The organism is Streptomyces sp. NPDC014882, from assembly GCF_043081325.1.
Lineage (GTDB): Bacteria > Actinomycetota > Actinomycetes > Streptomycetales > Streptomycetaceae > Streptomyces.
Genome location: NZ_JBIBWL010000010.1, coordinates 81360 through 138866, shown reverse-complemented (window position 1 = coordinate 138866; position 57507 = coordinate 81360). Strand labels below are relative to the sequence as shown.

Annotated in this window: 51 protein-coding genes and 1 tRNA gene (1 of these 52 cut by a window edge); 33 read left to right on the top strand and 19 right to left on the bottom strand. The window is 72.9% G+C overall.

Annotated features, from left to right (window positions below; translation table 11 throughout):
• A protein-coding gene (locus ACF09K_RS22970; protein ID WP_392246218.1) for a DUF2252 domain-containing protein crosses the window boundary here: on the bottom strand, nucleotides 1-1148 show its 5' portion. 202 nt of this gene lie to the left of the window's left edge; only the first 1148 of its 1350 coding nucleotides appear in the window; its start codon is at nucleotides 1146-1148; its stop codon lies off the left edge, out of view.
• 259 nt (nucleotides 1149-1407) lie between these two features.
• Between ACF09K_RS22970 and dnaE the strand changes: the two genes are divergently transcribed.
• On the top strand, nucleotides 1408-4947 hold the full coding sequence (dnaE, locus tag ACF09K_RS22965) for a DNA polymerase III subunit alpha (RefSeq protein WP_392246217.1): 3540 nt from the start codon (nucleotides 1408-1410) through the stop codon (nucleotides 4945-4947).
• A gap of 90 nt (nucleotides 4948-5037) precedes the next feature.
• On the opposite strand, the gene ACF09K_RS22960 is transcribed toward dnaE, so the two are convergent.
• Entirely contained in the window at nucleotides 5038-5202 is a 165-nt protein-coding gene (locus ACF09K_RS22960; RefSeq protein ID WP_392246215.1) for a hypothetical protein, read from the bottom strand.
• Nucleotides 5203-5426: 224 nt separating this feature from the next.
• Here ACF09K_RS22960 and ACF09K_RS22955 point away from each other — a divergent pair, with 224 nt between their 5' ends.
• The 4 genes from ACF09K_RS22955 (at nucleotide 5427) to ACF09K_RS22940 (ending at nucleotide 9371) form a co-directional block, all read left to right on the top strand.
• Nucleotides 5427-6638 (top strand): NYN domain-containing protein, encoded by a 1212-nt coding sequence (locus ACF09K_RS22955; protein ID WP_392246214.1) that lies wholly within the window; start codon nucleotides 5427-5429, stop codon nucleotides 6636-6638.
• 109 nt (nucleotides 6639-6747) lie between these two features.
• Nucleotides 6748-7722 (top strand): ABC transporter ATP-binding protein, encoded by a 975-nt coding sequence (locus ACF09K_RS22950; protein ID WP_392246213.1) that lies wholly within the window; start codon nucleotides 6748-6750, stop codon nucleotides 7720-7722.
• Between the two features lie 64 nt (nucleotides 7723-7786).
• The gene (locus tag ACF09K_RS22945; protein ID WP_392246212.1) at nucleotides 7787-8611 is read left to right on the top strand and encodes an ABC transporter permease; all 825 of its coding nucleotides are present in this window, start codon (nucleotides 7787-7789) and stop codon (nucleotides 8609-8611) included.
• 34 nt (nucleotides 8612-8645) lie between these two features.
• A complete protein-coding gene (locus tag ACF09K_RS22940; RefSeq protein ID WP_392246211.1) occupies nucleotides 8646-9371 on the top strand; it encodes an AAA family ATPase in 726 nt (241 codons plus the stop codon).
• Between the two features lie 426 nt (nucleotides 9372-9797).
• Here ACF09K_RS22940 and ybaK read toward each other — a convergent pair whose 3' ends face one another.
• The 4 genes from ybaK to ACF09K_RS22920 form a co-directional block, all read right to left on the bottom strand.
• Nucleotides 9798-10298, bottom strand: a complete 501-nt coding sequence (gene ybaK, locus ACF09K_RS22935) for a Cys-tRNA(Pro) deacylase (protein ID WP_392246210.1) — start codon at nucleotides 10296-10298, stop codon at nucleotides 9798-9800.
• 17 nt (nucleotides 10299-10315) lie between these two features.
• Nucleotides 10316-11056: an LON peptidase substrate-binding domain-containing protein gene (locus tag ACF09K_RS22930; RefSeq protein ID WP_392246208.1), complete on the bottom strand. Its 741-nt coding sequence runs from the start codon at nucleotides 11054-11056 to the stop codon at nucleotides 10316-10318.
• Between the two features lie 11 nt (nucleotides 11057-11067).
• Nucleotides 11068-12111 carry a hypothetical protein gene (locus ACF09K_RS22925; RefSeq protein WP_392246207.1) on the bottom strand — a complete coding sequence of 348 codons (1044 nt, stop codon included), beginning with the start codon at nucleotides 12109-12111 and terminating at the stop codon, nucleotides 11068-11070.
• Between the two features lie 211 nt (nucleotides 12112-12322).
• Nucleotides 12323-13900, bottom strand: coding sequence for an oxidoreductase (locus ACF09K_RS22920; RefSeq protein WP_392246205.1), 1578 nt, complete (start codon nucleotides 13898-13900; stop codon nucleotides 12323-12325).
• Nucleotides 13901-14069: 169 nt separating this feature from the next.
• Between ACF09K_RS22920 and hisD the strand changes: the two genes are divergently transcribed.
• From hisD to hisF, 8 genes are read left to right on the top strand one after another with little or no spacing between them, the layout of a single operon-like run.
• The gene (hisD, locus tag ACF09K_RS22915) at nucleotides 14070-15410 is read left to right on the top strand and encodes a histidinol dehydrogenase (protein WP_392246204.1); all 1341 of its coding nucleotides are present in this window, start codon (nucleotides 14070-14072) and stop codon (nucleotides 15408-15410) included.
• Entirely contained in the window at nucleotides 15407-16531 is a 1125-nt protein-coding gene (locus ACF09K_RS22910; protein ID WP_392246202.1) for a histidinol-phosphate transaminase, read from the top strand. The genes hisD and ACF09K_RS22910 overlap by 4 nt, the downstream gene beginning before the upstream one ends.
• Entirely contained in the window at nucleotides 16528-17121 is a 594-nt protein-coding gene (gene hisB, locus ACF09K_RS22905) for an imidazoleglycerol-phosphate dehydratase HisB (protein WP_363087259.1), read from the top strand. The genes ACF09K_RS22910 and hisB overlap by 4 nt, the downstream gene beginning before the upstream one ends.
• Nucleotides 17118-17282: a hypothetical protein gene (locus ACF09K_RS22900; protein WP_392246200.1), complete on the top strand. Its 165-nt coding sequence runs from the start codon at nucleotides 17118-17120 to the stop codon at nucleotides 17280-17282. The genes hisB and ACF09K_RS22900 overlap by 4 nt, the downstream gene beginning before the upstream one ends.
• Nucleotides 17273-17923, top strand: coding sequence for an imidazole glycerol phosphate synthase subunit HisH (gene hisH / locus ACF09K_RS22895; protein WP_392246198.1), 651 nt, complete (start codon nucleotides 17273-17275; stop codon nucleotides 17921-17923). The genes ACF09K_RS22900 and hisH overlap by 10 nt, the downstream gene beginning before the upstream one ends.
• Nucleotides 17920-18642 (top strand): bifunctional 1-(5-phosphoribosyl)-5-((5-phosphoribosylamino)methylideneamino)imidazole-4-carboxamide isomerase/phosphoribosylanthranilate isomerase PriA, encoded by a 723-nt coding sequence (priA, locus tag ACF09K_RS22890; protein ID WP_392246195.1) that lies wholly within the window; start codon nucleotides 17920-17922, stop codon nucleotides 18640-18642. Before hisH ends, priA begins: the two co-directional genes overlap by 4 nt.
• A 16-nt stretch (nucleotides 18643-18658) precedes the next feature.
• A complete protein-coding gene (locus ACF09K_RS22885) occupies nucleotides 18659-19117 on the top strand; it encodes a RidA family protein (RefSeq protein WP_392246194.1) in 459 nt (152 codons plus the stop codon).
• Nucleotides 19118-19142: 25 nt separating this feature from the next.
• Nucleotides 19143-19898: an imidazole glycerol phosphate synthase subunit HisF gene (hisF, locus tag ACF09K_RS22880; RefSeq protein WP_392246192.1), complete on the top strand. Its 756-nt coding sequence runs from the start codon at nucleotides 19143-19145 to the stop codon at nucleotides 19896-19898.
• An 83-nt stretch (nucleotides 19899-19981) separates the two neighbouring features.
• Here the strand turns inward: hisF and ACF09K_RS22875 are convergent, their stop codons facing one another.
• A complete protein-coding gene (locus ACF09K_RS22875) occupies nucleotides 19982-20404 on the bottom strand; it encodes a VOC family protein (protein ID WP_392246191.1) in 423 nt (140 codons plus the stop codon).
• A 36-nt stretch (nucleotides 20405-20440) separates the two neighbouring features.
• Complete coding sequence (locus ACF09K_RS22870; protein ID WP_392246189.1) at nucleotides 20441-21076, bottom strand: TIGR03085 family metal-binding protein; 636 nt, start codon at nucleotides 21074-21076, stop codon at nucleotides 20441-20443.
• Nucleotides 21077-21158: 82 nt separating this feature from the next.
• On the opposite strand from ACF09K_RS22870, the gene hisI reads away from it, so the two are divergent.
• From hisI to lgt, 11 genes are all read left to right on the top strand, one after another.
• Nucleotides 21159-21611, top strand: a complete 453-nt coding sequence (gene hisI, locus ACF09K_RS22865; protein WP_392246188.1) for a phosphoribosyl-AMP cyclohydrolase — start codon at nucleotides 21159-21161, stop codon at nucleotides 21609-21611.
• Nucleotides 21612-21622: 11 nt separating this feature from the next.
• The gene (locus ACF09K_RS22860) at nucleotides 21623-23101 is read left to right on the top strand and encodes an anthranilate synthase component I (protein WP_392246187.1); all 1479 of its coding nucleotides are present in this window, start codon (nucleotides 21623-21625) and stop codon (nucleotides 23099-23101) included.
• Nucleotides 23102-23173: 72 nt separating this feature from the next.
• Nucleotides 23174-23821: a TIGR02234 family membrane protein gene (locus ACF09K_RS22855; RefSeq protein WP_392246185.1), complete on the top strand. Its 648-nt coding sequence runs from the start codon at nucleotides 23174-23176 to the stop codon at nucleotides 23819-23821.
• Nucleotides 23822-23981: 160 nt separating this feature from the next.
• Nucleotides 23982-24233, top strand: coding sequence for an HGxxPAAW family protein (locus tag ACF09K_RS22850; protein ID WP_392246183.1), 252 nt, complete (start codon nucleotides 23982-23984; stop codon nucleotides 24231-24233).
• Between the two features lie 204 nt (nucleotides 24234-24437).
• Nucleotides 24438-24884: a DUF2752 domain-containing protein gene (locus tag ACF09K_RS22845; RefSeq protein WP_392246181.1), complete on the top strand. Its 447-nt coding sequence runs from the start codon at nucleotides 24438-24440 to the stop codon at nucleotides 24882-24884.
• Between the two features lie 182 nt (nucleotides 24885-25066).
• Complete coding sequence (gene trpC, locus ACF09K_RS22840) at nucleotides 25067-25876, top strand: indole-3-glycerol phosphate synthase TrpC (protein WP_392246180.1); 810 nt, start codon at nucleotides 25067-25069, stop codon at nucleotides 25874-25876.
• A gap of 20 nt (nucleotides 25877-25896) precedes the next feature.
• Nucleotides 25897-26136 (top strand): tryptophan biosynthesis modulator TrpM, encoded by a 240-nt coding sequence (trpM, locus tag ACF09K_RS22835; RefSeq protein ID WP_392246178.1) that lies wholly within the window; start codon nucleotides 25897-25899, stop codon nucleotides 26134-26136.
• A 64-nt stretch (nucleotides 26137-26200) separates the two neighbouring features.
• On the top strand, nucleotides 26201-27484 hold the full coding sequence (gene trpB / locus ACF09K_RS22830) for a tryptophan synthase subunit beta (RefSeq protein WP_392246177.1): 1284 nt from the start codon (nucleotides 26201-26203) through the stop codon (nucleotides 27482-27484).
• Nucleotides 27481-28299, top strand: coding sequence for a tryptophan synthase subunit alpha (trpA, locus tag ACF09K_RS22825; protein ID WP_392246175.1), 819 nt, complete (start codon nucleotides 27481-27483; stop codon nucleotides 28297-28299). The genes trpB and trpA overlap by 4 nt, the downstream gene beginning before the upstream one ends.
• Nucleotides 28300-28385: 86 nt before the next feature.
• Entirely contained in the window at nucleotides 28386-29162 is a 777-nt protein-coding gene (locus ACF09K_RS22820; RefSeq protein ID WP_392246173.1) for a thioredoxin domain-containing protein, read from the top strand.
• Between the two features lie 82 nt (nucleotides 29163-29244).
• Nucleotides 29245-30333 (top strand): prolipoprotein diacylglyceryl transferase, encoded by a 1089-nt coding sequence (lgt, locus tag ACF09K_RS22815; RefSeq protein WP_392246171.1) that lies wholly within the window; start codon nucleotides 29245-29247, stop codon nucleotides 30331-30333.
• A gap of 78 nt (nucleotides 30334-30411) precedes the next feature.
• Here lgt and ACF09K_RS22810 read toward each other — a convergent pair whose 3' ends face one another.
• The 7 genes from ACF09K_RS22810 to ACF09K_RS22780 form a co-directional block, all read right to left on the bottom strand.
• Complete coding sequence (locus ACF09K_RS22810; RefSeq protein WP_392246169.1) at nucleotides 30412-31233, bottom strand: HpcH/HpaI aldolase/citrate lyase family protein; 822 nt, start codon at nucleotides 31231-31233, stop codon at nucleotides 30412-30414.
• Nucleotides 31230-32456 carry a CaiB/BaiF CoA transferase family protein gene (locus tag ACF09K_RS22805; protein ID WP_392246167.1) on the bottom strand — a complete coding sequence of 409 codons (1227 nt, stop codon included), beginning with the start codon at nucleotides 32454-32456 and terminating at the stop codon, nucleotides 31230-31232. Before ACF09K_RS22805 ends, ACF09K_RS22810 begins: the two co-directional genes overlap by 4 nt.
• Nucleotides 32453-32854 carry a hypothetical protein gene (locus ACF09K_RS22800; protein ID WP_392246166.1) on the bottom strand — a complete coding sequence of 134 codons (402 nt, stop codon included), beginning with the start codon at nucleotides 32852-32854 and terminating at the stop codon, nucleotides 32453-32455. Before ACF09K_RS22800 ends, ACF09K_RS22805 begins: the two co-directional genes overlap by 4 nt.
• Nucleotides 32851-34221, bottom strand: a complete 1371-nt coding sequence (locus tag ACF09K_RS22795; protein WP_392246165.1) for an ADP-ribosylglycohydrolase family protein — start codon at nucleotides 34219-34221, stop codon at nucleotides 32851-32853. Before ACF09K_RS22795 ends, ACF09K_RS22800 begins: the two co-directional genes overlap by 4 nt.
• On the bottom strand, nucleotides 34221-35468 hold the full coding sequence (locus tag ACF09K_RS22790) for an ADP-ribosylglycohydrolase family protein (RefSeq protein ID WP_392246163.1): 1248 nt from the start codon (nucleotides 35466-35468) through the stop codon (nucleotides 34221-34223). The genes ACF09K_RS22795 and ACF09K_RS22790 overlap by 1 nt, the downstream gene beginning before the upstream one ends.
• An 8-nt stretch (nucleotides 35469-35476) precedes the next feature.
• Nucleotides 35477-36658, bottom strand: coding sequence for an ADP-ribosylglycohydrolase family protein (locus ACF09K_RS22785; RefSeq protein WP_392246435.1), 1182 nt, complete (start codon nucleotides 36656-36658; stop codon nucleotides 35477-35479).
• Between the two features lie 413 nt (nucleotides 36659-37071).
• Entirely contained in the window at nucleotides 37072-38076 is a 1005-nt protein-coding gene (locus tag ACF09K_RS22780) for an ADP-ribosylglycohydrolase family protein (protein WP_392246161.1), read from the bottom strand.
• A 291-nt stretch (nucleotides 38077-38367) separates the two neighbouring features.
• On the opposite strand from ACF09K_RS22780, the gene ACF09K_RS22775 reads away from it, so the two are divergent.
• The 4 genes from ACF09K_RS22775 (at nucleotide 38368) to ACF09K_RS22760 (ending at nucleotide 46476) form a co-directional block, all read left to right on the top strand.
• Entirely contained in the window at nucleotides 38368-39099 is a 732-nt protein-coding gene (locus tag ACF09K_RS22775; protein ID WP_392246160.1) for a VIT1/CCC1 transporter family protein, read from the top strand.
• A 382-nt stretch (nucleotides 39100-39481) separates the two neighbouring features.
• Nucleotides 39482-44077: a glutamate synthase large subunit gene (gene gltB, locus ACF09K_RS22770; RefSeq protein WP_392246158.1), complete on the top strand. Its 4596-nt coding sequence runs from the start codon at nucleotides 39482-39484 to the stop codon at nucleotides 44075-44077.
• Nucleotides 44070-45533, top strand: coding sequence for a glutamate synthase subunit beta (locus tag ACF09K_RS22765; RefSeq protein ID WP_392246156.1), 1464 nt, complete (start codon nucleotides 44070-44072; stop codon nucleotides 45531-45533). The genes gltB and ACF09K_RS22765 overlap by 8 nt, the downstream gene beginning before the upstream one ends.
• A 214-nt stretch (nucleotides 45534-45747) precedes the next feature.
• Nucleotides 45748-46476 (top strand): vWA domain-containing protein, encoded by a 729-nt coding sequence (locus tag ACF09K_RS22760; RefSeq protein WP_392246154.1) that lies wholly within the window; start codon nucleotides 45748-45750, stop codon nucleotides 46474-46476.
• 13 nt (nucleotides 46477-46489) lie between these two features.
• Here ACF09K_RS22760 and ACF09K_RS22755 read toward each other — a convergent pair whose 3' ends face one another.
• The gene (locus ACF09K_RS22755; protein ID WP_392246152.1) at nucleotides 46490-47386 is read right to left on the bottom strand and encodes a hypothetical protein; all 897 of its coding nucleotides are present in this window, start codon (nucleotides 47384-47386) and stop codon (nucleotides 46490-46492) included.
• Between the two features lie 134 nt (nucleotides 47387-47520).
• Between ACF09K_RS22755 and ACF09K_RS22750 the strand changes: the two genes are divergently transcribed.
• The 3 genes from ACF09K_RS22750 to pepN all read left to right on the top strand — a co-directional run bounded on the left by ACF09K_RS22750 (nucleotide 47521) and on the right by pepN (nucleotide 51359).
• Complete coding sequence (locus ACF09K_RS22750; protein WP_392246150.1) at nucleotides 47521-47856, top strand: chorismate mutase; 336 nt, start codon at nucleotides 47521-47523, stop codon at nucleotides 47854-47856.
• A gap of 150 nt (nucleotides 47857-48006) precedes the next feature.
• On the top strand, nucleotides 48007-48549 hold the full coding sequence (locus tag ACF09K_RS22745) for a two-component system response regulator (RefSeq protein WP_392246148.1): 543 nt from the start codon (nucleotides 48007-48009) through the stop codon (nucleotides 48547-48549).
• 317 nt (nucleotides 48550-48866) lie between these two features.
• A complete protein-coding gene (gene pepN, locus ACF09K_RS22740; RefSeq protein ID WP_392246146.1) occupies nucleotides 48867-51359 on the top strand; it encodes an aminopeptidase N in 2493 nt (830 codons plus the stop codon).
• Between the two features lie 468 nt (nucleotides 51360-51827).
• Here pepN and ACF09K_RS22735 read toward each other — a convergent pair whose 3' ends face one another.
• The gene (locus ACF09K_RS22735; RefSeq protein WP_392246145.1) at nucleotides 51828-53633 is read right to left on the bottom strand and encodes a bifunctional metallophosphatase/5'-nucleotidase; all 1806 of its coding nucleotides are present in this window, start codon (nucleotides 53631-53633) and stop codon (nucleotides 51828-51830) included.
• 532 nt (nucleotides 53634-54165) lie between these two features.
• On the opposite strand from ACF09K_RS22735, the gene pyk reads away from it, so the two are divergent.
• Entirely contained in the window at nucleotides 54166-55602 is a 1437-nt protein-coding gene (gene pyk / locus ACF09K_RS22730) for a pyruvate kinase (RefSeq protein ID WP_392246143.1), read from the top strand.
• 17 nt (nucleotides 55603-55619) lie between these two features.
• Here pyk and ACF09K_RS22725 read toward each other — a convergent pair whose 3' ends face one another.
• Nucleotides 55620-56399, bottom strand: a complete 780-nt coding sequence (locus tag ACF09K_RS22725; RefSeq protein ID WP_392246142.1) for a helix-turn-helix domain-containing protein — start codon at nucleotides 56397-56399, stop codon at nucleotides 55620-55622.
• A 104-nt stretch (nucleotides 56400-56503) separates the two neighbouring features.
• Nucleotides 56504-56576: transfer RNA gene (locus tag ACF09K_RS22720), tRNA-Leu, on the bottom strand.
• Nucleotides 56577-56676: 100 nt separating this feature from the next.
• Between ACF09K_RS22720 and ACF09K_RS22715 the strand changes: the two genes are divergently transcribed.
• On the top strand, nucleotides 56677-57333 hold the full coding sequence (locus ACF09K_RS22715) for an ANTAR domain-containing response regulator (RefSeq protein ID WP_392246140.1): 657 nt from the start codon (nucleotides 56677-56679) through the stop codon (nucleotides 57331-57333).
• Nucleotides 57334-57507 lie beyond the last annotated feature (174 nt).

The window sequence follows — 57507 nt, the reverse complement described above, 5'->3', positions numbered from 1 at the left end:
ATGGCGGCCGTGGCCCGGCCCAGGTCGGCGACGACGCCCGCGATCTCCTCCGGGTCGTCGATGTCGCCCCAGTCCAGGTCCACCGCGTACGGCGAGACCTCGGCGACCAGCTGGCCCGCGCCGTCCAGCTCGGTCCAGCCCAGCCACGGGTCGGCGTGCTGCTGGAGGGCCCGCTGGGAGATCACCGTGCGGTGGCCCTCGTGCAGGAAGTAGTCGCGGATCGCCCGGTCGGTGATGTGCCGGGAGACGGCCGGGGTCTGGCCCTGCTTGATGTAGATCACCACGTCGTTCTCCAGGGCGTCGCTGTGGCCCTCCAGGAGGATGTTGTACGAGGGCAGGCCCGCCGAGCCGATGCCGATGCCCCGGCGGCCGACGACGTCCTTCACGCGGTAGGAGTCCGGGCGGGCCAGGGAGGTCTCCGGCAGCGTTTCCAGATAGCCGTCGAAGGCGGCGAGGACCTTGTAGCGGGTGGCGGCGTCCAGCTCGATGGAGCCGCCGCCCGGCGCGAAGCGGCGCTCGAAGTCGCGGATCTCGGTCATGGAGTCCAGCAGCCCGAAGCGGGTCAGGGAACGGGCGTCGCGCAGCGCGTCCAGCAGGGGGCCCTCGGCCGTGTCCAGCGTGAAGGGCGGCACCTCGTCCCGCTTGGCACCCGTCGCCAGCGCGCGGATCCGCTCGCGGTAGGCCGCCGCGTACACCCGCACCAGCTCGGAGATCTGGTCGTCGCTGAGCGCCTTCGCGTACCCGATCAGGGCGATCGAGGCCGAGAAGCGCTTGAGGTCCCAGGTGAAGGGGCCGACGTACGCCTCGTCGAAGTCGTTGACGTTGAAGATCAGACGGCCCTGGGAGTCCATGTAGGTGCCGAAGTTCTCCGCGTGCAGGTCGCCGTGGATCCACACGCGCGAGGTGCGCTCGTCCAGGTAGGGCCCGGTGAAGGCGCCGGTCGCGCCGCGCTCGCCGCCCGCCGCGTCCTCGTCGTGGTAGAAGAGGCTCGCCGTGCCCCGGTAGAACGCGAACGCCGAGGCCGCCATCTTGCGGAACTTCACGCGGAACGCGGCCGGGTCCGCCGCCAGGAGTTCGCCGAAGGCGGTGTCGAGGACGGCGAGGATCTCCTCGCCGCGAGGCTCTTCGTCGAGCTGCGGGACCGACATCGCGGGGTGCCTCCTGGTGCTTCCTGCGTACGACAGCGTTTCTGTCGTCCTCAACGGGCGGACGCGTGCGAAAGTGCCCACGGCCCCCCCCCGGTGAAGGTACGCGGGGGAGCCCTCCGGGTGTCAGTGCCGAGGCATAGACTTCGAGGCTGACCCCCCGACCGTCCGCCAGTCCGTCGTCGCCCGTTCACCCCTCGCCCGGCCGCCGCCCGCAACAGGGCGCGCCGCGGCGCAGCACCCGTCCCATGGAGGCCATGCCGTGTCGAAGCCGCCGTTCACGCACCTGCACGTCCACACCCAGTACTCGCTGCTGGACGGTGCCGCGCGGCTGAAGGACATGTTCGACGCGTGCAACGAGATGGGCATGACCCACATCGCCATGTCCGACCACGGCAACCTCCACGGGGCGTACGACTTCTTCCACTCCGCGAAGAAGGCCGGGGTCACCCCGATCATCGGCATCGAGGCGTACGTCGCCCCCGAGTCGCGGCGCAACAAGCGCAAGATCCAGTGGGGCCAGCCGCACCAGAAGCGCGACGACGTCTCCGGTTCCGGCGGTTACACGCACAAGACCATCTGGGCGGCGAACGCGACCGGCCTGCACAACCTCTTCAAGCTCTCCTCGGACGCGTACGCCGAGGGCTGGCTCCAGAAGTGGCCGCGGATGGACAAGGAGACCATCTCCCAGTGGTCCGAGGGGCTCATCGCCTCCACGGGCTGCCCCTCCGGCGAGCTCCAGACCCGGCTGCGCCTCGGCCAGTTCGACGAGGCCCTGAAGTCGGCGGCCGAGTACCAGGACATCTTCGGCAAGGACCGCTACTTCCTGGAGCTGATGGACCACGGCATCGAGATCGAGCGCCGGGTCCGCGACGGCCTGCTGGAGATCGGCAAGAAGCTCGGCATCCCGCCGCTGGTCACCAACGACTCGCACTACACGTACGCGCACGAGGCGACCGCCCACGACGCCCTGCTGTGCATCCAGACCGGCAAGAACCTCTCCGACCCGGACCGCTTCCGCTTCGACGGCACCGGCTACTACCTGAAGTCCACGGACGAGATGTACGCCATCGACTCCTCGGACGCCTGGCAGGAGGGCTGCGCCAACACCCTCCTGGTGGCCGAGCAGATCGACACGAGCGGCATGTTCGAGGCGAAGAACCTCATGCCGAAGTTCGACATCCCCGAGGGCTACACGGAGGTCAGCTGGTTCAAGGAGGAGGTCCGCCGCGGCATGGAGCGCCGCTTCCCGGGCGGCGTCCCCGAGGACCGGCAGAAGCAGGTCGAGTACGAGATGGACGTCATCATCCAGATGGGGTTCCCGGGCTACTTCCTCGTCGTCGCCGACTTCATCATGTGGGCCAAGAACAACGGCATCGCGGTCGGCCCCGGCCGAGGCTCCGCGGCCGGCTCGATCGTCGCGTACGCCATGGGCATCACCGACCTCGACCCGATCCCGCACGGACTGATCTTCGAGCGGTTCCTCAACCCCGAGCGCGTCTCCATGCCGGACGTCGACATCGACTTCGACGAGCGCCGGCGCGTCGAGGTGATCCGGTACGTGACCGAGAAGTACGGCGCCGACAAGGTCGCCATGATCGGCACCTACGGCAAGATCAAGGCGAAGAACGCCATCAAGGACTCCGCGCGCGTGCTGGGCTACCCGTACGCGATGGGCGACCGCCTCACCAAGGCGATGCCCGCCGACGTCCTGGGCAAGGGCATCGACCTCAACGGCATCACCGACCCCTCGCACCCCCGCTACAGCGAGGCGGGCGAGATCCGCGCGATGTACGAGAACGAGCCGGACGTGAAGAAGGTCATCGACACCGCCAAGGGCGTCGAGGGCCTGGTCCGGCAGATGGGCGTGCACGCCGCCGGCGTGATCATGTCCAGCGAGCCGATCGTCGACCACGCCCCGATCTGGGTGCGGCACACCGACGGCGTGACCATCACCCAGTGGGACTACCCCCAGTGCGAGTCGCTGGGCCTGCTGAAGATGGACTTCCTCGGCCTGCGCAACCTCACGATCATGGACGACGCCATCAAGATGGTGAAGGCCAACAAGGGCATCGACCTGGAGATGCTCGCCCTCCCGCTGGACGACCCCAAGACCTTCGAACTGCTCTGCCGCGGCGACACCCTCGGCGTCTTCCAGTTCGACGGCGGTCCGATGCGCTCGCTGCTCCGCCAGATGCAGCCCGACAACTTCGAGGACATCTCCGCCGTCTCGGCCCTGTACCGGCCCGGCCCGATGGGCATGAACTCGCACATCAACTACGCGGAGCGCAAGAACGGCCGCCAGGAGATCACACCGATCCACAAGGAGCTGGCCGAGCCCCTCGAAGAGGTCCTGGCCGTCACCTACGGCCTGATCGTCTACCAGGAGCAGGTGCAGAAGGCCGCCCAGATCATCGCCGGGTACTCGCTCGGCGAGGCCGACATCCTCCGCCGCGTGATGGGCAAGAAGAAGCCCGACGAGCTGGCGAAGAACTTCACCATCTTCCAGGCCGGCGCGAAGAAGAACGGCTACAGCGACGAGGCGATCCAGGCCCTGTGGGACGTGCTGGTCCCCTTCGCCGGCTACGCGTTCAACAAGGCCCACTCGGCCGCGTACGGGCTGGTCTCGTACTGGACGGCGTACCTGAAGGCGAACTACCCCGCCGAGTACATGGCCGCGCTGCTCACCTCGGTCAAGGACGACAAGGACAAGTCGGCCGTGTACCTCAACGAGTGCCGGCGCATGGGCATCAAGGTGCTCCCGCCGAACGTCAACGAGTCCGAGTCGAACTTCGCCGCCCAGGGCGACGACGTGATCCTCTTCGGCCTCTCCGCGGTGCGCAACGTCGGCACCAACGTCGTCGAGTCGATCATCAAGTCCCGCAAGGCCAAGGGGAAGTACTCCTCCTTCCCCGACTACCTCGACAAGGTCGAGGCCGTGGTCTGCAACAAGCGCACCACGGAGTCGCTGATCAAGGCCGGCGCCTTCGACTCCATGGGCCACACCCGCAAGGGCCTCACCGCGCAGTACGAGCCGATGATCGACAACGTGGTCGCGGTCAAGCGCAAGGAGGCCGAGGGCCAGTTCGACCTCTTCGGCGGCATGGGCGAGGAACAGAACGACGAGCCCGGCTTCGGCCTCGACGTCGAGTTCACCACCGACGAGTGGGACAAGACGTACCTGCTCGCGCAGGAGCGCGAGATGCTCGGCCTGTACGTCTCCGACCACCCCCTCTTCGGTCTGGAGCACGTGCTGTCCGACAAGGCGGACGCCGGCATCGCCCAGCTCACCGGGGGCGAGCACGCCGACGGCGCGGTCGTGACCATCGGCGGCATCATCTCGGGCCTCCAGCGGAAGATGACCAAGCAGGGCAACGCCTGGGCCATCGCCACCGTCGAGGACCTCGCCGGCTCCATCGAGTGCATGTTCTTCCCCGCGACCTACCAGCTGGTCTCGACCCAACTCGTCGAGGACGCCGTGGTGTTCGTCAAGGGCCGCCTCGACAAGCGGGAGGACGTGCCCCGCCTGGTCGCGATGGAGCTCCAGGTGCCGGACCTGTCCAACGCGGGCACCAACGCGCCCGTGATCCTCACCATCCCGGCCGTGAAGGTCACCCCGCCGATGGTCAACCGCCTCGGCGAGATCCTCACCCACCACCGGGGCGACAGCGAGGTCCGCATCAGGCTCCAGGGCCCGACGAAGACGACCGTGCTCCGCCTGGACCGGCACCGGGTCAAGCCCGACCCGGCCCTGTTCGGCGACCTGAAGGTGCTGCTCGGCCCGTCCTGCCTGGCCGGCTGAGCCGCGGAACACGCGCAAGGGGCGCACCCGGACCTCCGGGTGCGCCCCTGCTGCATGCGCGCGGGCGTCAAGGGCCCGTGAACACGGATGCTAGTTGTGGCCGAAGCGCTTGCCGCGTCCCTTGCCGCGGGCCATCTCGCCGGGCGCCATCTGCGTCGGGTTCGACTCGTCCTGCGGCTCCAGGGTGGCCTGCGCCGTCCGCGGAGTACGGTCGGACTGCGGCTGCTTACGGTCACGGTTCTTGTTCTTGGCCATGGGGATCTGCCTCCTGTTGGGGGTCTAGGGGCCAGGGCCGGAATCAGATTCACATAGCCCGACTTGTGTCGCATTTCGGATAATTACCGTCAGTGACATGGGCCGTCGGCGGACTCCGCCCCGAAACGCCACGCCGAAGATCGAGTTCCGGCCGTTAACCCCCGTGCGGTCGGGCAGACTCGAAGCAGGCCGGAAGCAAACCTCCCGGGAAGAGGGTGAGTCGTGTGGACCGCTGCATCGTCCTGGTGGACGCCGGGTATCTGCTGGGGGCCGCCGCGAGTCTCCTCGCCGGAGAACCCTCGCGTTCCCGGATCACCGTCGATCACGCCGCCCTCGTCCAGGGCCTGCGCGAACAGGCCGAGTCCGAGACCGAACGGCCCCTGCTGCGCATCTACTGGTTCGACGGCGCCCCCGACCGCGTCCCCCAGCCCGAACACCGCAGACTGCGCGTGATGCCGCGGGTCACCGTCCGGCTGGGCGCCCTGACCCGCAGCGACGGCCGCTGGGCGCAGAAGGGCGTCGACGCCGCGATGCACGCCGAGCTGACCGAGCTGGCCCGCAACCGGGCCTGCTCCGACGTCGTCCTCGTCACCGGCGACGGCGACCTGCTGCCCGGCATGATGGCCGCCAAGGAACACGGCGTCGCCGTCCACCTGTGGGCCGTCCAGGCCGCCGACGGCGACTACAACCAGTCCGAGGACCTGGTCGCCGAGGCCGACGAGCGCCGCGTCCTGGACCGCACCTGGATCACCAGGGCCGTACGCGCCAAGGACCTCGGCGGGGTCTGCGCGCCGCCGCCCGCGCCGCGGCCCGAGATCGCGGCCATCCTCTCCGCGCCGCTCCCCGAGTCCACCCTGGCGCCCACCTCCGAGCGGCCCGCGGAGCAGAGCGAGCACCCCTCCGTCACCGCCGACAGCGGCACCCGGGACAGGATCCCCGCCCCCAAGGGCGTCCCCACCCCCAAGGACCTCGCGGCCCTGCGCGCGCCCGGCGACCGGGCCGCCCCGCCCCCGGCCACCGCGACCCTGCGCTGGTCCTCCGACAAGGGCTGGGTCGACCGGCCCTCCGCCGCCGAACCCCCCGAGGTCGCCTCGATGCCGACCCTCGCGCAGGTCACCACGGCCGAGCAGCGGTGGGCCGACCGCGAGGAGGACATCACCACCGTCGGCGGCGACCCCTTCGAGGTGGGGCAGGTCTTCGCCCGCCGCTGGACGGGGCGCCTCGGCGACCAGGGCCACCTCCAGAAGCTGTCCGGCATGTACCCGCGCATCCCGCACCGCATCGACGGCGAGCTGCTGCGCTACGCGGCCCGCTTCGGCCTCCTCGCGCACAAGGACGACCAGATCGACGAGCACGACCGCTACGCCATCCGGGCGGGGTTCTGGCGCGAGATCGACGTCCGGACGACGGCCGAGCACGCGCCCGCGGCGGACTGAACCGGACACTCTGGGCGCCCCCCGGCGGCGAGCGGGGGCCGCCGACCCCGTAGGCTCGTTCCTTGTGAGTACGCGCGCGGCATCGACCATTCGGCACCGGGACGAGGTCGTGTGTGCCGTACGCGGACTGACCAAGACCTACCCGGCGGTCCGGGGCCGGCGCGGCACTCCCGCCACCCCCGAGGTCCGCGCCACCGACGACGTGCGGCTCGACGTGCGGCGGGGTGAGATCTTCGGCCTGCTCGGGCCCAACGGGGCCGGCAAGACCAGCGTCGTGCGCCAGGTCACCGGGCTGATGCGGCCCGACGGCGGCAGCGTGGAGATCCTCGGCCACGACATCGTGCGTCACCCCGAACGGGCCGCGCGCATCCTCGCCTACCTCGGCCAGGAGTCCACCGCCCTCGACGAACTCACCGTCTCCCTCGCCGCCGAGACCACCGGACGGCTGCGCGGACTCCCCGTGCGCGAGGCCCGGCGCGAACGGGACGCCGTGCTCGAGGAGCTGGGGCTCACCCCGATCGCCGGCCGGCCGCTGCGCAGGCTCTCCGGCGGCCAGCGGCGGCTGGCCTGCTTCGCGACCGCGCTGGTGGGGGAGCGGCCGCTGCTGGTCCTGGACGAGCCCACCACCGGGATGGACCCCGTCGCCCGGCGCGCCGTGTGGTCCGCCGTGGACCGGCGGCGCGCCGAGCGCGGCACCACCGTGCTGCTCGTCACCCACAACGTCATCGAGGCCGAGACCGTCCTCGACCGGGTCGCCGTCCTCGACCGCGGCCGGGTCATCGCCTGCGACACGCCCGCCGGACTCAAGGAGCAGGTCGCCGACGAGGTACGGGTCGAGCTGGTGTGGCGCGAGCGGGCGCCGCTGGACGTCCCCGAGGTCGCCGCGCTGCGCGAGCGGGCCGTGGAGTCCGGACGCCGCTGGACGCTGCGGCTCGGCCCCGAGGAGGCCCGCACGGTCGTCGCCACCGTCACCGGCGGGGCCGCCTTCGCCGCCCTGGACGACTTCACCCTCGCCACCCCGAGCCTGGAGGACGTCTACCTGGCGCTGGGCGGAGCCGCCCGGCAGGGGCTGGTGAGGGCGTGAGCAGGACCGTCCCCGCGTCCGTATCGAACAGGGCGACCACCGGACCCAAGAGGAGCACCGCGACGTGAGTGTCGTACCCGCAGAGGTTCTGCCGGGCAGCGCCCTGGCCGTGGACGGACAGCCGGCCCGGGAGGCGGCCGAGCTGGCGCCGCGCGCGCGGCTGTGGCCGTCGCTCGTGGCCGTGTACCGGGCGCAGCTGTCCCGCGCGCGGGTGGCCCGCATCCCGCTGCTCTTCGTGGCGACCTTCCAGTCGGTCGGCATCCTGATCATGATGCGCGGGGTCGTGGACGGCGGACGCGAGGCGGAGGCCGTGGTGGCCGGCTCGGCGGTGCTGGTCGTCGCCTTCGTCGCGCTGAACCTGCTGGCGCAGTACTTCGGCCAGCTGCGGGCCACCGGCGGCCTCGACCACTACGCCACGCTGCCGGTGCCGCCCGCGGCCGTCGTGCTGGGCGCCGCGGGCGCCTACGCCTCCTTCACCGTGCCGGGGACGCTGGTGACCGCGGTCTTCGGCGCCGCGCTCTTCGGACTGCCGCTGACCCACCTGTGGGTGCTGGCGCTCGTCGTCCCGCTGTCCGGCGCCGCGCTGGCCGGGCTCGGCGCGGCCTTCGGCCTGCTCGCCCCGCGCCCCGAGCTGGCCACCGTGCTCGGCCAGCTGGGCATGTCGGCGGCGCTGCTGCTCGGCGTGCTGCCGCCCGACCGGATGCCCGAGGCGGTGCGCCTCGCCCGCGACCTGCTGCCGTCGACGTACGGCGTGGAGGCGCTCGCGCGGACCTTCCGGCCGCATCCCGACTGGGCCTTCGTGCTCGGGGACCTCGCGGTGTGCGCCGCCGTCGGCGTGGTGTCGCTGGCGGTCGCCACCTGGGCGTACCGCCGGGCCGCCGTCCGGTGACGCGCGGCACGGGCGGGCCTGGCACGATGTCAGGGTGACCGCACCGCTGACTCCCCCTCCGCCGCCGCACGAACCGTCCCCGGGCGGCGCCCGGCCGTCGCCCGGCGCGCACCCCGGTGCGGCCGCACCCCACGACGCCGGACACGGGAATGCCGGACACGGAGCCGCCGGACACGGAGCCGCCGGACACGGACAGGACGGGCCCGGGATGAGGACGGAGCTGCGGGAAGCCGCCGTGATCACGGTCGTGGTCGCGCTCGTCGGAGCGGCGCTGGGCCCGCTGTGGCTGTGGCTGGCGCCGCACGTCCCGCTCGTCGGTGAGGCCGTCGACGGCAACTGGGTCGTCTACCTCAAGGACACCGAGGGCGAGCAGGCCGTGGGCGTGGACGGAACGTTCGTGCTGCTCGCCCTGGCCTGCGGCGCCGTGAGCGCCGCCGCGGTGTTCGCCTGGCGCCGGCGCGGCGGCGTGCCGCTGGTCGTGGCGCTGGCCCTCGGCGGACTGCTCGGCTCCCTGCTGGCGTGGCGGCTGGGCGTGTGGCTCGGCCCCGGGCAGGACGTGATCGCGCACGCGAGGGCGGCGGGCGCGGGCGTCACGTTCTCGGCCCCGCTGAAGCTGAGCGCCAAGGGCGCGCTGCTGGCCTGGCCCCTGGCCGCCCTCCTGGTGCACCTCGGCCTCACGGCCCTGTTCGGCCCCCGTGACCCCGAGCCGTACGGACCGGGGCCTTTCCCGAAGGACCCCTACGGGGCACCGCTCGGATAGCACGGACACCGGACCCGCGCCGCGCGTGCCGCCCCGCGCCGGGATGCGGTGCCCGTTGCCGGTACCCGTGCCGGGACGGGGCCGGACCGGCGCGGCCGGGCCGCGCAGGGCGGTGTCCGGCGGGCCGGTGCGGCGGGCTGTGGCGGGAGTGCGGTGTCCGTACGGGACGGATGCCGTCCGGCTGGCCGGTGCGGCGGGCTGTGGCGGGAGTGCGGTGTCCGTACGGGACGGATGCCGTCCGGCGGACCCGTGCGGCGGGCCGTGGCGGGCTGCGGTGTCCGTACGGGACGCGTGGTGCCCGTGCCGGCGCCGAAGGCCGGAGCCGCGGCCGGGCGCCCGGTGGTCCGGGCCAGGGCGGGCCGGACCGCGTCGAACCGGGCGCGGCACCTGCCGCGCCCGTGCCGTTCCCGTCGCGGCGCCTGCCGCTCAGGCGCGGCCGATGGGGGCCAGGACCGCTTCCGTGAGCCCGGCCAGGTCGGCGGGGGCCAGTTCGACCTCCAGGCCGCGGCGGCCCGCCGAGACGCAGATGGTGGCGTGCGCCCGCGCCGAGTCGTCGAGCACCGTGGGGAGCCGCTTGCGCTGGCCCAGCGGGGAGATGCCGCCGCGCACGTAGCCCGTGGTGCGTTCGGCGAGGGCCGGGTCGGCCATGGCGGCGCGTTTGCCGCCGACCGCCGCCGCGAGGGCCTTGAGGTCGAGCGACCCGGCGACCGGGACCACGGCGACCGTCAGGGCGCCGTCCACGTCGGCGACCAGGGTCTTAAAGACCCGGTCGGGGGAGACGCCCATGGCCTCGGCGGCCTCCTCGCCGTAGGACGGGTGGGCCGGGTCGTGCTCGTAGGCGTGGACCGTGAACTCCACGCCCGCCGCCGTCAGGGCGACGGTCGCGGGCGTGCCGCCGGACTGCTGCTTCTTCGACTTCTTCGCCATCAGGGCCTTCCCGCGGGTCAGTTCGGACTCGTCGGCCCGCGGGTCAGATCCGCCGCGGGCAGCGAGGGCAGGCTACGGATGATGGCCGTCTCCGCGCGCAGGAGTCTCAGCTCGTCGCGCAGCCGGGAGGCGGTGTCCGGGGCCTGGAGCAGCCGCTGCTTGGCGGGCGTGTCGAGCATCATCGCGGCCGCCACCAGGTACGACACCACGGACGGGTCGTCCGGCAGGTCCGCCCCGGTGGACAGTGAACGCTCCCGCGCGCCCGCCAGCCGCTTCTGGTACTGGCGGAAGGCCCGCAGCACGCCCTCCGCGAGCGCGCCCGCCCCGTCGCCCGGTTCCTCCGCCAGTTCCTCCAGCTCCGCCACCAGAAAGGGGCCCGAGGCGTCCACCGAGACCAGGCGCACCCGGGTCGTCCCGGTGGCCAGCACCTCGAAGGTGCCGTCGGCCCGCTCCCGGACCGTCGCCGCGTCGGCGACGCACCCGACGGAGTGGAACGCCTTGACCGGGTCGTCGCCGAACCCGGCGGCGGGGCCCCGTCGGAGCGGCGCCGTCGCGTCCGGCATGCCCGGGGCGGTCGGTGCCACCTCGTGGCCGTCGCGGACGGCGACGACGGCGAACCGGCGCGCCTCCTCCTCGGGAGTCTTCAGCAGATCGCGCATCAGGGCGCGGTAGCGCTCCTCGAACACGTTGAGCGGCAGCACCAGTCCGGGGAAGAGGACGGTGTTCAGCGGGAAGAGCGGCAGCCGGACGGTGGTCACGGCGCAGAAGCCTAGTGGTCCGCGGGGCGCGCGCGTTCCCCGTGCCCGTTCCGCGGACGGCCCGGGGGCTCTCCGAAGGGTTCCGCGCACACGCTCTCGCGCACCGCCAGGAAGTGTCCCAGCGGGTCGTCGGACAGCCGGCCCCACGGGAAGGACGTGGCGCAGGGGCCGACCAGACGCAGCTGGGCGAGGGCGTCCGCCCGGCGGCCGAGCCGGACCAGGACGTACGTGAGGAGGTTGCGGATCTCGGCCGTCCACGGGTCCGAGCCCGGGAAACGGGCGGAGAGCACGATCGCGCGGTCGGCGGCCGCGTCGAGGCGTTCCCGGGGCACCTCGGGCCCGCAGCCGTCGGTCAGGTAGGAGAAGGCGGCCCGTACCGGCAGCGCCTGGACGAGCGAGTCGGCCGGGGCGTCCTGCGCGGCACGGTCGGCGAAGTCGAAGCACTCGCGGTGGGAGCCGTGCCAGGACTCGGCCAGATAGCGTTCGGCGGCCACGTGACAGCCGTAGTGGTGCGGGGCGCGGCGGACGGCGGCCGCCCACAGCTCCTCGAAGTACGTGGGCCCGGCGTTCGAGCCGCGCGCGTGGTCCAGGGCGATCCGCCACGGCACCGGGTCGCGGTGGTCGCCCTGCGCGGCGGCCGTGATCAGCGGGCTCACCTCGCGCAGCAGCTCGGCGCGGGCGGGCGACCCCCAGGCACGCGCCACCGCGAGCTGGGCGGCCACCAGCAGCACGTCGGGGTCGTGCGGGGCGGCGGCCCCCCGCCAGTCCTCGAACCACTCCGGGCGGGACCGGGCGAAGGACGCGAGGCGGGTGACGTAGCGGTCGCGGTACTCCCACTCGCCCCGCTCCCTGGTAACGGCCAGCAGCGCGGCGGCCGTCCCGTACGCGCCCCGCCCGGCCGCGACCAGCGCGGGGCCCAGGCGGTCGTCGGGCACGTCGAGGAGGACCTCGTCGTCGGCCGGGAGTCCGGCCGCGGGGTGGGGGGCGGCGGCGGTCCGCGCGCGCCGGGGCGCGGCCGTCCGGGGGGCGCGGATGAACGGGGGCAGCAGAGCCATGGTTTTGCCATTGAAAAGCCGCCGTCGGCCGCGCGCCAGAGGGTGGCGCGAACCTCCGGAAAGTTGTACGGCGCCGGGTCAAGGCAAGGTAAAAGGTGAACGCCCCGTTCCGGTGGGCCGGCTTCCCGGGCGGCCGGCACCGCGTCCCGGCCACGTCCCGGCCACGCCCGGTTCCCGGCGTCCGCGTCCCGGCCGCGCCCACCGTCAGCCGTCAGCCGCGGCGCAGTGCCCGTGTCACGCCCGCCGCCACCGTCGTGGCCAGCACCCAGCCCAGCAGGATCATCGCCGCCTGCACCCACTGCCAGCCGCCCTGCATGCGCCACTGCCCGGCCTGGCCCAGGTCGATCACGGGCAGGAGCAGGTCGAGGGCGAACAGCGGCGGATTCCACGGCGGGTGCCCGTCGCGGCTGACCGGCGGGGGGTCCGCGCGCGCGAACGCCAGGGAGCTCGCCGCCCACAGCACCGCCATCCACACGGCCGCCCGGCCCGGCCGGTAGCCGTAGGCCACCGTCAAGTCCTGCGCGTACCCCCAGAGCTTCGCGGCCGGCGGCAGCGTCTCGCGGCGCCTGCGCTGCTTGGCGAGCAGCACCTCGCGCGCGTCCTCGTCCTCCCCGCCGGCCCGCAGCACCGCCGCCAGCCGCTCGTACGGCTCCGGGTTGTACTCGGCGGACGCCGCGGCCACCCAGCCCAGTCGCTCGTCCAGGGGGAACGGCCCCTGCGGCACCAGGTTCTCGTACGCGAAACCGCCCATGTGCAGGTTCCCGGGGCCCGGCCAGGCGGCCGCGCGGTCCACCAGGTTGACCACCCGCGCCCCCGACAGCACCACCTTGCCGCGCTGCGGCCGCTCCCCGAGGAAGCGCAGCTCGGGCGTCTGCACCCGGCGCAGCGACAGCTCCTGGTCGTCGGTGAAGGTGAACCGGGCCTGCTCCAGGTCGACCGCGTCCCCGAACCGCCCGTCGTCCAGGCGCACCCCGCCCCGGCACTCGAAGCGCTGGACGCGCGTCCCGCGCGCGGGGGTGGTGCCGCTCAGCGCCTGGCCGCCGAGGCCGGCCGGGGTCAGGTAGAGGGAACGTTCGACGGTGAGCTGGGGGGCGTTCAGCGCGTAGCGGGTGTACGGGTTGGTCAGCCGCGCCCCGCGCAGGCTCAGCGAGACCCCGATCTTGGCGCTGCGCAGCCGCAGCTCGCCGTGCGACTCCAGCATCTCGGCCTGGAGGTCCTGGCCGACGCTCAGGCCGTCGGCGGCGATCGAGCGGCCGGTGCGGTCGCGGTAGACGATCGCCATGTTGAGCATCAGGTCGGTGCCGATCTGCGCGTCGGTCAGCCGCACGCCGTTGTGGAAGCGGCAGCGGGGCAGGTGCAGGTCCCCCTCCGTCTGGAGCCGGGCGGCCTCCAGCCGCGGCACCGAGCAGTCCACCATGCGCAGCGTCGACACCCGCGCCTCGGGCAGCAGCACGTCCCGCTCGAAGCGGCAGCGCCTCATCTCGACGTACGGCTCCACGGTGCCGCCCGCCAGGTCGAGGGAGCCGCTGATCTGCACGCCGACCAGCTTGAGCGAGGACACCCGGCCGGTGAGGGCGGGCGGCCCGTCCAGCAGCAGCCAGGCCACGATCCGCGCCCGCACCGTGCGGGACTCGCCCCAGGGGTGCCCGCCGTGCGGGTCGTCGACGACGCCGTCGCCGCTGCTGAGGTCGTACACGCTGCCGTTGCGGAAGGCCTGCCACATGCCGGCCTCGGCGGCGGTCAGGTCGTCCGGCAGGTCTCCGGTCCGCAGACCGGCCCCTTCCGTCACGCTGCTTCGGTCCCTTCGCTCTCGCACACGGTTCGTACAGCCGTTCATGCCCGATGGGTGACGCGCCGAACGCTAACCGTGAGGGGAATCTTCCGTTTCCGGCCACGTTCTGTATCAGCCATTGATACGCGCGGACGGTCTCCGATTCCGGTCTGAGAGAATTGGCCACGTGCTGCAAAATTTCTCGCTGGCCCGAATCGATCTGCGCGGCGCCGCCCTCCCCGAGGGACCCGCCCTGCGCGACCTGCTGCCCCGAGCCGACTTCGACGTCTCGGCCGCCCTGGAGAAGGTGCGTCCGATCTGCGAGGCCGTGCACCATCGTGGCGACGCGGCACTGATCGACTTCGCCGAGAAGTTCGACGGCGTCCGGCTCGACCGGGTGCGGGTCCCCGCCGAGGCCCTCACCCGCGCCCTCGAGGACCTCGACCCCGCCGTGCGCGCGGCCCTGGAGGAGTCCATCCGCCGCACCCGTGCCGTCCACCGCGAGCAGCGCCGCACGAACCACACGACGCAGGTCGTGCCCGGCGGCTCGGTGACCGAGAAGTGGGTTCCGGTCGACCGCGTCGGGCTGTACGCGCCCGGCGGCCGGTCGGTCTACCCGTCCTCCGTGGTCATGAACGTGGTCCCGGCCCAGGAGGCCGGCGTCGAGTCGATCGCGCTCGCCTCCCCGGCCCAGGCCGAGTTCGGCGGACTGCCGCACCCGACGATCCTCGCCGCGTGCGCGCTGCTCGGCGTCGACGAGGTCTACGCCGCGGGCGGCGCCACCGCCGTCGCGATGTTCGCCCACGGCACCGAGTCCTGTCCGCCCGCCGACATGGTCACCGGCCCCGGCAACATCTGGGTCGCCGCCGCCAAGCGCTACTTCACCGGCCGCATCGGCATCGACGCCGAGGCCGGCCCGACCGAGATCGCCGTCCTGGCCGACTCCACCGCCGACCCCGCCCATGTCGCCGCCGACCTGATCAGCCAGGCCGAGCACGACCCGCTGGCCGCGGCCGTCCTGGTCACCGACTCCGCCGAGCTGGCGGACGCGGTCGAGCGGGAGCTGGAGCCGCAGGTCGCGGCCACCAAGCACGTCGACGACCGGATCGTCCCGGCCCTGAAGGGGCGGCAGTCCGCGATCGTCCTCGTCGACGGCATCGACGAGGGCCTGCGGGTGGTCGACGCCTACGGCGCCGAGCACCTGGAGATCCAGACGGCCGACGCCGCCGCGGTCGCCGACCGGGTGCGCAACGCGGGCGCGATCTTCGTCGGGCCCTGGGCGCCCGTGTCGCTCGGCGACTACGCCGCCGGGTCCAACCACGTCCTGCCCACCGGCGGCTGCGCCTGCCACTCCTCGGGCCTGTCCGTCCAGTCCTTCCTGCGCGGCATCCACATCGTCGACTACACGAAGGACGCGCTGGCCGACGTCGCGCACCACGTGGTGACGCTGGCGGAGGCGGAGGACCTGCCCGCGCACGGCGCGGCGATCAAGGCGCGGTTCGACTGGAAGGTACCCGAGGGCAAGTGACCGGCAACCCATCTGCGTCCCCCTGGGACGAACTCCCCGTACGGGACGAGCTGCGCGGCAAGTCCCCCTACGGCGCGCCCCAGCTGGACGTGCCGGTACGGCTGAACACCAACGAGAACCCCTACCCGCTGCCCGAGGCGCTCGTCGAGCGGATCGCCGAGCGCGTCCGCGCGGCCGCCCGCGACCTCAACCGCTACCCCGACCGGGACGCCGTCGAGCTGCGCACCCGGCTCGCCGCCTACCTGACGGACACCTCCGGCTACGAGGTCGGTCCGGCGAACGTCTGGGCCGCCAACGGCTCCAACGAGGTCATCCAGCAACTGCTCCAGACCTTCGGCGGACCGGGCCGCACCGCGATCGGCTTCGAGCCGTCGTACTCGATGCACGGCCTCATCGCGCGCGGCACCGGCACCGGCTGGATCTCCGGGCCGCGCAACGAGGACTTCACCATCGACCTGGCGGCCGCCGAGAAGGCCATCGCGGAGAACCGCCCGGACGTCGTCTTCGTCACCACCCCCAACAACCCCACCGGCACCGCCGTCCCGGCCCCGACCGTCCTCGCGCTGTACGAGGCCGCGCAGGCCGCCAAGCCGTCCATGGTGATCGTGGACGAGGCCTACGTCGAGTTCAGCCACGGCGACTCGCTGCTGCCGCTGCTCGAAGGTCGGCCGAATCTCGTCGTCTCGCGGACCATGTCGAAGGCCTTCGGCGCGGCCGGACTGCGCCTCGGCTACCTCGCCGCCCACCCGGCCGTCGTGGACGCCGTCCAGCTCGTCCGGCTGCCGTACCACCTGTCGGCCGTCACCCAGGCGACCGCCCTGGCCGCCCTGGAGCACACCGGCACGCTGCTGAAGTACGTCGAGCAGCTCAAGGCGGAACGGGACCGGCTGGTGGCCGGACTGACGGCGCTCGGCTACGCGGTGACCGCCTCCGACGCCAACTTCGTGCAGTTCGGCCGGTTCGAGGACGCGCACGCGATGTGGCGGAGGATCCTCGACCGGGGCGTCCTGGTCCGAGACAACGGCGTACCGGGATGGCTGCGGGTCACCGCCGGGACCCCCGAAGAGAACGACGCGTTCCTCGACGCGGTCCGTGAGATCAAGAAGGAGCAGGGATCATGAGCCGTGTCGGACGCGTGGAGCGCACGACCAAGGAGACGTCCGTCCTGGTCGAGATCGACCTCGACGGCACCGGCAAGGTCGATGTGGCGACCGGTGTCGGCTTCTACGACCACATGCTCGACCAGCTCGGCCGGCACGGTCTGTTCGACCTGACCGTGAAGACCGACGGCGACCTGCACATCGACTCCCACCACACCATCGAGGACACCGCCCTCGCGCTCGGCGCCGCCTTCCGGCAGGCGCTCGGCGACAAGGTGGGCATCTACCGCTTCGGCAACTGCACGGTCCCGCTGGACGAGTCCCTCGCCCAGGTGACCGTCGACCTGTCCGGCCGCCCCTACCTCGTGCACACCGAGCCCGAGAACATGGCGCCGATGATCGGCGAGTACGACACCACGATGACCCGGCACATCCTGGAGTCCTTCGTCGCCCAGGCCCAGATCGCCCTGCACGTGCACGTGCCCTACGGACGCAACGCGCACCACATCGTGGAGTGCCAGTTCAAGGCACTGGCCCGGGCCCTGCGCTACGCCTCGGAACGCGACCCGCGCGCGGCCGGCATCCTCCCCTCCACGAAGGGCGCGCTGTGACCGGCCTGTCGACCGTCCTGATCGTCGTCGGCCTCTTCCTGGCCGGCGGCATCTACTCCTTCGTCAAGCAGGACATGCCGAGGAGCCTGATCGTGCTGCTCTCCATCGGCGCCGCGATGTGCCTCGTCGCGGGAGTGATGAGGCTGGAGGTGTGGAGTTGAGCACCACGTCCAAGAAGGTCGTCGTCTTCGACTACGGCTTCGGCAACGTCCGCTCCGCCGAGCGCGCCCTCGCGCGCACCGGAGCCGACGTCGAGATCACCCGCGACTTCGACACGGCGATGAACGCCGACGGGCTGCTGGTGCCGGGCGTCGGCGCCTTCGCCGCCTGCATGAAGGGCCTGCGCGAGGCCCGCGGCGACTGGATCATCGGCCGCCGGCTGTCCGGCGGCCGCCCGGTGATGGGCATCTGCGTCGGCATGCAGATCCTGTTCGCCCGCGGCATCGAGCACGGCGTGGAGACCGAGGGCCTCGACGAGTGGCCCGGCGCGGTCGAGCCGCTCCGGGCGGAGATCGTGCCCCACATGGGCTGGAACACCGTGGACGCCCCGGCCGACTCCGAGCTGTTCGCCGGCCTGGACGCGGACGCGCGCTTCTACTTCGTGCACTCCTACGCCGTCCAGGACTGGTCCTTCGACGAGTACAACCCCACCATGCGGGCGCCCAGGGTGACCTGGTCGACGCACGGCGAGCCGTTCGTGGCCGCCGTGGAGAACGGCCCGCTGTGGGCCACCCAGTTCCACCCCGAGAAGTCCGGCGACGCCGGAGCCCAGCTCCTCACCAACTGGATCGGAACCCTGTGAGCAAGCTCGAACTCCTCCCCGCCGTCGACGTCCGCGACGGCCAGGCCGTCCGGCTCGTGCACGGCGAGTCGGGGACGGAAACTTCTTACGGTTCGCCCCTGGAGGCCGCCCTCGCCTGGCAGCGCTCGGGCGCCGAGTGGCTGCACCTGGTCGACCTCGACGCCGCGTTCGGCACCGGCGACAACCGCGCGCTGATCGCCGAGGTCGCGGGCGCCATGGACATCAAGGTGGAGCTGTCCGGCGGCATCCGCGACGACGACACCCTCGCCGCCGCCCTCGCCACCGGCTGCACCCGCGTCAACCTGGGCACGGCCGCCCTGGAGACCCCCGAGTGGGTCGCCAAGGTCATCGCCGAGCACGGCGACAAGATCGCCGTCGGCCTCGACGTCCGCGGCACCACCCTGCGCGGCCGCGGCTGGACCCGCGACGGCGGCGACCTCTACGAGACGCTGGAGCGCCTGAACAAGGAGGGCTGCGCGCGGTACGTCGTCACCGACATCGCCAAGGACGGCACCCTCCAGGGCCCCAACCTGGAGCTGCTGCGCACCGTGTGCGCCGCGACGGACCGCCCGGTCGTCGCCTCCGGCGGAGTGTCCTCCCTCGACGACCTGCGCGCCATCGCGGGACTGGTCCCCCTCGGTGTGGAGGGCGCCATCGTCGGGAAGGCGCTCTACGCGAAGGCGTTCACCCTGGAAGAGGCCCTGGAGGCCACGTCGTGAAGAGGGGCACGGTGTCATGACGTCCGAAACCGTACGGCGCGTGCAGAGCGGAAACCCCTGGGAGGAGACTCTCGGCTTCGCGCGCGCCGTGGCGGCGGGCGACATGGTGCTGGTGGCGGGCACGACGTCCTTCAAGGGCAGCGTGCTGTACGGGGAGGGCGACCCCTACGAGCAGGCCAAGGTGGCCTTCACCAGTGCCCTGGAGGCGATCGCCGAGTTCGGGCTGGGACCCGGGTCGGTGGTCAGGACCCGGATGCACCTGGCGCATCCCCGGGACGTCGACGAGGTGGGCCGGGCCCACAAGGAACTCTTCGACGCCGTGCGCCCGGCCGCGACCCTGCTGGTCGTGGAGGGGTTCATCGACCCGCGCGTCCTGGTCTCCGTCGAGCTGGAAGCCTTCAGAGGCAACACGCGCGACACCGGCAACGCAGGCAACGCAGGCAACGCAGGCAACACAGGCAACACAGGCAACTAGAAGCAAGCAGAGGAGCCGTGGATTCATGACCCTGGCGGTCCGAGTCATCCCCTGTCTGGACGTGGACAACGGCCGGGTCGTCAAGGGCGTCAACTTCCAGAACCTGCGCGACGCGGGCGACCCCGTCGAGATGGCCAAGGTGTACGACGCCGAGGGCGCCGACGAGCTGACGTTCCTGGACATCACCGCCTCGTCGGGCAACCGCGAGACCACCTACGACGTGGTCCGGCGCACGGCCGAGCAGGTGTTCATCCCGCTCACCGTCGGCGGCGGGGTGCGCACCCCCGAGGACGTCGACAAGCTGCTGCGGGCCGGCGCCGACAAGGTCGGCGTCAACACCGCCGCGATCGCCCGCCCGGAGCTGATCAGGGAGATCGCCGAGCGCTTCGGCAGCCAGGTCCTGGTGCTCTCCGTGGACGCCCGCCGCACCGCGTCGGGCTCGTTCGAGGTCACCACCCACGGCGGCCGCCGCGGCACCGGCATCGACGCCGTCGAGTGGGCCCACCGCGCCGCCGAACTGGGCGCCGGCGAGATCCTGCTCAACTCGATGGACGCGGACGGCACCAAGGACGGCTACGACCTGGAGATGATCGCCGCCGTCCGCAAGCACGTCTCGGTGCCGGTCATCGCCTCCGGCGGCGCCGGCAAGCTCTCCGACTTCCCCCCGGCCGTCGAGGCGGGCGCGGACGCGGTCCTGGCCGCGTCGGTCTTCCACTTCGGCGACCTGCGCATCGGCGAGGTCAAGCAGGCGCTGCGAGCGGCGGGCCACCCGGTCCGCTGAGGCGCCCCGCACCGACGGAGGCCCCGGTCACCCGGTGACCGGGGCCCCGCCGCTCTCCTCCGGCCTGATCCGCCGGACAGGCCCTACTCCGCGGACGGGCCCTGCTCCCCGGGCAGGCCCTGCGCCAGCTGCACGTAGTTGCCGACCGTGTCGTCCAGGACCGCGGTGATCATCGAGCCCCGTTCCCGGGGTTCCTGGGGGAAGTGCACGCCGAGGCCGCTCAGCCGCTCGAACTCCGCCCGCATGTCGTCCACGGAGAACACGATGCAGGGCAGCTCGGCCTCCCGCAGCGCCGCGCGGTACAGCGCCGCGATCGGGTTGTGGCCGGGTTCCAGCAACAGCTGGAGGTCCCGCTGGGCGCCCTCGGCCGCGCCCACGGTGACGAACAGCGCGCCGTCGCCCAGATCCAGGTGGACGCGGGTCTCGAAGCCGAGGACGCCGGTGTAGAAGGCGTGGGCCCGGGCGACGTCGTCGACGTACACGCTGGTCACGGCGACCTTGATCACGGCGGCGTCCTCTCGGGTGCGGCGGCGCACCGGTGCTCAGATGCCGAGCTGCTTGCCGCCGCGCAGCGCGGTGACGGCCTCCTCGTCGCCGACCAGGGCCACCCTGGCGGCGCTCTGCCGGCCGTACAGGAACAGCAGCAGCTCCGAGGGCTCGCCGGTCGCCGTGACGACCGGGGTGCCGCGGTTGGCGACCGCCGTACGCCCGTCCGGACGGCGCAGCACCAGGCCGGTCGGGGTGTTCCGGCCCATCAGCCGGGCGGTGCGCTCCAGGCGCGACCACAGGGCGTCCTGGAAGACCGGGTCCAGCTCACGGGGCGTCCAGTCGGGCTGGGCACGGCGGACGTCCTCGCCGTGGACGTAGAACTCCACGGTGTTCGACGCCTCGTCGAGCTGCTTGACCCGGAAGGGGGAGAACCGCGGCGGGCCGGTGCGGATCAGCTGGACCAGCTCCTCGTACGGCTTGGCCGCGAACTCCTGCATCGTCCTGTCCAGCCGCGACGCGAGCTGCTTGACGAGAATGCCGCCGGCCGCGTCGGGCCGGCGCTCGCGCACCACCACGTGCGCGGCCAGGTCGCGGGTCCGCCACCCCTCGCAGAGGGTCGGCGCCTCCGGCCCCGCCGTCTCCAAGAGCTCGGCGAGAAGGAGTCGTTCACGCTGGGCGAAAGTCGACATGCCGTCAGCCTACGACCGTCCGGCGGGTCCGCCCAGTGGACAACGGCCCGGTGGCCTCCCCGCCGCGCGGCACAATGGCCCCATGAGCAGCACGCCCGCCCGCCGCCCGGCCACCGCCCCCCACCCGGGTGCCCCGCGCCCCGGTGCCCCCTCCGCCGGCCTCGCCCCGGACATCGCCGCGCGCCTCAGGCGCAGCCCCGACGGCCTCGTGCCGGCCATCGCCCAGCAGTACGACACCGGGGAGGTGCTCATGCTCGGCTGGATGGACGACGAGGCGCTGCACCGCACCCTGACGACCGGCCGGTGCACGTACTGGTCGCGCAGCCGCCGCGAGTACTGGGTCAAGGGCGACACCTCCGGCCACGTCCAGTGGGTCAAGGCGGTCGCCCTGGACTGCGACGCCGACACCCTGCTGGTCAAGGTCGACCAGGTCGGCGCCGCCTGCCACACCGGCGCCCGCACCTGCTTCGACGCCGACGTGCTCCTCGAGGACGCCGGGAGCGCCGGTTCCGGCACCTCCGCCGCGGATCAGTAAGGTCAGCCGTCATGGATCTCGAGACGTTCCGCAAGCTGGCCGCCGACCGCCGCGTCGTCCCGGTCACCCGCAAGCTCCTCGCGGACGGCGACACCCCGGTCGCGCTCTACCGCAAGCTGGCCGCCGAGCGCCCCGGCACCTTCCTGCTGGAGTCCGCGGAGAACGGCCGTTCCTGGTCCCGGTACTCGTTCGTCGGCGTGCGCTCGGCGGCCACGCTCACCGCGCGCGACGGACAGACCCACTGGCTCGGCACCCCGCCCGTCGGCGTCCCCGTCGACGGCGACCCGCTGGCCGCCCTGCGCGCCACCATCGAGGCACTGCACACGCCCCACCAGGAGGGCCTGCCGCCCTTCACCGGCGGCATGGTCGGCTACCTGGGCTACGACATCGTCCGCCGGCTGGAGAAGATCGGCCCCGGCGAGCGCGACGACCTCGAACTGCCCGAGCTGACCATGCTCCTCACGAGCGACCTCGCCGTGATGGACCACTGGGAGGGCTCCGTCCTGCTGATCGCCAACGCGATCAACCACAACGACCTCGACACGGGCGTGGACGAGGCCCACGCGGACGCCGTCGCCCGCCTCGACGCCATGGAGGCGGACCTCTCGCGCGCCGTCCCCCAGCCGCCCGCCGTCCTGCCGCCCTCCGAACTGCCGGAGTACACGGCCCGGTGGGGCGGCCCCGACTTCCAGCGGGCCGTCGAGGACGTCAAGGAGCGCATCCGCGCGGGCGAGGCCTTCCAGGTCGTCCCCTCCCAGCGCTTCGAGACGCCGTGCACGGCGAGCGCCCTGGACGTCTACCGGGTCCTGCGGGCCACCAACCCCTCCCCGTACATGTACCTGTTCCGCTTCGACGGCTTCGACGTCGTGGGCTCCTCCCCGGAGGCGCTGGTCAAGGTCGAGGACGGGCGGGCCATGGTGCACCCCATCGCGGGCACCCGGCACCGCGGGGCGACCCCGCAGGAGGACCAGGCGCTCGCCGACGAGCTGCTGGCCGACCCCAAGGAGCGCGCCGAGCACCTCATGCTCGTCGACCTGGGCCGCAACGACCTGGGACGGGTCTGCGAACCCGGCTCCGTCGAGGTCGTCGACTTCATGTCGATCGAGCGCTACTCCCACGTCATGCACATCGTCTCGACGGTCACGGGCCGGGTCGCGGAGGGCCGCACCGCCTTCGACGTCCTCACCGCCTGCTTCCCCGCGGGCACCCTCTCCGGCGCCCCCAAGCCCCGCGCCATGCAGATCATCGACGAACTGGAACCGTCCCGCCGCGGCCTGTACGGCGGCTGCGTCGGCTACCTCGACTTCGCCGGCGACTCCGACACCGCCATCGCCATCCGCACCGCCCTGCTGCGCGACGGCACCGCCCACGTCCAGGCCGGCGCCGGCATCGTCGCCGACTCCGACCCGGTGGCCGAGGACCAGGAGTGCCGCAACAAGGCGGCGGCCGTGCTCCGCGCGGTGCACACCGCCAACCGCCTGGGCGGGTAGGGGCGCCCCGCGCGCCGTGGGACGAGTCTCACGTGAACCCCGGGTGACGGTTCGCCCGGGGTTCAGGCGATAGTGGAGCACGTGACTGCTGTTCCTCACCCCCGTTCCGAAGCCGCCCCCGCCCGGTCCGGCCGCCGGAGCCTCGCGTTCGCCCTGACGTGCGGCGCGCTGGGCGCGGCCCTGGTCCTGCTCGCGACCCGGCAGCGCTGGGCGCACGGCACGGCGACGGTGGCCGGCGGCGCCTTCCCCCTGACCGCCAAGGGCAGTGACGTCACGGGCGTGCCCGCGGCGCTCGCCGTCGTGGGCCTCGCCGCGCTCGTCGCCGTCTTCGCCGTCCGCCGGACGGGCCGCCTCGCCGTCTCCGCCCTGCTCGCGCTCTCCGGCGCCGGCATCGTCGTCGCCGCGCTGCTCGGCGCCTCGGACGGCTCCGCGCTCGACGACGAGGCCGCCAGGGCCTCCGGGGACACCTCCGCGGCCGTCGCCTCCCTCACCCACACCGCCTGGCCGTACGCCGCCGCGGCGGGCGGCGCCCTGATCCTCCTGGCGGGCCTGCTCGCCCTGCGCCACGGCAGCCGCTGGCCGGCCATGTCGGGCCGCTACGAGCGCGACGGCACCCCCCGGGCCCGGCGCGGCGCCCCGGTCGTCGACCCCGACCGCCCCGAGGACATCTGGAAGGCCCTGGACCGCGGCGAGGACCCCACGGGCGCGGACCCGGCCTGATCCGCCCCGCGTCCGGTTCCCCGATGTGGCGAACCAGACTCGGTCCAAAGCCGCCCCGGCACTTCTGCACGCGTACGCGTACGGGACAATGGAGGGCGAGCCCCCGGCTCGGACCTGTACGACCCGTACGTCCCATAGAGACAGCAACGAGGAGCAAGTCATGGCGGGCAGCAGCCACGGACACACCCCGGCCGCCTGGACCGGTGTCACCATCGCCTTCATCGGTTTCTGCGTCGCGGGCGCGTTCATGGTGATGGCCGAGCCGATCGGCTTCTGGGCCGGCATGGTGCTCGTGGCCCTCGGCGGTGTCGTCGGCGCCGCCATGAGCGCCATGGGTCTCGGCATGCCGAAGGACGCCCACCCGGTGCACCAGGTCACCCCGGCGCGCGAGCCGGCCGGCGCCGAGGGCTGAGCCCCGCGAACGACCTCGTGCGAGGGGCGGCCGGCGAGCAGCCGGCCGCCCCTTCGTGCGCGTGGACGCGCCGTCCGCACCGACGGGCTCCGTGGATCGCGAGCACGCCCCTCCGCGCGCGCGTGGACGCGCCGACGCCCAGGCGTCCGCCTCCGACGTCGACCACCGCCCCTCCACGCGCGCGTGGACGCGCCGCGCGGCACAATGCGAGGCGTGAACGCAGACAGCCGCAGCGTGACGCCGCCCGCCCCCGCGACCGTCCTGGCCCGGCTCGCGGTGCCCGCCGGGATCCTCGCGGCCGTCGTGGGCGCCTTCGCGTACGTGGCCGCCGTCGACCCCAACGAGCCGGGCCACTACCCGGTCTGCCCGCTGCTGCGGGTCACCGGTCTCTCCTGTCCCGGCTGCGGCGGCCTGCGCAGCGCCCACGCCTTCGCCCACGGCGACCTGGTGACCGCGCTGCACGCCAACGCCATGGCCGTGGCCGGCTACGCGGGCTTCGCGGTGCTGTGGACCGTCTGGGCGGTCCGCGCGGCACGGGGCCGTCCGGTCCGTCTCGATCCCGGGCCGGGCCTGCTGTGGACGCTGGGCGCGTCGCTGCTGGTCTTCACGGTCGTCCGCAACCTGCCGTCCGGCGACTGGCTGCTTCCCTGACCACCGGCGGACGCCCGGCACGGTGGGCACCTCCCGCCCGAGCCGTGCGAAGCTGGTCCGAGGGGGAGAGGGACCGTCCTCCACCGGATGCGGGGCCACCGCCCTCCTCCGGATACCATCGCAGTGACCATCCATCTCCTCTGGTCGCTGGAACCGCAACCGTCTGGAAGGGGGCCGCTCGCGTGAGTGTGCTCGACGAGATCATCGACGGAGTCCGTGCCGACCTCGCGGAGCGGCAGGCGCGCGTCAGCCTCGACGAGCTCAAGGAGCGCGCGGCCAGGGCCCCCGCCGCCAAGGACGGGGTGGCCGCGCTCAAGGGCGACGGCGTCAAGGTCATCTGCGAGGTCAAGCGCTCCAGCCCCTCCAAGGGCGCGCTGGCCGCGATCGCCGACCCGGCGGGCCTCGCCGCCGACTACGAGGCGGGCGGCGCCGCCGTCATCTCCGTCCTCACCGAGGAACGCCGCTTCGGCGGCTCGCTCGCCGACCTCGAAGCGGTCCGCGCGCGCGTCGACATCCCGGTGCTGCGCAAGGACTTCATCGTCACGTCGTACCAGCTGTGGGAGGCGCGCGCGTACGGCGCCGACCTCGCCCTGCTGATCGTCGCCGCCCTCGACCAGCCGGCCCTGGAGTCGCTGATCGAGCGCGCCGTCTCCATCGGCCTCACCCCGCTCGTCGAGGTGCACGACGAGGACGAGGCCGAGCGCGCGGTGGACGCGGGCGCCAAGGTGATCGGCGTCAACGCCCGCAACCTCAAGACCCTCGAGGTCGACCGGGGCACGTTCGAGCGGGTCGCCCCCGAGATCCCGGCCCACCTCGTCAAGATCGCCGAGTCCGGCGTCCGGGGCCCGCACGACCTGATCGCCTACGCCAACGCCGGCGCCGACGCGGTCCTGGTCGGCGAGTCCCTCGTCACCGGCCGCGACCCGAAGACGGCGGTCGCCGACCTCGTGGCGGCGGGCGAGCACCCCGCGCTGCGGCACGGCCGGGGCTGACCCCGCTAGGCTGGGCACCGATGACGCTCCCGATCACCCTCACGGCCACGGACCGGTACGCCCGCCTCGCGCGCGGCTGCCGCCCCCGTGGCTGCCGCGCGCCCGCCCGCCGGGTGCACGGCCGCCGGGTGCGGTACGTCATCGGGGACGAGCCGGGCCAGGTGAACGGACGTCGATGGCAGCGCGCCCCCGAGGGGCGCAGCGCGGTGTCCGCCCACGCGGCTCAGCCGCCCGGGCGCGACCGGGCCCACCCGGGCTGAGGTCGTCGGACCAGCTCCGCCCCACGGCGATCGGTTTCTCCCCAACTCACCGTGAGGTTTCGGCATGCCCAGCGAGTTCTTCATTCCCGACCCCGAGGGTCAGGTCCCCAGCGCCGAAGGCTACTTCGGCGCCTTCGGCGGCAAGTTCATCCCGGAGGCCCTGGTGGCCGCCGTGGACGAGGTCGCCGTCGAGTACGACAAGGCCAAGCACGACCCCGAGTTCGGCCGCGAGCTCGACGACCTGCTCGTCCACTACACCGGCCGGCCCAGCTCCCTCACCGAGGTGCCGCGGTTCGCCGAACACGCCGGTGGCGCCCGGGTGTTCCTCAAGCGCGAGGACCTCAACCACACCGGCTCCCACAAGATCAACAACGTGCTCGGCCAGGCCCTGCTCACCAAGCGCATGGGCAAGACCCGTGTCATCGCCGAGACCGGCGCCGGCCAGCACGGCGTCGCCACCGCCACCGCCTGCGCGCTGTTCGGGCTCGACTGCACCATCTACATGGGCGAGATCGACACGCAGCGGCAGGCCCTCAACGTGGCCCGGATGCGGATGCTCGGCGCCGAGGTCGTCGCGGTGAAGTCCGGCAGCCGCACGCTGAAGGACGCCATCAACGAGGCCTTCCGCGACTGGGTCGCCAACGTCGACCGTACCCACTACCTGTTCGGCACGGTCGCCGGGCCGCACCCCTTCCCGGCGATGGTCCGCGACTTCCACCGCGTCATCGGCGTCGAGGCCCGCCGCCAGATCCTGGAGCGCGCCGGGCGCCTGCCCGACGCCGCCGTCGCCTGCGTCGGCGGCGGTTCCAACGCCATCGGCCTCTTCCACGCCTTCATCCCGGACACCGGCGTGCGCCTCGTCGGCTGCGAGCCGGCCGGGCACGGCGTCGAGACCGGCGAGCACGCCGCCACCCTCACCGCGGGCGAGCCCGGCATCCTGCACGGCTCCCGCTCCTACGTCCTCCAGGACGACGAGGGCCAGATCACCGAGCCGTACTCGATCTCGGCCGGCCTGGACTACCCGGGCATCGGCCCCGAGCACTCCTACCTCAAGGACAGCGGCCGCGGCGAGTACCGCGCGATCACCGACGACGCGGCCATGCGGGCGCTGCGCCTGCTGTCGCGCACCGAGGGCATCATCCCGGCCATCGAGAGCGCGCACGCGCTGGCCGGCGCCCTGGAGGTCGGCAGGGAGCTGGGCGAGGACGGGCTGATCGTCGTCAACCTCTCCGGCCGCGGCGACAAGGACATGGACACGGCCGCCCGCTACTTCGGGCTGTACGACACCGACGCCGAGGTCGCCGCCGACGCGGCCGACACCGCGGAGATCGAGGGGGACGCCAAGTGAGCGGGAACATGCGACTGCTGTCCGACACCCTCGCCGCCGCCAAGGACGAGGGCCGCGCCGCGCTCATCGCCTACCTGCCGGCCGGTTTCCCGAGCGTCGACGGCGGCATCACGGCGATCAGGGCCGTCCTCGACGGCGGCGCCGACGTCGTCGAGGTCGGGCTGCCGCACAGCGACCCCGTCCTCGACGGCCCGGTCATCCAGACCGCCGACGACATCGCCCTGCGCGGCGGCGTACGGATCGCGGACGTCATGCGCACCGTCCGGGAGTCCTTCGAGGCCACCGGCAAGCCGATCCTCGTCATGACGTACTGGAACCCCGTCGACCGCTACGGCGTCGAGCGCTTCACCGCCGAACTGGCCGAGGCGGGCGGCGCGGGCTGCATCCTGCCCGACCTGCCCGTGCAGGAGTCGGCGCTGTGGAGGGAGCACGCCGACAAGCACGGCCTCGCGACGGTCTTCGTCGTGGCGCCCAGCAGCCGGGACGAGCGGCTGGCCACGATCACCCGGGCGGGCAGCGGCTTCGTCTACGCCGCCTCGCTGATGGGGGTCACCGGCACCCGCGAGTCGGTGGGCACGCAGGCCCGGAACCTGGTCGAGCGCACCCGCGCGACCGGCACCGAACTGCCCGTCTGCGTGGGCCTCGGGGTGTCCGACCCCCGGCAGGCCGCCGAGGTCGCCGGCTTCGCCGACGGGGTGATCGTCGGCTCGGCCTTCGTCAAGCGGATGCTCGACGCCCCGGACGAGGCGGCCGGTGTCGAGGCCGTCCGCGAACTCGCGGGCGAGCTGGCGAAGGGCGTGCGCGGCCGGGCGTAGCAGGCCGGACAGCAGGATCGGTCACTCGAACGGGTGGACCTGGGACCGGGGAGGCGCTGGGCGCCTCCCCGGTTCGTTTCCGGGGTGTGAGCGAGAAGAATCGTGACAGGAAGCGCACCGCCCGGGAGCGGCTGGCGGTCGAGCGGGACAGGCAGAAGGCGGCGGAGCGGCGGCGGCGGACGCTGATCGTCGCCGCGAGCGTCGTCTGCGTACTGGGCCTGGCCGCGGTCATCGGCATCGTCGCGGCGAACGCCGGCAAGGACGACGGCGGCGACAGCGCGGGCCCGGTCGTGGCGCCCTCGGGCGCGCAGGGCAAGGACGCCCTCGCGATCCCGGTCGGGAAGGAGAGCGCGAAGTCCACGCTCACCGTGTGGGAGGACTTCCGCTGTCCGGCCTGCAAGTCCTTCGAGGACGCCTACCGTTCGACGATCCACGAGCTGACCGGTGCCGGAAAGCTGAAGGTGGAGTACCACCTGGCCACCATCATCGACGGCAACATGGGCGGCAGCGGGTCGCGCACCGCGGCCAACGCCGCGGCCTGCGCGCAGGACGCCGGCAGGTTCCCCGCCTACCACGACGTGCTGTACGTGAACCAGCCGGAGGAGACCGACGACGCCTTCGCCGACGAGGGGAAGATCCTCGAACTCGCCGGCAAGGTCGACGGCCTCGACACCCCCGCCTTCCGCACCTGCGTGGAGAAGGGCACCCACGACGGCTGGGTCGAGAAGTCCAACCAGGCCTTCCGCACCGGCGGTTTCACCGGCACCCCGACCGTCCTGTTCAACGGCAAGAACATCTACCAGGACCGGACGATGACACCGGCCAAGCTGAAGAAGATGGTGGAGGAGGCCGACCAGGGGTGAGCCCCGCTCACCGGCCCGTTATGGAGCCGTAGCCGGGCTGCCCGCCGTGGGCCCGGCCCGGCACGGTAGCGTCGACCCTGCCATGGAACTTGCCTACATTCCCAGCCCGTCGCGCGGAGTGATCCACCTCGGCCCCATTCCGCTGCGCGGCTACGCCTTCTGCATCATCATCGGTGTCTTCGTCGCCGTCTGGCTCGGCAACAAGCGCTGGATCGCCCGGGGCGGGCGGGCCGGCACGGTGGCCGACATCGCCGTCTGGGCCGTGCCCTTCGGCCTGATCGGCGGCCGGCTCTACCACGTGATCACGGACTACGAGCTGTACTTCAGCGAGGGCCGCGACTGGGTGGACGCCTTCAAGATCTGGGAGGGCGGCCTCGGCATCTGGGGCGCGATCGCGCTCGGCGCGGTGGGCGCCTGGATCGGCTGCCGCCGCCGGGGCATTCCGCTGCCCGCGTACGCCGACGCCATCGCGCCGGGCATCGCCCTCGCGCAGGGGATCGGCCGCTGGGGCAACTGGTTCAACCAGGAGCTGTACGGCAGGGAGACCGACCTGCCGTGGGCCCTGCACATCACGTCCTCCCTGGACGGCCGGGTGCCGGGCTACTACCACCCGACGTTCCTGTACGAGTCGCTGTGGTGCGTCGGCGTCGCCCTCCTCGTCATCTGGGCCGACCGCCGCTTCGAGCTGGGGCACGGACGGGCGTTCGCCCTGTACGTCGCCGCGTACTGCGCCGGCCGCTTCTGGATCGAGTACATGCGCGTCGACGACGCCCACCACATCCTCGGTCTGCGGCTCAACAACTGGACCGCGCTCGTCGTGTTCCTGCTGGCCGTGGCGTACCTCGTGATCTCGGCCAGGAAGCGGCCGGGACGGGAGGCCGTGGTGGAACCGGGCGCGGACGACCCCACCGACGGCGCGGCCACCCCCGGCCCCGAGGCCGAGGACGGAGCCGCCGCGGGGGAGAAGGCCGACTCCGCGAAGACCGACTCCGCGAAGGCCGAGTCCGTGAAGGCCGAGTCCGGGAAGGCCGAGTCCGGGAAGGCCGGCGACGACGGCAAGGCCGGGACGACGGCCGACGAGTCCGACCGGGCCGACAAGGACGGCAAGGACGAGGCAGGGGACCGGCCGAAGGACGCCGCCGAGTCCGGCTCGGCGGGCAAGAAGAGCTGACGGCGACCTCCACGACGACGAGGGCGCCCGGGATCTCCGGGCGCCCTCGTCGTGTACGACGGCTCGGGTACGGACGGCTCAGGTACGCCGGGCCAGCGACAGCGTCCGCCGGGCCGTCGCCACCACCGCCGCGTCGACGAACCGGCCGTCCGGCAGGGCCTGGGCGCCCGGCTCGGCCGCCGCCGCCTTCACGATCGTCTCGGCCTCCTCGATCTCCCGCTGCGTGGGCAGGTAGGCCCGTTCGATGATCGGGAGCTGGCGGGGATGGATCGCCGACCGGCCCAGGAAACCCAGGCCGCGACCGTGCGCACAGGAGGACGCCAGGCCTTCGAGGTCGCGGATGTCGGGGTGCACCGACTGCGGCGGCGGGGCCAGGCCCGCCGCCCGCGCGGCGACGATCACCCGGGAGCGGGACCAGTCGAGTCCCGCGTCCGCCCGCACGCCGAGGTCGGCCCGCAGATCGGACTCGCCCAGGGAGATGCCGCGCAGGTCGGGGTGCGCGGCGGCGATGGCGTAGGCGTGTTCGACGCCGAGAGCCGTTTCCAGCAGGGCGTACAGCGGGCGCGGGCCGTGTTCCGCGAGGTGGTCGGCGATCCGGGTGATCTGGGCGGGCGAGGTCACCTTGGGCAGGCGGAGGCCGTGGACGCCGGGGAGGGCCGCCACCGCCCGGAGATCGGGGACGGCGAGGGGCCCGTCCAGGGCGTTGACCCGGACGTGGACCGGAACCGGCTGCTCCTCGGAGAGCAGCTCGGCGGTGGCCTCGCGGGCGTACTCCTTGCGGTCGGGGGCGACCGCGTCCTCCAGGTCGATCACGACGACGTCCGCCCCGCAGCGCAGGGCCTTGGCGACGACGTGCGGGCGGTCGCCGGGGACGTAGAGCCAGGTGAGCGGGAAGGTCACAGGGCGCCCTCCGTCCGCAGGGCCTCCAGGTCGGCCGGCGTCAGGCCCAGTTCGGTGAGGACCGCCTCGGTGTCCGCGCCGTGCGGGCGTCCGCTCCAGCGGATCGCGCCGGGGGTGGCGGAGAGGCGGAAGAGGACGTTCTGCATGCGGATCGGGCCCAGTTCGGGGTCGTCGACCGTGGTGACGGTGTCGAGGGCCTGGTACTGGGGGTCGGTCAGCACGTCCCGCACGTCCTGGACCGGGGCGACGGCCGCTTCCGCCTTCTCGAAGGCGGCGAGGACGTCGGTGCGGCTGCGGCCGGCGATCCAGGTGCCGACCGCCGTGTCGAGGACGTCGGCGTGGGCGGCCCGTCCGGCGCCCGTCGCGAACCAGGGCTCGTCGATCAGGTCGGGGCGGCCGACCAGCCGCATCACCCGCTCCGCCACCGACTGGGCCGACGTGGACACGGCGACCCAGCTGCCGTCGGCCGTGCGGTAGGTGTTGCGCGGGGCGTTGTTCGCGGAGCGGTTCCCGGTGCGCTCCTGGACGTACCCGAGCTGGTCGTACCAGAGGGGCTGCGGGCCGAGGACGGTCAGGATCGGTTCGATGATGGCCATGTCGACGACCTGGCCCTCGCCCGTGCGGTCGCGGGCGGCGAGGGCCGTCATGACGGCGTACGACGTGGCGAGCGCCGCGATGGAGTCGGCGAGGCCGAACGGCGGGAGGGTCGGGGGCGCGTCGGGTTCGCCGGTGAGGGCGGCGAAGCCGCTCATCGCCTCGGCGAGGGTGCCGAAGCCGGGACGGTGGGCGTACGGGCCGAACTGGCCGAAGCCGGTGACGCGGGTGAGGACCAGCCGGGGGTTGGCCGCCGACAGCTCCTCCCAGCCGAGATCCCACTTCTCCAGGGTGCCGGGGCGGAAGTTCTCGATGATCACGTCGGCGGTCGTGGCGAGGCGGAGCAGGGTGGCGCGGCCGCCGGGCCTGGACAGGTCCAGGGTGATGGCGCGCTTGTTGCGGCCGAGGAGTTTCCACCACAGGCCGACGCCGTTCTTCGAGGGGCCGTGGCCCCGGGACGGGTCGGGTTTCGACGGGTGCTCGACCTTGACGACCTCCGCGCCGAAGTCGCCGAGCATGGTGGCGGCGAGGGGGCCGGCGAAGAGGGTGGCCAGGTCGAGGACGCGCAGGCCGGTGAGGGGCGCGCCGGCCGTCCCGGCCGCGGTGCGGGTGTTGCCCGGTCCGGTCATGACGTGTGCCGCTCCTCGGTTCCGGGGCGGCACGGCGTCGACGCGGAGGCGCCCGGCCGGTGGACCGACGGCGACACCGCGGCGGCGGCCTCGTGTCCGTCGGGCACCGGCCGATCGCCCGCGGCGAGGAGTCGGGGCTGTAGCGGCAGCGGCAGCGTTAGGGGCAGGGGCAGGGGCAGGGGCTGGGGCAGGGGCAGGAACAGGGCCTCGGGTCGGGCCGGGGTCGGGGACGGGGACGGGGGGAGGACCGGGGCGGGGATCACGGCTCGGCGGGCGCTCCCGCCGTCGGGGATCGTGCGGAACTCCCCTCCCGCCGCGGTCTCCCGGTGCGGCGGGGCCTTCTCGGCGTGGGCGACGGGGCCCGTGCGCGTGCTGCCGGGCACGACGATGTCGGTCATGGGCGTGCAGCCTCCCGGTGGGTGAGGTGGGCGAGGGTGTCGAATCCGGTGCCGTCGAAGTCGGCGACGGAGGTGGCCAGTCGGTTCTTGAGCGGCGCCGTCCAGTGCTCGGGGAGGGCTGCCGGGTCGCCGGCGAGCAGCGCGGCGATGCCGCCGGCGGTGGCGCCGGCGGAGTCGGTGTCCAGGCCGCCGGACACGGCGCGGCGGACGGAGCCGGTGAAGTCGCCGTCGGCGTGGGTGAGGGCGGCGGCGATCAGGGCGGTGTTGGGGACGGCGTGGACCCAGTGGTGGGTCGCGCCGTACGCGGCGTGGAGTTCGTCCACGACCGTGTCGAAGTCGGGGTGCTCGCGGGCGAGTCCGATCGCGTGGGTGACGGCCCGGAACAGCCGGGAGCGGGGCGGGACCACGGTGAGGCCGGTGCGCAGACAGGCGTGGACGTCGTGCCCGCCCGCCGCGGCGGCGGCGATGGCGGCCGCCGTGAACATCGCCGCGTAGACGCCGTTCGCGGTGTGGGTGAGGGTGGCGTCGCGGTGCGCCTGCTCGGCGGCGGCGGCCGGGTCACCGGGGTTGGTCCAGCCGTGGACGTCGGCGCGGATCAGCGCGCCGATCCACTCGCGGAAGGGGTTGCGGTGGCGGGCGGTGAGCGGGGGTTCGACGCCGCTGAGGAGGTTGCGGTAGGCGACGCGTTCGGCCGTGAAGGTGCGCCCGGCGGGGAGTTCGTCCAGCCACAGGCGTGCCACGTCGGCGGTGGTGAAGGTCCTGCCGTGACGCCGGAGCAGGAGCAGGTTGAGCAGGGGGTAGTCGAGGTCGTCGTCCTCGGGCATGCCGTCGATGTTCTCGGCGAGGGAGGTGGGCGCCGAGCGGCGGTTCCAGGGGTGCGCCTCCAGCAGGTCCCGCGGGACGCCCCGGGCCGTGAAGTAGCCGTTCAGGGGCCAGTTGCCGGTGGCGCGGGCCAGGGCGCGGACGGCGTCGAGGGGGAGCTTCTCCACGGGTTTGCCCAGGAGGCAACCCACCGCCCGGCCGAGCCAGGCGGCTTCCAGGCCGGCCGGGTCGGGGGCCGGGCCGCGCCCGCCCGCGGGACCGGCGGGCCACGCCGGACAGGCGGCCCTGATGGCCGGGAGGTCCGTCGGCTCGTCCTCCGCCAAGGCGCTCGGCAGGTCCGCCAGTTCGTCCAGCAGGTCCTCCGCCAGCAGGCGCAGGTAGCGCGACGCGCGCCGGGGCGACGCGCCGGCCCGCTCCGGTGCCGCCCGCCCGCCCGCCGCCCGCCAGCGGGCCGCGACCGCCGAGGGTTCGCGGCCGTCCTGGGCGGCCTGCCGCAGTTCGTGGCCGACGAGGTCCTCGGGCTGGACCCAGGTCAGGCGGAGCATCACCGGCCCCCGAGGGCGGCGAACGCCCGCTCGTGCGCCCGGCGGCGCCGGACGTCCTTGTCGAAGACCTCCCGGGCGACCCCGGCGAGGGCGGTCGCCGGCGCCCACAGGTCCAGGCGGCTGGCCTCCGCGACCCGCTTCGACCACTCGTCCGGCACGGGGGAGCCGAGGGCGCCGGTCACCGCGCCGGCCATCGTCGCGATCGAGTCGCAGTCGCGGCCGTAGTTCACCGCACCCAGCACGGCGTGGCGGTAGTCGCCGCCGGCCACCACCACCATGCCCAGGGCGACGGGGAGTTCCTCGACGGCGTGCAGGCGGGAGGGGCGGCGGGCGGCCAGGGAGGGCCGCCGGTAGTCGGGGCCGACGGTGTCGTACGGCGCCACCGCCTCCCGGAGCGGGACCAGCGCCGACTCGAAGTCCTGGTGGCGGGAGGCCACTTCGCAGACCCGCTCGATCGCGGTCCGGGTGCCGTCCTTGGCCAGGGACAGGCACGCCGCCACCACCGAGTCGGGCGTCGCGCCGGGTGCGCAGGCCGCGGCCACCGCCGCCGCGAGGACGCCCGCCGCCTCGCGGCCGTACGAGGACTGGTGGGCGCCCGCCAGGTCGATCGCCTCGGCGTAGGCGGCCGCCGGATCGGCCGCGTTGACCAGTCCCACCGGGGCCGTGTACATCGCCGCACCGCAGTTGACGATGTTGCCGACGCCCGCCTCGCGCGGGTCGACATGCCCGTAGTGGAGCCTGGCGACCAGCCACTTCTCCGCCAGGAAGACGCGCTGCAGGGGGAGCGCCTCGGCCTCCAGCTCCGGGATCCAGCGCGGGTTCGTCATCAGGTCGGGGACCAGGTGGCCGGCGAGCGCGTACGCGTCCAGGTGGTCGCGGACCGTGGTGTAGACCCTGATCAGCGCGTGGGTCATCAAGGTGTCGTCGGTGACGTGGCCGTCGCCCTTGTGGTACGGGGCGATGGGGCGGGCCGTGCGCCAGTCGTCGCCGTTCCAGGGGCCCACGACGCCGTGCACGCGGCCGCCGTGGCGCCGACGGATCTGGTCGGGGGAGTAGCCCTCCACCGGGCCGCCGAGGGCGTCGCCGACGGCCGCGCCGACGAGGGCGCGCGTGACGCGTTCCTCCAGCGTCCCGCCTTCCGGGGCCCGTCTCGTCAGGATCCGTCCCGTCGGGGTCGGCCCCGTCGTGGTCCGCCGCTCGGGAGTTTCCCCGGACCTTCCGCCGCTTTCTTCGGTTTTGGGTGTCATGGGCCGAATCATCCTCCTGGTACGGCCGGTTGCGCGGCTTCCAGCAGTTCGGCGAGTTCCACCAGGTCGGTACCGGTGAGACGGGGCAGGGCGCAGCCGGAGAGGGTGCGGCAGGCGGCGCGCCAGGTCGCCGGGATCGACGCGGCGCCGCCCAGCGCCCCGGTGAGCGCCCCCGCGAGCGCGGGGGCGGAGTCCGCGACCCGCGACAGGCAGGCCGCCGCCGGTACGGCCTCCGCGACCCGCCCGCCCGACGCGACGGCCAGGGCGAGGGCGACCGGCACGGTCTCGGCGGCGGCGACGCCGTAGCTGTAGACGTGGTCGACGATCTGGTGCTCCAGCGGCGGCACCAGCGCGAACGTGCTCTCCGCGGCCCGTGCGAGGGCGAGCGCGTGACGGGCGTTGCGGCCGATCTCCGTCTCCTCGGGGAGTTCGGCGAGCGCCGCGGCCACGCAGGCCCCGGTGTCCGCGCCGGCCAGGGCCAGGGAGAGGGCCGCCGCCATCGCGCGGGCGCCGTGCACGCCGTCGCCGTCCTGCGTGTAGCGGGCGTCGAACTCGGCCAGGTCGGCGGCGAGTCGGGGGTCGCCGGGGTGGGCCGCCGCGAGCACGCAGGCGCGGACGCAGGCCGCGTCGTCGAAGTAGTGCGGGTTGTCGTGGCCGGTGGCGGGCGGGCGCAGGCCGGTGGCCAGGTTGCCGAGGCCCGCCCGGACCGAGATGCGGGCGCGCAGGGGCAGCACGGCCGACTCCACCTCGGGCGCGCGCTCCGCCGCGGCCGCGACCTCGCCGGCGACGGCGTTCCAGGTGAGGTCGATGGCGGCGCGCACGCGGCGCTGACGGCTGAGGTCGCCGAGGACGGTGTCGTCGCCCGCCCGCAGGAGCGCCTCCGCGGCGAAGGCCGCCCACTCGGCGTCGTCGGACGGGCCCAGGCGGAGGGGCTCGGGGGACTGGTTCAGGGCGACGGGGACGGGGAGGGTCGTCGTCGCGTTCTGTTCGGCGAAGGTGTCCAGTTCGCGGGTGAGGCGACGGGTCCACTCCGGCATGCGGGCGGCGCGGTGACGGGCGGCGGGCCAGCCGGCGGCGTCGCCCGCCGCGAGGCCGAGGAGGAGGCCCTCGGTCCGGCGCGGGGCCGGTCCGGCCCCGACCACGTCCTCGGCCGGTGAGCGTTGCCCGACCGCGCCGACCGCGCCGACCATGGCGCCCGCGCCGCCTCTGCCACCTGTACCGCCCGTGCGGGCACGGCCGCCGGGTACGGGTGGCGCCGGTGAGGGGGCCTCGTCGATGACCGCCGCGGGCCCGCTCGGCTCCGCCGCGGCCGTGGCGTCCGCGGCCTCCACGACATCGGCGTCGGCCTCGGTGCTGTCGCCGTCGCAGCCACTGTCGCCGTCGCCGTCGGTGGTCGCGGGTTCCGTCGGCTCGGCCGTGGTGGTGCGGCCGGTGAGGTCCGCCGGGCCGGTCGCGGTGGGGGTGCGGCCGCCGGTGTCCAGCGGGCCTGTCGCGGGTCGGGGCGGTTCCGCCGTGGTGGTGCCGCCCGCGGGGGCGGTGTCCGCGGCCGGCGCCAGGGCCACCGGGCCGCCCGCCGCCCCCTCGTCCCACGGCCCCGGCGGCCTCATGCGGTCATCGCCGGGGTGAGGAGGTCGGCCACGTCCAGGACGTGGTGGCCGCGGACCGAGGGCAGGCAGCTGCCGCGGGCCGGACCGATGGCGGCCGCCCAGTCCGGGGGGATCGCCGAGACGCCCTGGCCGGCGCCGGCCAGGGCGCCCGCCACCGCGGCCGTCGTGTCGGCGTCGCGGCCCATGTTGACGGCGGTGAGGACGGCCCGGGCGAAGTCGCCGTCGGCCGCCGCGTAGGCGCCGAAGGCGAGGGCGACCGCCTCGGGGGCCAGGTCGGTCCAGGGGTAGCCGCCGATGACGACGGCGGAGCGGACGGCGCGTTCGCCGCGGTGGGCGACCGCGACCGCGCGGCGCAGCGAGCGGGCCGTCCAGGAGTCGTCGGGGATCACGGCCAGGGCGGCGGCGACCACGGCGACCGGCGGCGCTCCCGCCATCGCGGCCGCGACGCCCGCCGCGACCGCCCGGCCGCCGTGGATGCCCTCGCCGTCGTGGCTCACCGAGCCGTCGACGGCGACCAGGCGGGCGGCCTCGGCCGGGCGGCCCGCGGCGAAGACGCCGAAGGGGGCCGCGCGCATCGCGAGACCGTCGCTCCAGGCGTGCCGGTGCTGGGCGGAGACGGGGGCGGCCAGGCCCCGGCGGAGGTTCTCCAGGGTGCCGCGTTCGCTGAAGCCCGCCCCGCGGAAGGGGCCCTCGTGGCGGTCGGCGATCCACCGGTGCCAGGCCGTCTCCACGTCGGCGGGGGTCAGCGCCGAGCCGTGCCGGGCCAGCAGGAGCCCCGAGAAGATCGCGTACTCGGTGTCGTCGGTGCCGGCCGGCTGGTCGGTGACGTAGCCCGTGACCCGGCCCCAGCGGGCGCGGATCTCGGACGGCTTGAGGTTCTCGGCCGGCGCGCCGAGGGCGTCTCCCACGGCCAGGCCGAGCAGCGCGCCGCGGGCCCGGTCGCGGAGGCCGGTGGCGTCCCCGGGCGCCGGGACCGGGGGCATGCAGGCGGTCGATGCCATACGGGGCCTTCCCTCCGGGGGCCGCGCAGGGTGCGGAGCCCTTTGCGGATGTGTCCCACCGTCGGCGGTTGACCTGAGCCTCCCGAGCCGTCATGTCACCCGGTCGACATCTGTGCGCAGCCTTGATCGAATGAGCGGTTGAGGGTAAAGCCGCAGGTTAGCGCAGCCTTTCCTTGCTGGCGGAGCGGGAAGCGCGGGCGTAGTCTGAGCATTGTCAAAATATGGAATGAGTCCAAAGAGGGCTGTCCGGGTACGCCGGGCGGCGCGGAGACGTACGTACTGGAGATCGGCATGGCTCTCATCGAGACCGAGGCGGCGCTGCACGAGGCGCACCGGGACAACCACACCCACCGGGACGTCAACGGCGGCTGGCTGCGGCCGGCCGTCTTCGGCGCGATGGACGGTCTCGTCTCCAACCTCGCCCTGATGACCGGTGTCGCCGGCGGGGCGGTCGACCGGCAGACCATCGTGCTCACCGGCCTCGCGGGCCTCGCCGCCGGCGCCTTCTCGATGGCCGCCGGAGAGTACACCTCCGTCGCCTCGCAGCGCGAGCTCGTCGAGGCCGAGCTCGACGTCGAGCGGCGCGAGCTGAGGAAGCACCCGAAGGACGAGGAGGCCGAGCTGGCCGCGCTCTACGAGTCCCGCGGCGTCGACCCGGACCTCGCCCGGCAGGTCGCCTCGCAGCTGTCGCGCGACCCCGAGCAGGCCCTGGAGATACACGCCCGCGAGGAGCTGGGCATCGACCCCTCCGACCTGCCCTCGCCGCTGGTCGCCGCCGTCTCCAGCTTCGGCGCCTTCGCGCTGGGCGCCCTGCTGCCCGTCCTGCCCTACCTGCTGGGCGCCACCGCGCTCTGGCCGGCCGTCCTGCTCTCGCTGCTCGGGCTCTTCCTGTGCGGTGCGGTGGTGGCCAGGGTGACCGCGCGCACCTGGTGGTACAGCGGCCTGCGGCAGCTCGCCCTCGGTGGCGCGGCGGCCGGTGTGACGTACGCCCTGGGCAGTTTCTTCGGAACGGCCGTAGGATAGATCGGCTGCTACTTATGCGATGGGCCGCATAAGTAGCCGTTACCCGCTGGTTTCGAACGCTCAACCACCGGGCATGAGCCGTAAGCGCTGCGGGCAATGACGCCCGCGGTGCATGCGCGGAGTGGCTACGACGCCTCCTCCGCCCCCCGGACCGACGGACACCACTCCGACCGATGGTGTCCGGTCAAGTCCCACCACACACTTTCAGCCGCCCCCGCGGCGCCCCGCCGCCACCCCACGGCGTCCGCATGCTGGAACGGAGTATCCGGTTCCCGAGAACCGCTCCATCATGTAACCTGCACGAAATTTTGCACTTACGCAGAGGGCCAACGTCGTCCCTTCGCCAGCAGACATGCCACTTGAGACGACGACGGGAGAGCCGATGCGTACGCCGCGCCAGCCGTCCCAGCATTCCGCGAATGGCCAGAACTGGTCCTTCATGGATGCTCGCCCTGCTGCGCAGGGTATGTACGACCCCCGCAACGAGCACGACGCCTGCGGCGTCGGCTTCGTGGCCAACCTCACCGGCGAGGCGAGCCACACGCTGGTCGAGCAGGCGCTGACCGTTCTGCGCAACCTCGAGCACCGTGGCGCCACCGGCTCCGAGCCCGACTCCGGCGACGGCGCGGGCATCCTCACCCAGGTCCCCGACGCGTTCCTGCGCGAGGTCGCCGGGTTCGAGCTGCCCGAGGCCGGCGGCTACGCCGTCGGCATCGCCTTCCTGCCGCAGGACGGCCTGACGGACGCCGTCTCGCGCATCGAGACGATCGCCGCCGAAGAGGGCCTCACCGTCCTCGGCTGGCGCGAGGTCCCGGTCGCCCCCGAGCTCCTCGGCGCCACCGCCCGCTCGACGATGCCCGCCTTCCGCCAGGTCTTCGTCACCGACGGCGCCTCGAAGGGCGTCGACCTCGACCGCCGCGCCTTCGTGCTGCGCAAGCGCGCCGAGCGCGAGGCCGGCGTCTACTTCCCCTCGCTGTCCGCGCGGACCGTCGTCTACAAGGGCATGCTGACCACCGGCCAGCTCGAGCCCTTCTTCCCGGACCTGTCCGACCGCCGCTTCGCCTCGGCCGTGTCGCTCGTCCACTCGCGCTTCTCGACGAACACCTTCCCGTCGTGGCCGCTCGCCCACCCGTACCGCTTCGTCGCGCACAACGGTGAGATCAACACCGTCAAGGGCAACCGCAACTGGATGGCGGCCCGCGAGTCCCAGCTCGTGTCCGACCTCTTCGGAGACCAGGAGCGCATCGACCGCGTCTTCCCCATCTGCACGCCGGACGCCTCCGACTCGGCGTCCTTCGACGAGGTGCTCGAGCTGCTGCACCTCGGTGGCCGCTCGCTGCCGCACTCCGTACTGATGATGATCCCGGAGGCGTGGGAGAACCACGACTCCATGGACCCGGCCCGCCGCGCCTTCTACCAGTTCCACTCCAACCTGATGGAGCCCTGGGACGGACCGGCCTGCGTCACCTTCACCGACGGCGTCCAGGTCGGCGCGGTCCTCGACCGCAACGGCCTGCGCCCCGGCCGCTACTGGGTCACCGACGACGGCCTCGTCGTCCTCGGCTCCGAGGTCGGCGTCCTCGACATCGACCCGGCGAAGGTCGTCCGCAAGGGCCGCCTCCAGCCCGGCCGGATGTTCCTCGTCGACACCGCCGAGCACCGCATCATCGAGGACGACGAGATCAAGGCCCAGCTCGCCGCCGAGAACCCCTACGCGGAGTGGCTGGAAGCCGGCGAGATCGAGCTGGGCGACCTGCCCGAGCGCGAGCACATCGTGCACACGCACGCCTCGGTCACCCGCCGCCAGCAGACCTTCGGCTACACCGAGGAGGAGCTGCGCATCCTGCTCGCGCCGATGGCCAAGTCGGCCGCCGAGCCGATCGGCTCCATGGGCACCGACTCGCCGATCGCCGCGCTGTCGTCGCGCCCGCGGCTGCTCTTCGACTACTTCACCCAGCTGTTCGCGCAGGTCACCAACCCGCCGCTGGACGCGATCCGCGAGGAACTGGTCACCTCCCTGCGCTCCTCGCTCGGCCCGCAGGGCAACCTGCTCGACCCGAACGCCGCCTCCTGCCGCTCCGTCGTGCTGCCCTTCCCGGTGATCGACAACGACGAGCTGGCCAAGCTCATCCACATCAACGCCGACGGCGACATGCCCGGCTTCAAGGCCGCGACCCTCTCCGGCCTGTACCGGGTGCACGGCGGCGGGGACGCGCTGGCCGCGCGGATCGAGGAGATCTGCGCCGAGGTCGACGAGGCCATCGCCAACGGCGCCCGCCTCGTCGTGCTGTCCGACCGCCACTCCGACGCCGAGCACGCGCCGATCCCGTCGCTGCTGCTCACCGCGGCCGTCCACCACCACCTCATCCGCACCAAGCAGCGCACCCAGGTGGGCCTGCTGGTGGAGGCCGGTGACGTCCGCGAGGTGCACCACGTCGCCCTGCTCATCGGCTTCGGCGCCGCCGCCGTCAACCCGTACCTGGCGATGGAGTCCGTCGAGGACCTGCTGCGCGCCGGCACCTTCCTCAGCGGCATGGAGCCCGAGCAGGCCATCCGCAACCTGATCTACGCCCTCGGCAAGGGCGTCCTGAAGGTCATGTCCAAGATGGGCATCTCCACCGTCGCCTCCTACCGCGGCGCCCAGGTGTTCGAGGCCGTCGGTCTCGACGACGCCTTCGTCGCGAAGTACTTCAACGGCACGGCCACCAAGATCGGCGGCGTCGGCATCGACGTCGTCGCCCAGGAGGTCGCCGCCCGCCACGCCAAGGCCTACCCGGCCAGCGGCATCGCACCGGCCCACCGCGCCCTGGAGATCGGCGGCGAGTACCAGTGGCGCCGCGAGGGCGAGCCGCACCTGTTCGACCCGGAGACGGTCTTCCGCCTCCAGCACTCCACGCGCGCCAACCGCTACGACATCTTCAAGAAGTACACGGACCGCGTGAACGAGCAGTCCGAGCGCCTCATGACGCTGCGCGGACTGTTCGGCTTCAGCTCGGACCGCCGGCCGATCCCCCTCGACGAGGTCGAGCCGGTCAGCGAGATCGTCAAGCGCTTCTCCACCGGCGCCATGTCGTACGGCTCCATCTCCCAGGAGGCGCACGAGACCCTCGCCATCGCCATGAACCAGCTGGGCGGCAAGTCCAACACCGGTGAGGGCGGCGAGGACCCGGAGCGCCTGTACGACCCGGCGCGCCGCTCGTCGATCAAGCAGGTCGCCTCCGGCCGCTTCGGCGTCACCTCCGAGTACCTGGTCAACGCGGACGACATCCAGATCAAGATGGCCCAGGGCGCCAAGCCCGGCGAGGGCGGCCAGCTGCCCGGCCACAAGGTCTACCCGTGGGTCGCCAGGACGCGTCACTCGACGCCGGGCGTCGGCCTGATCTCCCCGCCGCCGCACCACGACATCTACTCCATCGAGGACCTGGCCCAGCTCATCCACGACCTCAAGAACGCCAACCCGAAGGCCCGCATCCACGTGAAGCTGGTCTCCGAGGTCGGCGTCGGCACGGTCGCCGCCGGTGTCTCCAAGGCCCACGCGGACGTCGTCCTCATCTCCGGCCACGACGGCGGCACGGGCGCCTCCCCGCTGACCTCCCTCAAGCACGCGGGCGGCCCCTGGGAGCTGGGCCTCGCCGAGACCCAGCAGACCCTGCTGCTCAACGGCCTGCGCGACCGCATCGTCGTGCAGACCGACGGCCAGCTCAAGACCGGCCGCGACGTGGTCATCGCCGCCCTGCTCGGCGCCGAGGAGTTCGGTTTCGCCACCGCGCCGCTCGTCGTCTCCGGCTGCGTCATGATGCGCGTCTGCCACCTGGACACCTGCCCGGTCGGCATCGCCACCCAGAACCCGGTGCTGCGCGACCGGTTCAACGGCAAGGCCGAGTACGTGGTGAACTTCTTCCAGTTCATCGCGCAGGAGGTCCGCGAACTGCTCGCCGAGCTGGGCTTCCGCTCGATCGAGGAGGCCGTCGGCCACGCCGAGATCCTCGACGTCGAGCGCGCCGTCGACCACTGGAAGGCCCAGGGCCTGAACCTGGAGCCGCTGTTCCACGTGCCGGCCCTGCCCGAGGGCGCCTCCCTCCACCAGGTCGTCGCGCAGGACCACGGCCTGGAGAAGGCGCTCGACAACGAGCTGATCAGGCTCGCCGCCGACGCGCTGGCCGCGGACTCCGCCACCGACGCCCACCCGGTGCGCGCCCAGGTCGCGATCCGCAACATCAACCGCACGGTCGGCACCATGCTCGGCCACGAGGTGACGAAGAAGTTCGGCGGCGCGGGCCTGCCCGACGACACCATCGACATCACCTTCACCGGCTCGGCCGGCCAGTCCTTCGGCGCCTTCCTCCCGCGCGGTGTCACGCTGCGCCTGGAGGGCGACGCCAACGACTACGTCGGCAAGGGCCTCTCCGGCGGCCGGGTCGTCGTCCGCCCCGACCGGGGCGCCGACCACCTCGCCGAGTACTCGACGATCGCGGGCAACACCATCGCCTACGGCGCGACCGGCGGCGAACTGTTCCTGCGCGGCCGCACCGGCGAGCGGTTCTGCGTCCGCAACTCCGGCGCGACCGTCGTCTCCGAGGGCGTGGGCGACCACGGCTGCGAGTACATGACCGGCGGTCACGCGGTGGTCCTCGGCGAGACGGGCCGCAACTTCGCGGCCGGCATGTCCGGCGGCGTCGCCTACGTGATCGACCTGAACCGCGACAACGTCAACGCCGGCAACCTCGGCGCGGTCGAGGCGCTCGACGACACCGACAAGGCGTGGCTGCACGACGTGGTGCGCCGCCACGCCGAGGAGACCGGCTCGACGGTCGCCGAGAAGCTGCTCGCCGACTGGGACGCGTCCGTGGAGCGCTTCAGCAAGATCATCCCCAGCACGTACAAGGCAGTGCTCGCCGCCAAGGACGCCGCCGAGCGAGCCGGTCTCTCCGAGACCGAGATCACCGAGAAGATGATGGAGGCGGCGACCAATGGCTGATCCCAAGGGCTTTCTCAACCACGGCCGCGAGGTCGCCAAGTCCCGTCCGGTCCAGGAGCGCGTCAAGGACTGGAACGAGGTCTACGTCCCCGGCTCACTGCTGCCGATCATCGGCAAGCAGGCCAGCCGGTGCATGGACTGCGGCATCCCGTTCTGCCACAACGGCTGTCCGCTGGGGAACCTGATCCCCGAGTGGAACGACTTCGCCTACCGCGAGGACTGGTCGGCCGCCTCCGAGCGCCTGCACGCCACCAACAACTTCCCGGAGTTCACGGGCCGGCTGTGCCCCGCCCCGTGCGAGTCGGCGTGCGTGCTCGGCATCAACCAGCCGCCGGTCACCATCAAGAACGTCGAGGTCTCGATCATCGACAAGGCGTGGGAGACCGGTGACGTCGCCCCGCAGATCCCCGAGCGGCTGTCCGGCAAGACGGTCGCGGTCATCGGCTCGGGCCCGGCGGGCCTGGCCGCCGCCCAGCAGCTGACCCGGGCGGGCCACACCGTCGCCGTCTACGAGCGCGCGGACCGCATCGGAGGCCTCCTGCGGTACGGCATCCCCGAGTTCAAGATGGAGAAGCGGCACATCAACCGCCGCATCGAGCAGATGCGCGCGGAGGGCACCCGCTTCCGCACGGGCGTCGAGATCGGCCGCGACCTCAAGGCCACCGACCTGAAGAAGCGCTACGACGCGGTCGTCATCGCCGCCGGCGCCACGACCGCACGCGACCTCCCGGTCCCCGGCCGGGAACTCAAGGGCGTGTACCAGGCCATGGAGTACCTGCCGCTGGCCAACAAGGTGCAGGAGGGCGACTTCGTGGCGCCCCCGATCTCGGCCGAGGGCAAGCACGTCGTGGTCATCGGCGGTGGCGACACCGGCGCCGACTGCGTGGGCACCGCCCACCGCCAGGGCGCGGCCTCGGTCACGCAGCTGGAGATCATGCCCCGCCCGAACGAGGAGCGGAACCCGGTCGCCCAGCCGTGGCCGACGTTCCCGATGCTCTACAAGGTCACCAGCGCGCACGAGGAGGGCGGCGAGCGGGTCTACTCCGTCTCCACCACCCACTTCGAGGGCGACCAGGACGGCAACGTCCAGTGGCTGCACCTCACCGAGGTCGAGTTCGTCGAGGGCAGGCTGACCCAGAAGCCGGGCACGGAGCGCAAGATCCCCGCCCAGCTGGTCACCCTCGCCATGGGCTTCACCGGCACCGACCGCGAGAACGGCCTGGTGGAGCAGTTCGGCCTGGAGCTGGACGAGCGCGGCAACATCGCCCGCGACGCCGACTTCCGGACCAACGTGCCGGGCGTGTACGTCGCCGGTGACGCCGGCCGCGGCCAGTCCCTCATCGTGTGGGCGATCGCGGAGGGCCGCTCGGCCGCCCGCGGCGTCGACCGCTTCCTGACCGGCACCAGCGACCTGCCGGCCCCGATCCGGCCGACCGACCGGTCCCTGATGGTCTGACGGACCGCCCGGCGGAGCGTCCCGCGCTCCGTCCGGCGGACCGTCCGACGGGCCACCCGACGGCCCGTCACCGAGCGTCCCGTACAACGGCGTACGGGCGGGACGTCCGGGGGCACCGCCCCCGGACACCCCCCGAGACGGCGCCTGCCCCCTGTCCCCGACCGGACGACCGGGCAGGCGCCGCCGCACGTCCCGGTGTGGGAGGGTGGGGCCCATGGTCGCGATCAGTCTCAGCAAGGTCCAGGAGACGGCGCCCGCGCTGGTCGGCCCGTACAAGAGCGCCGGGGTGTCCCTCACGAAGCACGGCCTGGACGGGCAGCGGGCCGCCGTCTACCTGGTCGTGGACTACTCGGGGTCGATGAAGCCGTACTACCGGGACGGCAGCGTGCAGGCGCTCGCCGACCGGGTGCTGGGACTCTCGGCGCACCTCGACGACGACGGCCGGGTGCCGGTGGTGTTCTTCTCCACCGACGTGGACGCCGTGACCGACATCGCGCTCGCCGACCACCAGGGGCGGGTGGAGCGGATCGCGGCCGGCCTCGGACACATGGGCAGGACCAGCTACCACCTGGCGATGGACGCCGTCATCGACCACTACCTCGACAGCGGCGCGCGCGAGCCCGCCCTCGTCGTCTTCCAGACCGACGGCGGGCCGATCAACAAGCTCGCCGCCGAACGCTACCTGTGCAAGGCGTCGACGCTGCCGCTGTTCTGGCAGTTCATCGGCTTCGGGGACAAGGACAGCAAGCAGTTCGACTTCCTGCGCAAGCTCGACGAGCTGCCCGTACCGGCACAACGCGCCGTCGACAACGCCGGCTTCTTCCACGCCGGCGCCGATCCGCGCCGGATCCCGGACGCGGACCTCTACGACCGCCTGGTCGGCGATTTCCCCCAGTGGCTGGCGGCGGCGCGGGCGCGGGGGATCGTGGGCCCCGGCCACTGAGCCGGGCGCGACCTCAGGTGTCGCACTCCAGCACCGTCCGGCACAACCCGCACCGCACCCGCACCCGCCCCCGCACCGGCACCCTGATCCGCTGGAGACAGGTGGGACAGCGGAACGTCACCCGCAGCGACCCCCGCCCGTCCGGCACGAAGGCGTACGGAGCGGCCGACGAGACGGCCGGCGCCGCCGTGTCCCGCGCCTGCCGCCGGTCACGCGCGTAGCGCCGCCGCCCCGCCCACCCCGCGGCCGCCAACGGCGGCTGCCGTTCGTCGAGACGGGCCCGCTCCCGCCCCTCGACGTACGCCGTGTACGCCCGCGCACTGGTGAACCACGCCGACGGGTCCTCACCGAAGACCAGCGCCCGCTTGGCCAGCACGTACCCGAACTCCTCCGGCGTCAGGTACCCCAGCTTCTGCGAGGAGACCGCGTCCTCCCGGTAGGCGTCGAGCAGCAGCCACCCCGCCCCCAGATAGGCGGTGGCCGTGTCCGTGAGGATCTCGTCGGCGGGCGTGCCGGGGAACGCCAGGTCCACGCGGTGCAGGAAGACGTGCATGATCTCGTGCGCCAGGGCCGCGCCGATGTCCCGCCGATGGGTGCGGAACCGGTCGTTCAGCTCGATGAAGTACTCCGGTCCCGCCGCCAGTTCCACGTTCGCCGCGTGCCGCATCTCCCGGAAGCCCACGATCAGCCGGGCGTCCGGCAGGCGGAAGTGCCGCACCAGCTCCCGCGCCACCCGCTGCGCCCCGAGGTGCAGGTCGTCGGTGTCGCGGAACGCCACGTCCGCGGGGGCCACGCTGACCGGGAACTGCTGGACGGTGTCGTACGACAGCCGCCGGTACAGCGCGGTGACGGCCTCCCGCACCGTCTCCAGATGCGGGTAACCGTGCTCCACCGGTCCGCCGTTCGCCACGCCACCGCCCCCAGGACGCCGTGCACCCGCTTCCACTGTACGAGCGACCGCCGCAAGCGGACCCGACGGCGACCCCGACGGCAGGGATCCCGCGGTAGCCGGCCCCCGATCACGACGCACTAGGGTGAACGCCCATGACCACCAGCAACACCGGAACCGGTGACGTCGACCCCGCCGTCCACGAGGAACTCGCCCGCCTGCGCGACAGCATCGACAACATCGACGCGGCCGTCATCCACATGCTCGCCGAGCGCTTCAAGGCCACCCAGCAGGTCGGCCACCTCAAGGCCCGCCACCAGCTGCCGCCCGCCGACCCGGCCCGCGAGGCCCGCCAGATCGCCCGCCTGCGCGCCCTCGCCGAGAACGCCAAGCTCGACCCGGCGTTCGCCGAGAAACTTCTCAACTTCATCATCGCCGAGGTGATCCGCCACCACGAGCGCATCGCCGAGGACGCCGTCAACGGCGCCTGACCTCCACGGACGGCCCCGCGCCCGACGGACCCGCCCCCGCCGCGGCGTGCGCCGCGCACGCCCCGGCGAACACCGGGCGTCAGCCGACGGGCACTGCGCGTCAGGGTTCGGGCATAAGCTGGTGCTCCCATCGCGGGAGGGACGTCGGTCATGCCGCCGGATGCCAGGATCCTGATCGTGGACGACCACCAGGACACGCTGTACGCGCTGGAGAACGTCCTGGCCCCGCTGGGCCACCGGATAACCCGCGCCACCAGCGGCGACGAGGCGCTCAAGCAGGTACTGCGAGGCCGGGTCGGCCTCCTCGTGCTCGACGTGCGCATGCCCGGCGTCAGCGGCCTGGACGTGGTCCGCTACCTGCGGCGCCTCGAACAGACCCAGCACATCCCCGTCATCCTCCTCACCGGCTTCGGCCCCGACCAGGAGCTGACCACCACCGCCTTCGGCCTCGGCGTGGCCGACCTGGTCATGAAGCCGGTCGACCCGCTGGCCCTGCGCACCAAGGTCCGCTACCTCTACGACGCCCACCAACGCTACGTCGCCCTCCAGGAGGAGACGCGCGCACTGCGGGCCCGGCTGGAGGGCCTGGACGCCGGGCACCCCGACACGCCCGACGCCCCGGGGGCCCGGGTGCCGCCCCAGCGCGACACCGAGGCCCGCACGACGGGCCCGCGGTCCCCCACGACGACGTAGGCCCCGCCCCCGCCGTCGGCACCGGGTGTCCGTGGCGAGGCGCAGCCCGGCCCCGGGCCGACGGTCCCGGGCACCTGTGGCGAGGCACGGGCCGGCCCCGGGCCCGCAGTCCGGTCCCGGGCCGTCGGCACCGGGTGTCCGTGGCGAGGCGCAGCCCGGCCCCGGGCCGACGGTCCCGGGCGCCCGTGGCGACGCGCAGCCCCCCGCGCCGACGGCACCGGAACCCCGTCCTCCCGGCGCACGCGCGAACGGGGGACAAACAGCGCGTACCGATCCGCCCCTGTGCCCGGCCTGCGGCATCGGGCAGCATGGCCTGCATGTCCGTACTGACGCGCGACGAAGCGCAGACCCGTGCCCAGCTCCTCGACGTCCACCGCTACACCATCGAACTGGACCTGACCACCGGCGACGAGACCTTCGAGTCCCGCACCGCGATCCGGTTCACCGCGCGCACGGGCGCCGACACCTTCGTCGAGCTCAAACCGGCCGAGCTGCGCTCCGCCGTCCTCGACGGCGAGGCCCTGGACCCGCAGACCCTGGACGGCAACCGGCTGCCCCTGAAGAACCTCGCCGCCGGCGAGCACGAACTGCGGATCGCCGCGACCATGCGCTACTCCCGCACCGGCGAGGGCATGCACCGCTTCACCGACCCCGCCGACGGCGAGACCTACGTCTACACGCAGATGTTCATGGACGACGTCCAGCGCGTCTTCGCCGCCTTCGACCAGCCCGACCTCAAGTCCGTCTTCGACCTGTCGGTCAAGGCCCCCACCGGCTGGACCGTCCTCGCCAACGGCGTCACCGAGCACCTCGGCGAGGGCCGCTGGCAGTCCGCCGCCACCCCGCCCATCTCCACCTACCTCGTCGCCGTCGCCGCCGGCCCCTGGCACTCCGTCCGCACCGAACACCGCGACCTGCCCTTCGGCATCCACTGCCGCCGCTCCCTCGCGCCCCACCTCGACGCCGACGCCGACGAGATCCTCGACGTCACCCGCGCCTGCTTCGACCGCTACCACGAGAAGTTCACCGAGCCCTACCCCTTCGACTCCTACGACCAGGCGTTCGTCCCCGAGTTCAACGCCGGCGCCATGGAGAACCCCGGTCTCGTCACCTTCCGCGACGACTTCGTCTACCGCTCCGCCGTCACCGACACCGAGCGCCAGATCCGCGCCATGGTCATCGCGCACGAGATGGCCCACATGTGGTTCGGCGACCTCGTCACCCTCAGATGGTGGGACGACATCTGGCTGAACGAGTCCTTCGCCGAGTACATGGGCTACCAGACCACCGCCGAGGCCACCCGCTTCACCGACACCTGGACCGAGTTCGGCGTCACCCGCAAGGCCTGGGGCTACGACGCCGACCAGCGCCCCTCCACCCACCCCGTCGCCCCCGAGGACGTCGCCGACACCGCCTCCGCACTCCTCAACTTCGACGGCATCTCCTACGCCAAGGGCGCCTCCGCCCTGCGCCAACTGGTGACCTGGCTCGGCGAGGAGGACTTCCTGGCCGGCATCAACACCCACTTCGCACGGCACCGGTTCGCCAACGCCACCCTCGCCGACTTCATCGACTCCCTCGCCTCCGCCACCGAACGCGACGTCCACGCCTGGGCCGACGCCTGGCTGCGCACCACCGGCGTCGACACCCTCACCCCCACCGTCACCACCGAGGCCGGCACCTGCGCCCTCACCGTGGAGCACACCGGCAGCCGCCCGCACCGCATCGCCGTCGGCCTGTACGACCAGGACCTCTCCGACGACAAGGGCCGCCTCACCCTGCGCCGGCGCCTCGACGTCGACGTCCCGCAGAGCGTGCCGCAGCCCCTCGGCAAGCCCCCGGCGCTGCTCCTGCTCAACGACGGCGACCTCACCTACACCAAGGTCCGCTTCGACGCCGCGTCCGCCGAGTCCGTCGGCACGAGCCTGTCCCGGCTGCCCGACCCGCTGACCCGCGCCGTCGTCTGGAACGCCCTGCGCGACGCGGTCCGCGACGGCGAACTCGCCCCCGGCGCCTACCTGGAGACCGCCCGCCTCCACCTCCCGCGCGAGACCGACCTGGCCCTCGCCCAGGGCGTCCTCGCCTTCGCCTCCACCCAGATCGCCGACCGCTACCTCACCCCCGGGGAACGCCCCGCCGCCCTGGCGACCCTGTCCTCCCTGTGCCGCGACCTCATCCGCCGCACCGAGGACGGCGACCGCCCCGGCCTGCGCCTGATCGCCGTACGCCACTTCATCGACGTCGCCGCTCACCCGGAGACCATCGCCGCCTGGCTCGCCGAGGGCACGGTCCCCGGCGGACCCGAACTCGACCCCGACCTGCGCTGGCGCGTCCTCGCCCGGCTCGCCGTCCTCGGCGCCACCGACGAGGCCGCCATCGCCGCCGAACAGGAACGCGACCCGTCCGCCAACGGCCGCGAAGGCGCCGCCCGGTGCCGCGCCGCCCTGCCCGACGAGGAGGCCAAGCGCGCCGCCTGGGCCGCGATGTTCGACGGCGACGAGCTGTCCAACTACCTCTTCACCGCCACCGCCCAGGGCTTCTGGCAGCCCGAACAGGCCGACCTCGTACGGCACTACGTGCCCCGCTTCTACGACGACGCGGTCGCCGTGGCGGCCCGCCGCGGCCCCGCCATCGCCGACGCCGTCGGCCGCTGGGCCTTCCCCGCGCACGCCGTCGACACCGAGAACCTGACCCTGGGCGAGGCCTGCCTGCGCGAGGCGGACCCGACCCCCTCCCTGCGCCGCAAGCTGACGGACCAACTGGACGACCTGCGCCGCGCCCTGCGCGTCAGGGAGGGCATGACGGCCTAACTCCACCGGAGCGGCTGCGGCACAGGGCGTCCGCACCGGACCGCACCGGAGCCGGAGCAGGAACCGGGGGCGGGACCGGGACCGGAGCTGGGACCGGAGCTGGGACCGGGGATGCGGCAGGGACCGGAGCGGGGCCGGGACCAGGACCGAGGCCGGGGGCCGGGGTGGTGCCCCCGGCCCCCGTCCCGCCGGGCCGGCAGCCGCCCCCCTCACCCGCTCCCCGAGGGCCGGTGACCCGCCGGCCACGAAGAAGGGACGGCGGGAGCCGGGCCCCCCACCGTCCCTCACACCCGACGACCGGGCCTTAGGGTGTGTCTGACAATTCCCGCCGGGCGCGCGACGCCTGGCACGGCACCTCGCCGCGTTGTCGGATCACCCGAGTACACCCAGTACACGGGCGACCCTCCGCCTTGCGATGCACCGCACCAGACGCCGCGCGCTGATCCGACGCCAATTGTCAGACACGCCCTAGAAGACCGGCACACCCTCGCGCGTCAGCCTCCAGTCCACCGACGCGAAGTCCTTCGGGTCCAGCACACCCTTCGCCGTCACCCACTCCGCGATCCGCGTCCGGATCTCCGTCGACTCCGCCCACAGCTCCTGCGCCGACGCCACGTGCGGGAACGCACCCCCGCCGTTGGCCCGGTAGTTGTTCACCGCCAGCACGAACCGCCCGGCGTCGTCCAGCGGCACCCCGCCGTACGTCAGGTTCCTGATCCGCGACCCGGCCGGCTGCGCGATGTCGATGTCGTACGACAGCCCCGACACGTAGTCGTAGTTGTAGTCCGGACGCTTTCCGGCGTTCGTCAGCGTCGCCACGTCCACGGCCGCGCCCGCCGCCGTCCGCACGAAGTACTCCGCCGAGTACTCCAGGTACGCCCGCACCTGAGCACCCGTCATCAGCTTCGCGACCAGCGTGTTGTCGTACACGTACAGGCTCGACAGGTCCCGGATCGTCACGTCGCCGGCCGGGATCTCCGAGGTCCGCGAGAACGGCGACGCCTGCGCGATCACCGGCAGGGACGCGTACGCCGTGCCCGCCAGGGCCGCCCTCACCACGTCCTCCTGGACCTTGGTGATCAGGTCGATGATCGGGGCGTCCTTGTACCGCGCCTCGACCGTGGTCAGCGTCTGCGTCGCCGTGCCCACCACCTGGTTGACGTACTCGACGACCTTGGCGTGCTCGTCCGACAGCAGCCTGGTGATCCTCGGGTCGTCGGCCACCGTGTTGGAGTTCAGCACCGACGCCGCCACCGACTCGACGCTCCAGCGCCCCCGGGCGAACACCAGGTCGATGTCGAACAGCGACAGCCGCTCCGCGTAGGCCAGCGGCTCCGACAGCACCACCGTCTTCCCGGTCACGTCGTTGACGACCTTCAGCTCCGGGATCTCCACGTGCGCGTGCCCCACCAGGATCGCGTCGATCCCCGGCACCTGCCGCGCCACCAGCGCCGCCGAGTTCTCGACGTAGGGCACCTGGTCACCGTACGACGACGTGCCCGAGGAACCCGAGTGCGCCGACACCACGACCACGTCCGCGCCCATCGACCGCAGCTTCGGCACCCACTTCGCCGCCTGCTCCTCCAGACCCGGGAAGGCCAGCTTCCCCTGCACGTACGCCTTGTCCCAGATCGCGATGCCCGGATTGGTCAGGCCCAGCACCGCCACCTTCACCGGCGGCGCCCCCTTCACGCGGAACGTCTTCATGAAGTACGGCGGGAACGCCGGCTTCAGCGTCTTCGCGTCCACCGCGTTCGCCCCGAGCAGCGGGAAGTCGCACTGCTCCTCGAACTTGCGCAGCGTCTCGATGCCGTAGTTGAACTCGTGGTTGCCGAGCGCCACCGCGTCGTACCCGATCGCGTTCATCGCCTGCGCCATCGGGTGCACCGGGCCGCCCTCGGCGGTGATCGGGTCCACCTTGGCGTAGTAGTACGTCAGCGGCGTGCCCTGGATCGTGTCACCCGCGTCCAGGAGCAGCGTGTTCTCCCGGCCCCTCTCCTCGCGGATCGCGTTCACCAGGGTCGAGACGCGCGCCAGGCCCTGCGCGTTGCCCTTGGCGTCCGAGTACTCCGCGTCCTTGAAGTAGTCCCAGTTGAAGACGTGCCCGTGCAGGTCCGTCGTGCCCAGCACCGTCAGCGAGTACCGCTTGGCCGGCCGGGCGGGCTTCTCGCGCCCCGCCGCCTGCGCCGCCGGCGCCGCGACCGAACCCGCGATCGCCACCCCCGCCCCGGTCACGGCGGACTTCTTCAGGAACTTCCGGCGGTTCAACGGCATGCTGTGCTCCTCGGACAACGACCAATGACGCGCGTAGACGAAGGCGCGCGGACAAGGGCCGCGCGCGGACGGACGCGCGTAGATTCTGACCCGGCCATGGCAAACGACAACAGGCCCCGCAGGTTTCGATCTGGTGACCGCGCCACCCCGCGGCCGCGCCCGAACCGGGCGAGGACCGCCGGAGCGGGACGCACGGCCACGCCCGCCGCCCACGACACGCCGGGACGCCCCCGGCGCCGGGCGCTCCGCGGGGCCACCACCCCCATGGAGGACGCGTCGCCCGACCCCTCGGTCCCGAACCGGAACGGACGCGGCTGCGGACGTGGTGGCGGGCCGAGGCCGGAGCGCAATTCACGCTGGTTCCCCCGCACCTGCGAATTCACCCGATCGAGGAATCCGAGCGACTGTGCGGATGCTCGCCGGAGCGGCCGGGTGCACAATGCGGCGTTCGTCAACAACCCTTCACGCAAAGGTCGTTGAGCGGCCACGTCCGACGAATTCACTACCGCCGGGTAATACTTAGGCTCGACTCATGCGCCGAGCGAAAATCGTCTGCACCCTGGGCCCCGCCACCGACTCCTACGACCGGATCAAATCCCTCGTCGAAGCCGGAATGGACGTCGCCCGCCTCAACCTCAGCCACGGCGACCACGCCGAGCACGAGGAGCGCTACCACCACGTCCGCAAGGCCTCCGACGAAACCGGCCACAGCGTCGGCACCCTCGCCGACCTCCAAGGCCCCAAGATCCGCCTCGGCCACTTCACGGAAGGCCCCGTCCTCCTCGAACGCGGCGACACCTTCACCCTCACCGTCGAGGAAGGCGTGCCGGGCGACCGCCACACCTGCGGAACCACCTACGCCGGCCTCGCCGACGACGTCTCACCCGGCGAACACATCCTCGTCGACGACGGCAAGGTCTGCCTCGAAGTCACCCACGTCGACGGCCCACGCATCCGCACCCGCGTCGTCGAAGGCGGCATCGTCTCCGACCACAAGGGCCTCAACCTCCCCGGAGTCGCCGTCTCCGTCCCCGCCCTGTCCAAGAAGGACGAGGAAGACCTCCGCTGGGCCCTGCGCACCGGCCTCGACGCCATCGCCCTCTCCTTCGTCCGCAGCGGCCGCGACATCCTCGACGTCCACCGCATCATGGACGAGGAAGGCCGCCGGCTCCCCGTCATCGCCAAGATCGAGAAACCACAGGCCGTCGAGAACATCGACGACATCGTCGCCGCCTTCGACGGGATCATGGTGGCGCGCGGCGACCTCGGCGTCGAGATGCCCCTCGAACAGGTCCCCATCGTCCAGAAGCGCGCCGTCACCCTCGCCAGGCGCAACGCCAAACCGGTGATCGTCGCCACCCAGATGCTCGACTCCATGATCGACAACTCCCGCCCCACCCGCGCCGAGGCCTCCGACGTCGCCAACGCCGTCATCGACGGCACCGACGCCGTCATGCTCTCCGGCGAGACCAGCGTCGGCAAGTACGCCGTCCAGACCGTCCACACCATGGCGAAGATCCTCGAAGCCGCCGAGGAGGACGTCCTCGCCGCCGGCCTCCCGCCCCTCACCGAACGCAACAAACCCCGCACCCAGGGCGGCGCCGTCGCCCGGGCCGCCGCGGAGATCGGCGACTTCCTGGGCGCCAAATTCCTCGTCGCCTTCACCCAGACCGGCGACACCGCCCGCCGCCTCTCCCGCTACCGCTCCCCGATCCCCCTCCTCGCCTTCACCCCCGAACCCGCCACCCGCTCCCAGCTCAACCTCACCTGGGGCGTCGAGACCTTCCTCGTCCCACCCGTCGGCACCACGGACGCGATGGTCGACCAGGTCGACGAACTCCTGCTCCGCCACGGCCGCTGCGAGAAGGGCGACGTGGTGGTGATCACGGCCGGTTCGCCGCCGGGGGTCTCCGGCTCGACGAACCTGGTCCGCGTCCACCACGTCGGGGAGGACGACAGGCCGAAGTAGGGGGCGGCCGGGGTCGGTCAGTACTTGGGTCCCACGTGGGTGTCGAGGAGGGCGACGTGCGCCTTCTTCGCTACGGAGATGTTGTAGGGGTTCCCGTTGCGGGTGCAGTGCGTCCACTCGATGCCCAGTTTTTCGAGGGTGTCGGTGAAGAGCCGCCGGATGTCGTCGGAGACGTTGGTGAAGAAGTACCGGGGGTATTCGTAGCGCTTGCGCTCACCGGCGACCATGCGGGTCGTCCAGTTGGTGATACGGCATCCGTCGGAGTGGATGAGGCCCCGGACGAACTCCCAGGGGTGGGCGTCGACGATGGCCTGCTGCCAGGGTTCGAGGACGATGCGGCGCTCGTGCTTCTTGCCGGGGCCGTGCTGGGGGAAGAGGCAGGTCCAGTGCCTTGTGTACGACTTCACCTCGACGCAGCCTGGTTTGTGGCGTCGGCTGACGTTCGGGAGTGGCATCACCTTGCGTATGGCTTCTTCGGCTGCGGCGATCAGACCGACCTGCGTCGCGTTGCAGAAGATGGAGAGGTGGTGCTGCTTGGGCTTCGAGACGATGTGGCCGTCGCCGAGATACAGGCCGAGCAGGTAGGCGTAGGCGACCGCATCGACCGGGCGCGCTGTACATTTGGGGCAGTCCGTCGGCTGCTCGTACTCCTCGCCGCGCGCCTTACGGTCCTCGCTGCGCCACCATCCCACGGTTCCGCGCGGAATGTTAAGACGCTCCGCGACGATGCGATTGGGGACTCCTTGGCGCATCAGTGTGACTGCGCGGACTCGAATTGAAGGACTGTGCTGCTCCATGTGGCCACTTTGAGCAAGAGCTTGCAGCGACACGCAGCAAAAAGCGGATGTTCACGAGAACGGGAACATCCGCTTTTGAAGTGACCTTGGGAACCAAGGAAAAGTGCCCCGAGTCGGATTCGAACCGACGCTGTATGGGTTTTGAATCCATGGCCTCTACCGCTGGGCTACCGGGGCCCCTTCGAAACGAAGGTCAGCGGTCACCCGCTGTGTCACCACCTTACCGCAGCTGGGTAGGCTCTTGTCAGCAGTACCCCTGCCTGAACAAGGAGCCCCCGTGACCGCCCCCGAGTCGCCCCAGCCCGTAGACGCGCCCGACGACGACAAGTCGCACGTGCCTCCGCTGACGACCCGTGTCGTCATCGCCGAGGACGAGGCGCTGATCCGCCTCGACCTCAAAGAGATGCTGGAGGAGGAGGGCTACACCGTCGTCGGTGAGGCCGGTGACGGCGAGCAGGCGATCGAGCTCGCCCGTGAGCACAAGCCGGACCTGGTCATCCTCGACGTGAAGATGCCGAAGCTGGACGGCATCTCCGCCGCGGAGAAGATCGCCGAGGAGCGCATCGCGCCGGTGCTGATGCTGACCGCGTTCTCGCAGCGCGACCTCGTCGAGCGGGCGCGGGACGCGGGGGCGATGGCGTACCTGGTGAAGCCGTTCAGCAAGAGCGACGTGGTTCCGGCGATCGAGATGGCCGTCTCGCGGTTCACGGAGTTGCGCGAGCTGGAAAACGAGGTCGCGGACCTGACGCTGCGTCTGGAGACCCGCAAGCTGGTGGACCGGGCGAAGTCGGTGCTGCAGACGGAGTACGGGCTGACGGAGCCGGCGGCGTTCCGGTGGATCCAGAAGACGTCGATGGACCGGCGGATGTCGATGCAGCAGGTGGCGGAGGCCGTCATCCAGGACGCCGAGGAGAAGAAGGCGTCCAAGGGCTGAGGTGTCGCCGCGCGTGGGCGAGGTCGTCACGCGTTGACGAAGTCGTCCCGTACGGGCGAAGAGGCCCGGGGCCCCCCGGGCAACCGGGGGGCGGGGCGCGTGGGGTGGGGGGGGGGGGGGTGGGCGACCCCCGGTTGGGCGTGGGGGGGGGCGCCGGGTGGAGGAGGTGGCCGC

Excerpts from the sequence above, each read along its gene's own strand:
- ACF09K_RS22750 (WP_392246150.1), top strand. The coding sequence starts at position 47,521 with ATGACCACCAGCAACACCGGAACCGGTGACGTCGACCCCGCCGTCCAC.
- ACF09K_RS22760 (WP_392246154.1), top strand. The coding sequence starts at position 45,748 with ATGGTCGCGATCAGTCTCAGCAAGGTCCAGGAGACGGCGCCCGCGCTG.
- ACF09K_RS22925 (WP_392246207.1), bottom strand. The coding sequence starts at position 12,111 with ATGGCTCTGCTGCCCCCGTTCATCCGCGCCCCCCGGACGGCCGCGCCC.
- ACF09K_RS22725 (WP_392246142.1), bottom strand. The coding sequence starts at position 56,399 with ATGGAGCAGCACAGTCCTTCAATTCGAGTCCGCGCAGTCACACTGATG.
- ACF09K_RS22850 (WP_392246183.1), top strand. The coding sequence starts at position 23,982 with ATGGCGGGCAGCAGCCACGGACACACCCCGGCCGCCTGGACCGGTGTC.
- ybaK (WP_392246210.1), bottom strand. The coding sequence starts at position 10,298 with ATGGCGAAGAAGTCGAAGAAGCAGCAGTCCGGCGGCACGCCCGCGACC.
- hisB (WP_363087259.1), top strand. The coding sequence starts at position 16,528 with ATGAGCCGTGTCGGACGCGTGGAGCGCACGACCAAGGAGACGTCCGTC.
- gltB (WP_392246158.1), top strand. The coding sequence starts at position 39,482 with ATGCGTACGCCGCGCCAGCCGTCCCAGCATTCCGCGAATGGCCAGAAC.
- ACF09K_RS22805 (WP_392246167.1), bottom strand. The coding sequence starts at position 32,456 with ATGACCGGACCGGGCAACACCCGCACCGCGGCCGGGACGGCCGGCGCG.
- ACF09K_RS22735 (WP_392246145.1), bottom strand. The coding sequence starts at position 53,633 with ATGCCGTTGAACCGCCGGAAGTTCCTGAAGAAGTCCGCCGTGACCGGG.
- lgt (WP_392246171.1), top strand. The coding sequence starts at position 29,245 with ATGGAACTTGCCTACATTCCCAGCCCGTCGCGCGGAGTGATCCACCTC.
- hisI (WP_392246188.1), top strand. The coding sequence starts at position 21,159 with ATGAGCAGCACGCCCGCCCGCCGCCCGGCCACCGCCCCCCACCCGGGT.
- pepN (WP_392246146.1), top strand. The coding sequence starts at position 48,867 with ATGTCCGTACTGACGCGCGACGAAGCGCAGACCCGTGCCCAGCTCCTC.
- ACF09K_RS22860 (WP_392246187.1), top strand. The coding sequence starts at position 21,623 with ATGGATCTCGAGACGTTCCGCAAGCTGGCCGCCGACCGCCGCGTCGTC.
- ACF09K_RS22785 (WP_392246435.1), bottom strand. The coding sequence starts at position 36,658 with ATGGTCGGCGCGGTCGGCGCGGTCGGGCAACGCTCACCGGCCGAGGAC.
- ACF09K_RS22800 (WP_392246166.1), bottom strand. The coding sequence starts at position 32,854 with ATGACCGACATCGTCGTGCCCGGCAGCACGCGCACGGGCCCCGTCGCC.
- ACF09K_RS22845 (WP_392246181.1), top strand. The coding sequence starts at position 24,438 with ATGCGAGGCGTGAACGCAGACAGCCGCAGCGTGACGCCGCCCGCCCCC.
- trpB (WP_392246177.1), top strand. The coding sequence starts at position 26,201 with ATGCCCAGCGAGTTCTTCATTCCCGACCCCGAGGGTCAGGTCCCCAGC.
- ACF09K_RS22765 (WP_392246156.1), top strand. The coding sequence starts at position 44,070 with ATGGCTGATCCCAAGGGCTTTCTCAACCACGGCCGCGAGGTCGCCAAG.
- hisF (WP_392246192.1), top strand. The coding sequence starts at position 19,143 with ATGACCCTGGCGGTCCGAGTCATCCCCTGTCTGGACGTGGACAACGGC.
- ACF09K_RS22780 (WP_392246161.1), bottom strand. The coding sequence starts at position 38,076 with ATGGCATCGACCGCCTGCATGCCCCCGGTCCCGGCGCCCGGGGACGCC.
- ACF09K_RS22790 (WP_392246163.1), bottom strand. The coding sequence starts at position 35,468 with ATGACACCCAAAACCGAAGAAAGCGGCGGAAGGTCCGGGGAAACTCCC.
- pyk (WP_392246143.1), top strand. The coding sequence starts at position 54,166 with ATGCGCCGAGCGAAAATCGTCTGCACCCTGGGCCCCGCCACCGACTCC.
- ACF09K_RS22795 (WP_392246165.1), bottom strand. The coding sequence starts at position 34,221 with ATGCTCCGCCTGACCTGGGTCCAGCCCGAGGACCTCGTCGGCCACGAA.
- trpM (WP_392246178.1), top strand. The coding sequence starts at position 25,897 with ATGACGCTCCCGATCACCCTCACGGCCACGGACCGGTACGCCCGCCTC.
- ACF09K_RS22960 (WP_392246215.1), bottom strand. The coding sequence starts at position 5,202 with ATGGCCAAGAACAAGAACCGTGACCGTAAGCAGCCGCAGTCCGACCGT.
- ACF09K_RS22870 (WP_392246189.1), bottom strand. The coding sequence starts at position 21,076 with ATGTCGACTTTCGCCCAGCGTGAACGACTCCTTCTCGCCGAGCTCTTG.
- ACF09K_RS22745 (WP_392246148.1), top strand. The coding sequence starts at position 48,007 with ATGCCGCCGGATGCCAGGATCCTGATCGTGGACGACCACCAGGACACG.
- ACF09K_RS22775 (WP_392246160.1), top strand. The coding sequence starts at position 38,368 with ATGGCTCTCATCGAGACCGAGGCGGCGCTGCACGAGGCGCACCGGGAC.
- ACF09K_RS22885 (WP_392246194.1), top strand. The coding sequence starts at position 18,659 with ATGACGTCCGAAACCGTACGGCGCGTGCAGAGCGGAAACCCCTGGGAG.